At 31.9% G+C, this 57,671-nt stretch carries 49 protein-coding genes and 1 other annotated feature (2 of these 50 cut by a window edge); of the genes, 39 read left to right on the top strand and 10 right to left on the bottom strand.

Annotated elements, in window-relative coordinates; translation table 11 throughout:
* Nucleotides 1-554, top strand: the 3' portion of a protein-coding gene (locus tag H9L18_RS13130; protein ID WP_126792776.1) for a formate/nitrite transporter family protein. The gene continues 238 nt to the left of window position 1, outside the view; only the last 554 of its 792 coding nucleotides appear in the window; the start codon falls outside the window, past its left edge; the stop codon is at nucleotides 552-554.
* A 77-nt stretch (nucleotides 555-631) separates the two neighbouring features.
* Here the strand turns inward: H9L18_RS13130 and H9L18_RS15445 are convergent, their stop codons facing one another.
* Nucleotides 632-2,869 (bottom strand): C39 family peptidase, encoded by a 2,238-nt coding sequence (locus H9L18_RS15445; RefSeq protein ID WP_246433290.1) that lies wholly within the window; start codon nucleotides 2,867-2,869, stop codon nucleotides 632-634.
* Between the two features lie 220 nt (nucleotides 2,870-3,089).
* On the opposite strand from H9L18_RS15445, the gene H9L18_RS13120 reads away from it, so the two are divergent.
* A complete protein-coding gene (locus H9L18_RS13120) occupies nucleotides 3,090-3,866 on the top strand; it encodes a Cof-type HAD-IIB family hydrolase (RefSeq protein ID WP_126792774.1) in 777 nt (258 codons plus the stop codon).
* A gap of 39 nt (nucleotides 3,867-3,905) precedes the next feature.
* Here the strand turns inward: H9L18_RS13120 and def are convergent, their stop codons facing one another.
* A complete protein-coding gene (def, locus tag H9L18_RS13115; RefSeq protein ID WP_126792772.1) occupies nucleotides 3,906-4,469 on the bottom strand; it encodes a peptide deformylase in 564 nt (187 codons plus the stop codon).
* A gap of 250 nt (nucleotides 4,470-4,719) precedes the next feature.
* Between def and rpsO the strand changes: the two genes are divergently transcribed.
* Both rpsO and pnp read left to right on the top strand, forming a co-directional pair.
* Complete coding sequence (gene rpsO, locus H9L18_RS13110; RefSeq protein WP_126792770.1) at nucleotides 4,720-4,989, top strand: 30S ribosomal protein S15; 270 nt, start codon at nucleotides 4,720-4,722, stop codon at nucleotides 4,987-4,989.
* A 170-nt stretch (nucleotides 4,990-5,159) separates the two neighbouring features.
* Nucleotides 5,160-7,292 carry a polyribonucleotide nucleotidyltransferase gene (pnp, locus tag H9L18_RS13105; RefSeq protein WP_126792768.1) on the top strand — a complete coding sequence of 711 codons (2,133 nt, stop codon included), beginning with the start codon at nucleotides 5,160-5,162 and terminating at the stop codon, nucleotides 7,290-7,292.
* 77 nt (nucleotides 7,293-7,369) lie between these two features.
* Here the strand turns inward: pnp and H9L18_RS13100 are convergent, their stop codons facing one another.
* Nucleotides 7,370-8,848: an AcpB/EbpR/MafR family transcriptional regulator gene (locus tag H9L18_RS13100; protein WP_126792766.1), complete on the bottom strand. Its 1,479-nt coding sequence runs from the start codon at nucleotides 8,846-8,848 to the stop codon at nucleotides 7,370-7,372.
* A 527-nt stretch (nucleotides 8,849-9,375) separates the two neighbouring features.
* On the opposite strand from H9L18_RS13100, the gene H9L18_RS13095 reads away from it, so the two are divergent.
* Genes H9L18_RS13095 through H9L18_RS13085 form a run of 3 tightly spaced genes read left to right on the top strand, consistent with a single transcriptional unit; the run spans nucleotide 9,376 to nucleotide 15,448 of the window.
* Nucleotides 9,376-12,876, top strand: coding sequence for a hypothetical protein (locus H9L18_RS13095; protein WP_126792764.1), 3,501 nt, complete (start codon nucleotides 9,376-9,378; stop codon nucleotides 12,874-12,876).
* Complete coding sequence (locus tag H9L18_RS13090) at nucleotides 12,877-13,932, top strand: prealbumin-like fold domain-containing protein (RefSeq protein ID WP_126792762.1); 1,056 nt, start codon at nucleotides 12,877-12,879, stop codon at nucleotides 13,930-13,932. It abuts the gene before it with no gap.
* Nucleotides 13,925-15,448, top strand: a complete 1,524-nt coding sequence (locus H9L18_RS13085) for a SpaH/EbpB family LPXTG-anchored major pilin (protein WP_126792760.1) — start codon at nucleotides 13,925-13,927, stop codon at nucleotides 15,446-15,448. The genes H9L18_RS13090 and H9L18_RS13085 overlap by 8 nt, the downstream gene beginning before the upstream one ends.
* A 50-nt stretch (nucleotides 15,449-15,498) precedes the next feature.
* Here the strand turns inward: H9L18_RS13085 and H9L18_RS13080 are convergent, their stop codons facing one another.
* Nucleotides 15,499-16,062: a hypothetical protein gene (locus H9L18_RS13080; protein ID WP_126792758.1), complete on the bottom strand. Its 564-nt coding sequence runs from the start codon at nucleotides 16,060-16,062 to the stop codon at nucleotides 15,499-15,501.
* Between the two features lie 262 nt (nucleotides 16,063-16,324).
* On the opposite strand from H9L18_RS13080, the gene H9L18_RS13075 reads away from it, so the two are divergent.
* From H9L18_RS13075 to H9L18_RS13055, 5 genes are all read left to right on the top strand, one after another.
* Nucleotides 16,325-16,705 carry a GntR family transcriptional regulator gene (locus H9L18_RS13075; protein WP_126793010.1) on the top strand — a complete coding sequence of 127 codons (381 nt, stop codon included), beginning with the start codon at nucleotides 16,325-16,327 and terminating at the stop codon, nucleotides 16,703-16,705.
* A gap of 3 nt (nucleotides 16,706-16,708) precedes the next feature.
* Nucleotides 16,709-17,596, top strand: coding sequence for an ATP-binding cassette domain-containing protein (locus H9L18_RS13070; protein ID WP_126792756.1), 888 nt, complete (start codon nucleotides 16,709-16,711; stop codon nucleotides 17,594-17,596).
* Between the two features lie 11 nt (nucleotides 17,597-17,607).
* Nucleotides 17,608-18,801, top strand: coding sequence for a hypothetical protein (locus H9L18_RS13065; protein ID WP_126792754.1), 1,194 nt, complete (start codon nucleotides 17,608-17,610; stop codon nucleotides 18,799-18,801).
* Nucleotides 18,802-19,032: 231 nt separating this feature from the next.
* A complete protein-coding gene (locus H9L18_RS13060) occupies nucleotides 19,033-19,506 on the top strand; it encodes an Rrf2 family transcriptional regulator (protein ID WP_126792752.1) in 474 nt (157 codons plus the stop codon).
* A gap of 12 nt (nucleotides 19,507-19,518) precedes the next feature.
* Complete coding sequence (locus H9L18_RS13055; protein WP_126792750.1) at nucleotides 19,519-22,245, top strand: YhgE/Pip domain-containing protein; 2,727 nt, start codon at nucleotides 19,519-19,521, stop codon at nucleotides 22,243-22,245.
* Nucleotides 22,246-22,286: 41 nt separating this feature from the next.
* On the opposite strand, the gene dhaS is transcribed toward H9L18_RS13055, so the two are convergent.
* On the bottom strand, nucleotides 22,287-22,826 hold the full coding sequence (gene dhaS, locus H9L18_RS13050; RefSeq protein WP_185847446.1) for a dihydroxyacetone kinase transcriptional activator DhaS: 540 nt from the start codon (nucleotides 22,824-22,826) through the stop codon (nucleotides 22,287-22,289).
* Nucleotides 22,827-22,999: 173 nt separating this feature from the next.
* Between dhaS and dhaK the strand changes: the two genes are divergently transcribed.
* The 6 genes from dhaK (at nucleotide 23,000) to H9L18_RS13020 (ending at nucleotide 30,619) form a co-directional block, all read left to right on the top strand.
* Nucleotides 23,000-23,986, top strand: coding sequence for a dihydroxyacetone kinase subunit DhaK (gene dhaK / locus H9L18_RS13045; protein WP_126792746.1), 987 nt, complete (start codon nucleotides 23,000-23,002; stop codon nucleotides 23,984-23,986).
* Between the two features lie 14 nt (nucleotides 23,987-24,000).
* On the top strand, nucleotides 24,001-24,579 hold the full coding sequence (gene dhaL / locus H9L18_RS13040; protein ID WP_126792744.1) for a dihydroxyacetone kinase subunit DhaL: 579 nt from the start codon (nucleotides 24,001-24,003) through the stop codon (nucleotides 24,577-24,579).
* Nucleotides 24,580-24,581: 2 nt separating this feature from the next.
* Complete coding sequence (gene dhaM, locus H9L18_RS13035; RefSeq protein WP_126792742.1) at nucleotides 24,582-24,950, top strand: dihydroxyacetone kinase phosphoryl donor subunit DhaM; 369 nt, start codon at nucleotides 24,582-24,584, stop codon at nucleotides 24,948-24,950.
* A 24-nt stretch (nucleotides 24,951-24,974) separates the two neighbouring features.
* Complete coding sequence (locus tag H9L18_RS13030) at nucleotides 24,975-26,111, top strand: glycerol dehydrogenase (RefSeq protein ID WP_126792740.1); 1,137 nt, start codon at nucleotides 24,975-24,977, stop codon at nucleotides 26,109-26,111.
* Between the two features lie 152 nt (nucleotides 26,112-26,263).
* Entirely contained in the window at nucleotides 26,264-27,256 is a 993-nt protein-coding gene (gene dhaQ / locus H9L18_RS13025; RefSeq protein WP_126792738.1) for a DhaKLM operon coactivator DhaQ, read from the top strand.
* 222 nt (nucleotides 27,257-27,478) lie between these two features.
* The gene (locus H9L18_RS13020; protein WP_185847445.1) at nucleotides 27,479-30,619 is read left to right on the top strand and encodes a bifunctional metallophosphatase/5'-nucleotidase; all 3,141 of its coding nucleotides are present in this window, start codon (nucleotides 27,479-27,481) and stop codon (nucleotides 30,617-30,619) included.
* Between the two features lie 100 nt (nucleotides 30,620-30,719).
* Here the strand turns inward: H9L18_RS13020 and H9L18_RS13015 are convergent, their stop codons facing one another.
* Nucleotides 30,720-31,514, bottom strand: coding sequence for a hypothetical protein (locus tag H9L18_RS13015; protein WP_126792734.1), 795 nt, complete (start codon nucleotides 31,512-31,514; stop codon nucleotides 30,720-30,722).
* Between the two features lie 247 nt (nucleotides 31,515-31,761).
* Here H9L18_RS13015 and H9L18_RS13010 point away from each other — a divergent pair, with 247 nt between their 5' ends.
* Nucleotides 31,762-32,211, top strand: a complete 450-nt coding sequence (locus tag H9L18_RS13010; RefSeq protein WP_126792732.1) for a DUF6323 family protein — start codon at nucleotides 31,762-31,764, stop codon at nucleotides 32,209-32,211.
* The gene (locus tag H9L18_RS13005) at nucleotides 32,189-33,385 is read left to right on the top strand and encodes a DUF6179 domain-containing protein (RefSeq protein WP_126792730.1); all 1,197 of its coding nucleotides are present in this window, start codon (nucleotides 32,189-32,191) and stop codon (nucleotides 33,383-33,385) included. The genes H9L18_RS13010 and H9L18_RS13005 overlap by 23 nt, the downstream gene beginning before the upstream one ends.
* A gap of 38 nt (nucleotides 33,386-33,423) precedes the next feature.
* On the opposite strand, the gene H9L18_RS13000 is transcribed toward H9L18_RS13005, so the two are convergent.
* On the bottom strand, nucleotides 33,424-34,077 hold the full coding sequence (locus H9L18_RS13000) for a pentapeptide repeat-containing protein (protein ID WP_126792728.1): 654 nt from the start codon (nucleotides 34,075-34,077) through the stop codon (nucleotides 33,424-33,426).
* 122 nt (nucleotides 34,078-34,199) lie between these two features.
* Nucleotides 34,200-34,340, top strand: a sequence feature (ribosomal protein L20 leader region).
* A gap of 20 nt (nucleotides 34,341-34,360) precedes the next feature.
* Between H9L18_RS13000 and infC the strand changes: the two genes are divergently transcribed.
* From infC to H9L18_RS12935, 13 genes are all read left to right on the top strand, one after another.
* Entirely contained in the window at nucleotides 34,361-34,882 is a 522-nt protein-coding gene (gene infC / locus H9L18_RS12995) for a translation initiation factor IF-3 (RefSeq protein ID WP_126792726.1), read from the top strand.
* A 24-nt stretch (nucleotides 34,883-34,906) separates the two neighbouring features.
* Nucleotides 34,907-35,107: a 50S ribosomal protein L35 gene (gene rpmI, locus H9L18_RS12990; RefSeq protein WP_114288907.1), complete on the top strand. Its 201-nt coding sequence runs from the start codon at nucleotides 34,907-34,909 to the stop codon at nucleotides 35,105-35,107.
* A gap of 68 nt (nucleotides 35,108-35,175) precedes the next feature.
* Nucleotides 35,176-35,535: a 50S ribosomal protein L20 gene (gene rplT, locus H9L18_RS12985; protein ID WP_126792724.1), complete on the top strand. Its 360-nt coding sequence runs from the start codon at nucleotides 35,176-35,178 to the stop codon at nucleotides 35,533-35,535.
* Between the two features lie 134 nt (nucleotides 35,536-35,669).
* Nucleotides 35,670-36,107 (top strand): hypothetical protein, encoded by a 438-nt coding sequence (locus H9L18_RS12980; RefSeq protein WP_126792722.1) that lies wholly within the window; start codon nucleotides 35,670-35,672, stop codon nucleotides 36,105-36,107.
* A gap of 250 nt (nucleotides 36,108-36,357) precedes the next feature.
* Nucleotides 36,358-37,389 (top strand): lipoate--protein ligase, encoded by a 1,032-nt coding sequence (gene lplA / locus H9L18_RS12975; protein ID WP_126792720.1) that lies wholly within the window; start codon nucleotides 36,358-36,360, stop codon nucleotides 37,387-37,389.
* Nucleotides 37,382-38,116, top strand: coding sequence for an ATP-binding cassette domain-containing protein (locus tag H9L18_RS12970; protein WP_126792718.1), 735 nt, complete (start codon nucleotides 37,382-37,384; stop codon nucleotides 38,114-38,116). The genes lplA and H9L18_RS12970 overlap by 8 nt, the downstream gene beginning before the upstream one ends.
* Nucleotides 38,113-38,775 (top strand): methionine ABC transporter permease, encoded by a 663-nt coding sequence (locus H9L18_RS12965; RefSeq protein WP_126792716.1) that lies wholly within the window; start codon nucleotides 38,113-38,115, stop codon nucleotides 38,773-38,775. The genes H9L18_RS12970 and H9L18_RS12965 overlap by 4 nt, the downstream gene beginning before the upstream one ends.
* Before the next feature lie 6 nt (nucleotides 38,776-38,781).
* Nucleotides 38,782-39,618 (top strand): MetQ/NlpA family ABC transporter substrate-binding protein, encoded by an 837-nt coding sequence (locus H9L18_RS12960; RefSeq protein ID WP_126792714.1) that lies wholly within the window; start codon nucleotides 38,782-38,784, stop codon nucleotides 39,616-39,618.
* A gap of 81 nt (nucleotides 39,619-39,699) precedes the next feature.
* A complete protein-coding gene (locus H9L18_RS12955; protein ID WP_126792712.1) occupies nucleotides 39,700-40,494 on the top strand; it encodes a TraX family protein in 795 nt (264 codons plus the stop codon).
* Nucleotides 40,495-40,731: 237 nt separating this feature from the next.
* The gene (gene nrdD, locus H9L18_RS12950) at nucleotides 40,732-42,924 is read left to right on the top strand and encodes an anaerobic ribonucleoside-triphosphate reductase (protein WP_126792710.1); all 2,193 of its coding nucleotides are present in this window, start codon (nucleotides 40,732-40,734) and stop codon (nucleotides 42,922-42,924) included.
* 75 nt (nucleotides 42,925-42,999) lie between these two features.
* Entirely contained in the window at nucleotides 43,000-43,578 is a 579-nt protein-coding gene (gene nrdG, locus H9L18_RS12945) for an anaerobic ribonucleoside-triphosphate reductase activating protein (RefSeq protein WP_126792708.1), read from the top strand.
* A gap of 146 nt (nucleotides 43,579-43,724) precedes the next feature.
* Nucleotides 43,725-45,353 carry a CAP domain-containing protein gene (locus H9L18_RS12940; protein WP_126792706.1) on the top strand — a complete coding sequence of 543 codons (1,629 nt, stop codon included), beginning with the start codon at nucleotides 43,725-43,727 and terminating at the stop codon, nucleotides 45,351-45,353.
* A gap of 158 nt (nucleotides 45,354-45,511) precedes the next feature.
* Complete coding sequence (locus tag H9L18_RS12935; RefSeq protein WP_126792704.1) at nucleotides 45,512-47,128, top strand: CAP domain-containing protein; 1,617 nt, start codon at nucleotides 45,512-45,514, stop codon at nucleotides 47,126-47,128.
* A gap of 25 nt (nucleotides 47,129-47,153) precedes the next feature.
* On the opposite strand, the gene H9L18_RS12930 is transcribed toward H9L18_RS12935, so the two are convergent.
* Nucleotides 47,154-48,173, bottom strand: a complete 1,020-nt coding sequence (locus tag H9L18_RS12930) for a hypothetical protein (RefSeq protein ID WP_126792702.1) — start codon at nucleotides 48,171-48,173, stop codon at nucleotides 47,154-47,156.
* A gap of 129 nt (nucleotides 48,174-48,302) precedes the next feature.
* Between H9L18_RS12930 and H9L18_RS12925 the strand changes: the two genes are divergently transcribed.
* A complete protein-coding gene (locus H9L18_RS12925; RefSeq protein ID WP_126792700.1) occupies nucleotides 48,303-48,632 on the top strand; it encodes a DMT family transporter in 330 nt (109 codons plus the stop codon).
* Between the two features lie 168 nt (nucleotides 48,633-48,800).
* On the opposite strand, the gene H9L18_RS12920 is transcribed toward H9L18_RS12925, so the two are convergent.
* Both H9L18_RS12920 and H9L18_RS12915 read right to left on the bottom strand, forming a co-directional pair.
* On the bottom strand, nucleotides 48,801-49,841 hold the full coding sequence (locus H9L18_RS12920; protein WP_126792698.1) for a sensor histidine kinase: 1,041 nt from the start codon (nucleotides 49,839-49,841) through the stop codon (nucleotides 48,801-48,803).
* 6 nt (nucleotides 49,842-49,847) lie between these two features.
* Nucleotides 49,848-50,522, bottom strand: a complete 675-nt coding sequence (locus H9L18_RS12915) for a response regulator transcription factor (RefSeq protein WP_126792696.1) — start codon at nucleotides 50,520-50,522, stop codon at nucleotides 49,848-49,850.
* A 191-nt stretch (nucleotides 50,523-50,713) separates the two neighbouring features.
* Here H9L18_RS12915 and H9L18_RS12910 point away from each other — a divergent pair, with 191 nt between their 5' ends.
* The 5 genes from H9L18_RS12910 to H9L18_RS12890 form a co-directional block, all read left to right on the top strand.
* The gene (locus tag H9L18_RS12910; protein WP_126792694.1) at nucleotides 50,714-51,205 is read left to right on the top strand and encodes a hypothetical protein; all 492 of its coding nucleotides are present in this window, start codon (nucleotides 50,714-50,716) and stop codon (nucleotides 51,203-51,205) included.
* A 144-nt stretch (nucleotides 51,206-51,349) separates the two neighbouring features.
* A complete protein-coding gene (locus H9L18_RS12905) occupies nucleotides 51,350-52,117 on the top strand; it encodes an ABC transporter ATP-binding protein (protein ID WP_126792692.1) in 768 nt (255 codons plus the stop codon).
* Nucleotides 52,104-54,170 carry an ABC transporter permease gene (locus tag H9L18_RS12900; protein ID WP_185847444.1) on the top strand — a complete coding sequence of 689 codons (2,067 nt, stop codon included), beginning with the start codon at nucleotides 52,104-52,106 and terminating at the stop codon, nucleotides 54,168-54,170. Before H9L18_RS12905 ends, H9L18_RS12900 begins: the two co-directional genes overlap by 14 nt.
* Before the next feature lie 143 nt (nucleotides 54,171-54,313).
* On the top strand, nucleotides 54,314-56,887 hold the full coding sequence (locus H9L18_RS12895) for a YfhO family protein (protein ID WP_185847443.1): 2,574 nt from the start codon (nucleotides 54,314-54,316) through the stop codon (nucleotides 56,885-56,887).
* A gap of 50 nt (nucleotides 56,888-56,937) precedes the next feature.
* A protein-coding gene (locus H9L18_RS12890) for a M42 family metallopeptidase (RefSeq protein ID WP_126792686.1) crosses the window boundary here: on the top strand, nucleotides 56,938-57,671 show its 5' portion. It continues 352 nt past the right edge of the window; only the first 734 of its 1,086 coding nucleotides appear in the window; the start codon lies at nucleotides 56,938-56,940; the stop codon falls past the right edge of the window.

The following is a 57,671-nucleotide window of genomic DNA, read 5'->3' as shown; positions in this document are numbered from 1 at the left end:
AATTAGGTACATCTAATATGATGTATATGACAGTTGCGGCTTACCGAAAAAAATTAAAACCAAGTAAAGCTTTTAAAATTTTAATGGTTTGTGTACTATTCAATTTAATTGGAGCTTTTGTAGTTGCTTATCTTTTATCAATGACGGGTTTCTTTAAAGCGTTGCCTGATGGAAATTTTTTGACTCATATAGTTGAAGGAAAATTCGCTAAAGGTCCGCTTCAAACTGTTATTGAGGGAATGTTTGCTAATATTATTGTAAACTTGGCTATTTTAATGTCAATGAAAGCAAAAGATGATACAGCAAGATTTATTTCTATCTTATGTGTTATTTTCATTTTTACTTTTTTAGGATTCGAACACGTTATCGCTAACTTTATTTACTTCCCGCTTGCTTATTTTTCATCTGGTGGAGCGGTAGTTGGAATGACTGTAGGAGCAGTATCTTCTAATATATTATTTACTTTTATTGGTAACTATATTGGTGGGGGATTAGTGATAGGATTAACTTATGCTTGGTTAAATAATGACGAAAAATTAGAGTATTTAGACTAATTAATTTTAAATAAAAAACAAAAAAAGCCAAAGAGACGAAAAATCTCTTTGGCTTTTTAATCTGTTTAAAGTAAAGTTTATTTTGTTACAATGGCACTTCCACCATATTCTTTATTAAAGTCTGATACAGATAACCAGTGCATTGCACCACGGTCATATACTGGATGTTTTCCTGCTGATCCAGGTCCAGCCAACTTAGAATAGTACAATGGGTCATAGATTAAAAAGCTATTATTTTTATAACCTAAGATAACTTTAACGTGGTTACGAGCTTTGTCTACTTGATAAGATGAATAAACATAGTATAAAACAGGATTTCCATCTAAAATGTGATTAGTAATGTCTTTTGATGAGGCACCAGGTATATGGTAAACCTTAGAATACCAACGTTTCATGTAATTAGTAAGTTCTTGTGGTTGGATAACGCGCTGGAATCCAGCACCAGTATAGACATTACCAATTTGTCCTCCAGCATATTGAGGATACATTGGTAAATTATCCATAGCGTATTTTAAATCAATAGATACGCCTTTTGAGCGCAATGCCATTGTCATCGAAGCTCCTGCACAACCCCATGGGGCAAAAACAGGTGTGTACTGACTTACGTAAGGAACTGAATCTATTACTCTAGAAGTAACAGGAAGAGCAGTTGCATTAGCATTTAAATAACCTTTCCAATTACCAGAAGTATCATACATTGAATAATAAGTAGAGCCATTGAAATGTTGATATCTTCCTCGCATAACAAATGACTGATTTAGATAATTTTTACTACTTGTTTTCTTTTTCCAATTAAAATTTTGCCAAACATCATAATTACCATTTACAACTTTTAGCGTACGCCCATCTCTTATGTAAACACCTTGACGCCCTTCAGCTATTGTAGCGGCACCTGAATTAATATATCCTTGCCAATTGCCTTTATTGTCATATAAAGAATAGTAAATATCCCCATTCATATGTTGATAGTAGCCTTTTATTTGGAAAGTTTTATTGAATAAGTTTGAACTTGAATTTTTCTTTTTCCAATTAAAGTTTTGCCAAACACTGTAGTTAGATTTTGTTATTGAAGCAAAATTATTTGAACTAATAAATGCTCCTTGTCTACCACTGCCTTCTTTAACTGCATTTTTGTTAATATAACCAAACCACTTATTATTTGTGTCATATAATGAATAATAAGTAGAACCATTCATATGTTCATATCTTCCTGTTACTTTAAATGTTTTGTTAAGTAAGCTAGAGGCATTATATCGAACTTGCCAATTAAAATTTGAATAAGTCGGATAGTTTTTATTACTAATAGTGACATATTTTGATGTTTTAATCCAAGGACCTTGTCTACCGGTTGTTTCAGTTACCGCATTTTTATTAACGTAACCAAGCCAAGTGCCATTGCTATCATATAATGAGTAATAGATAGAGCCATTAAAATGACGATAGTATCCTTGAGCATGTACAGTTTTATTCATCAAGTTTGAGGTATTGTTTTTTTCTTTCCAACTAAAACTACCCCAGATAGAATAATTTTTCTTTGAAACTGTTACATACTTATCGAGTTTCAACCAAGGACCTTGTCTTCCGTCCCCGATGTTAACATCTTTATCTTCTACATAACCATGCCAATTATTTTTATTATCGTATAAAGAGTAATAAGTCTTCCCATTAAAATGGTGATAAATTACTTTAACGTGAAGTGTTTCATCAAATATAGTGTCAGGAACTTTTTTTATTTCCCAGGAAAAGTTTCTATAGATAGAAACAGATTTATCTTTTAAAGCAACAAATTGATTGTTTGATTGAGCAATCCCTTGTTCACCTTTTGCGTCTTCTACAGCTTCTTTTGCGACATATCCAATAACATTATTTTCTTTTCCATATAAAAGGAAGTAAATTTTACCTTCTTTAGTAGTGGCAATTTCTTTTACAGAAAAAGTTTGATTAACTAACTTTTCAGTTGTGCTATTAGATTCTTTCCCAATCTCTTGCCAAATTTTTTCATTAGAATTAGTAACTGTAACATATTTGTTTTCTACTTCTTTTTTTACAATATCGTCTACTTCTTCTACTTTAGTGACAGCTTTTTCTTTAACTTCACTTGTTTCTGTTGTAGTTGAAGATTCGCTAGTTTGAGTAGATTCTTCTGTCTCTGATAAAATAATGTCGCTTGAAGCAGAAGTTTGTTCTGTCTCTGATTGTTCTCTTACAATTGATTCTTGTGGTTGACTTGAGCTAACAACTGCTTCTTCAGCAAAGCCTAAGCTGGGAAACAAAACTAACAAAAGTGCTGTTAGTTTAACTGAATTCTTTTTCATATACATCCTCCTATTTGTTCAACTTGTGAAAAAATGTTCCATATATAGTTGCAATAATTATGTTAACATACCAAAATAGGAATATGAAGCTCACAAACGATAAAATGATAAATCTTTTAATATAAATAGAGCTGAAATATAAAAAAGAAAGAGATTCCTTTTTAGTATTAAAAATAATTTTTTTTGCTATAATTAAACTAGTCAATTTAGGAGGAAAAAAATGAATCGTAAATTAATCGCATTTGATATTGATGGAACTTTGATAAATGATAACCATGAATTATTACCGGAAACAAAAGAAGCAATCAAAAAAATGCAAGAAGCAGGGCATATGGTAATGTGCGCAACAGGAAGAAGCTATCCAATTGCTAAAAGTGTTTTAGATGAAGCAGGAATTAAACATTATATTTTAAGTAATGGAGCAGTAGCGTTTGTTGATGATAAGCAAGTTTATAGTAATCCTTTAAATGAAGAAGCATTAGAAAAATTAGTTCAAGTAAGTGATCAAAGAGACATAGATATTGTTTTTAATGGCTTAATGGAAACAAAATTGAGAAATGAAGAGTTCCAAGAAGAAACTAAAATAGCCATGGAAAGTTTCGGTCAAAAATTACCAGAAATTGAATTAGATTTTCATAAGAGAGCTGCTGTCTACCAAGTTGTGGCGCTGTTAAAAGAAGAAAAGATGGATGCTTATGAAGGTAATTTTCCAGAATTTCGATTTGTCCGTTGGCATGAAAATGGCGTAGATGTCTTACCAGAAAATGGCTCTAAAGCTGAAACTTTAAAAGAAGTGGCTGAACAATTCGGCTTTAAGCAAGAAGATATTATTGCATTTGGTGATGGTAATAACGATATGGAAATGCTTGCTTACGCAGGAGTTGGTATTGCAATGGAAAATGGAAGAGAAGAACTAAAGGCTGTTAGTGATTTTGTTACACTTTCTAATAATGAAGGTGGTATCTATCACGGGTTAAAAGAATTTGGTTTAGTATAAATAGAAAAAACCGCACACTTTTATAAGTGGCGGCTTTTTTTATTGAATAAGTAAAATATCGTCAGGTGCGAAGTGAGGATTTTCTTTGTTAATATGATCATAGAACATAATTCCGTTTAAATGATCAATTTCATGTTGTACAACAATTGCCGCATAATTTTTTAAACGGATTTTATGTTTTTCTCCCTCTTGATCCATGTAAGAAATGGTTACTTTAGCGTTTCTAATAACATAACCAGGTACGTGACGATCAACTGAAAGGCATCCTTCTCCTTCTTCAATAGCAGCTTGTTGAACTGAATGGCTTAAAACTTTTGGATTGTACATTACGGTACTTAAAAAAGGTTCGCCACCTTCTTCTTCCATATTGGGAATCTCAATTGCTGTTATGCGTTTAGAGATATTAAGTTGAGGTGCGGCAATTCCGACACCACCACGAAGTCCGTATTTTTCGGATAATTCAGGGTCTTGAGAGTTTTTTAAAAATTCACGCATTCTATCGCCTAATTCTTTATCTTCTGCGCTTAAAGGAAACGAAACTTCCTTAGCAACTTGGCGAAGTGTAGGATGTCCTTCACGGATAATATCATCCATTGTAATCATGTACATGACACTTCCTTTCTATATAAATATTCTATCATAGTCTCCTTGAATTATTGTAATATTAGTTTAGCTAAAAAGAAAGAGAATAATTGATAAAAAAATCAGAAAAAGCATAACAAAACCTTGCTTTTAGTGTAAAAATCAGGTAAAGTACCATTGTGTGATGATAAACATCACGGCCTATTTCTAGGTTATTCGAATCACCAACGAATTACTCAGATGTAGGTAAAAAATATAAGAGGTGAAAGAAATGGCAATTACAAAAGAACGTAAAAACGAAATCATCAAAGAGTACGCTCGTCATGAAGGAGATACTGGTTCTCCAGAAGTACAAATCGCAGTTTTAACAGCTGAGATCAATGCACTTAACGAACATGCTCAAATTCACAAAAAAGATCATCATTCTTACCGTGGATTAATGAAAAAGATTGGACACCGTCGTAATCTTTTAGCATATTTACGTAAAACAGATGTTCAAAGCTACCGTGAATTAATCAAGAGCTTAGGTTTACGTCGTTAATTTTTAAACATTTAGGAAAAGTGAGGTCTAGTTTTGGATCTCGCTTTTCTTTTAAAAAAATACGCACGATGAAGGTGAAACTACTATGCAAATGTGAGAATTATAACTTTATAATTTTGATATTTGTTTAGTAGAACTTATCATCAGTGCGACATAAGGAGATAATAAAAATGTTAAGTTCTGAAAAAAAAGTATTTGAAACTACTTGGGGCGGACGCCCGTTATCAGTTGAAATTGGTCAATTAGCTAAACAAGCTAATGGCGCTGTTTTAGTGAGATATGGTGATACAGTTGTTTTAACTGCAGCAGTAGCATCAAAACAAGCAAAAGATGTTGACTTTTTCCCATTAACAGTTAACTATGACGAAAAAATGTATGCAGTTGGTAAAGTTCCTGGTGGCTTTATTAAACGTGAAGCACGTCCGAGTGAAACAGCGACATTAACAGCTCGTTTAATCGACCGTCCAATTCGTCCAATGTTTGCAGATGGTTTTAGAAATGAAGTTCAAATTACTAACGTTGTCATGAGTGTTGAGCAAGATTGTCCACCTCAAATGGCTGCTATGTTAGGTTCTTCATTAGCACTATGTGTATCTGATATTCCTTTCAATGGTCCAATTGCAGGAGTTGATGTTGGTCGAGTTAATGGTGAATACGTTATTAACCCAACAGTAGAGCAATTAGAAGTATCAGATATCGAATTAACTGTTGCTGGAACAAAAGATGCTATTAACATGGTTGAAAGTGGAGCAAAAGAAGTATCAGAAGAAGATATGTTAGGTGCTTTACTATTTGGTCATGCAGAAATCAAACGTTTAGTGGCGTTCCAAGAAGAAATTGCTAAAGAAATTGGCAAAGAAAAAATGGAAATTTCACTTTTACAAATTGATGAAGATTTAGAAAAAGAAATCAATGAAGCTTATAAAACTCGTATGGTTGAAGCAATTCAAACAGAAGAAAAATTAGCTCGTGAAGATAATATAGATGCATTAAAAGAAGAAATTATAGCTTCTTATGAAGAAAAATTTGCAGAAGATGCAGAACTTGCTAAGTGGATGAAAGAAGTTCGTCAAATCTTAGAAAATATGGAAAAAAATGAAGTTCGTCGTTTGATTACAATCGATAAAGTTCGTCCTGATGGTCGTAAAATTGATGAAATCAGACCTCTTGATTCTGAAATCGGACTATTGCCAAGAGTTCACGGATCAGGTCTATTCACTCGTGGGCAAACTCAAGCTTTAACAACTTGTACATTAGCACCACTTGGAGAACATCAAATTATTGATGGTTTAGGTATTGAAGAAAGTAAGAGATTTATTCACCATTATAACTTCCCACAATTCTCAGTTGGTTCAACTGGACCAAGTCGTGGACCGGGTCGTCGTGAAATCGGACATGGTGCTTTAGGAGAGAGAGCTTTAGCGCAAGTTATTCCAAGTGAAGAAGATTTCCCATATATGATACGTTTAGTATCAGAAGTATTGGAATCAAATGGTTCTTCTTCTCAAGCAAGTATCTGTGGTGGAACATTAGCACTTATGCATGCTGGTGTACCTATTAAAGCGCCAGTTGCAGGTATTGCTATGGGACTTGTTATGGATGATGATAACTATACAATCTTAACAGATATCCAAGGAATGGAAGACCACCTAGGTGATATGGACTTTAAAGTAGCTGGAACTAAAGCAGGTATTACAGCTCTTCAAATGGATATTAAAATTGAAGGTATTACAGAACAAATCTTAACAGAAGCTTTAGCTCAAGCTAAAAAAGCTCGTATGGAAATTTTAGCTAACTTAACAGCTACAATTGCTGAACCAAATAAAGAATTAAGTAAATACGCTCCTAAGATTGAAATGATTCAAATCAATCCAGATAAAATTAAAACAGTTATCGGTAAAGGTGGAGAAACCATCAATAAGATTATCGAAGAAACTGAAGTTAAAATTGACATTGATCAAGAAGGTAATGTAAGTATTGCTCATTCTGATCAAGAAAGAATTGATCGTGCGATTGAAATCATTAAAGAATTAGTGAGAGAAGTTGAAGTAGGTCAAGTTTACTTAGCTAAAGTTGTTCGTATTGAAAAATTCGGTGCCTTTGTTAACTTATTCGGTAACAAAGATGCTTTAGTACATATTTCTCAATTTGCTCATGAAAGAGTGAATAAAGTAGAAGACGTTGTTAAAATGGGTGACGAGATCTTAGTTAAAGTAACTGAGATTGACAAACAAGGTCGTGTGAATGCGTCACGTAAAGCAATGATTGAAAAACCAAAAGAAGAAAAAACAGAAGAAAAATAAGCACTAAAATTATAAAAAGGAATCCATTGTGAGTTACTAACTCGCAACGGATTCCTTTTTTTTGTATATGATACATTTTAAATTTCATTTCTATAGACACAACACTCTTTTAATTTAACTTTAACATCACTTAATTCTTTATTAGAAGGATAATCACTAACAAGAATCGCGTTAGCCTCGTTTTGATAGATGTTAATCGAGTTTGTAATGATTAGTTTTGTTTGCTTAGGTAATTGAAAATCTTGCTCACTCATAGAAGTTATAAAATGAGAAAAATTAGTATTTATATCAATTCGGTTGCAAACTAATTTTTTCAAGAAATTGGCATGTTCTGCAGAGTGTGAGCTGATAATTGAAACATTCCCTTTATAAGAAATATCCATAATTTCAGGAAAACTAATAAAAAGAGTATGAATAATTTCATTGATATTTGAATGAAGTTCCGCATGTATATTTGCTTCTAAATGATTGATATATTGAAGTGTTAGTCTAAAAATATCAGGATAATTACGTTTCACCTCTGTAGCAAAGGTTTGATAAGGATCAATTATTAAGAAATTTGGAATCACGGAATTAATTTTATTAAAAAAGAGTTTATTTATTGAACTAATAAAAAAAGTAACTCTTTCTTCATTAGGTTTCATATTGTTTTTCGTAAAGATATCCGAGATAAAACCATCAATAATTTGTAAATTATTCTCTTCATCTAAAGTGCTAGTGTGAGTTAAAGAGTTGCTGAAGATAAAATTTTCAATATCAATCAGAGTCGAATTAGTGATTTCTGCATTGATTAAAGTAGTAGAGGGAAGTGTCATTGAGTTTGCGGATAATTCTTTTTCTTTAAAGTCGTGTTTATCAAGTTGATAATTAAAATTAAAAGTGATTGAAGGTAAACTAAAGTTTTGAGAATTTCGGATTAGAGAAACAAAATATAGATTTTGCAGATAAATAATATGATCATTAGTATTGATAAAATTGCTATTGGTAATCATTTTTTGAATACGTTGTTCAATATAAATGAGTAAATCTGGGTCAATAAAATTTTTATTGTTAAAATCAAAAGTTTCATTTAAAAGAATAGATAAAAAACGGCGTAAATCTGATTCATTTTCGGAGAATAAAAAAAGTCCCCCGTTATCTTGCAGAATAGATAGATTGTATCTATCAAGTTTAGTATTAAGAGTACCTAAATAACGATGAAGAGTTGAGCGACTTGTATACAATTTGTCAGCATGGAAGTTTAGATTCTCATAAGGATTGTTGAAAATAGATAAAATAAATTTAATTGAAGTAGCATTTTTTAAAATGCTCGACTTTAGTGAAGTTAATGTTTGTGCGTCTAGCTCCGGAACACTAATGCCTAATTTTAAAGAAGTCTCAATAATAAAATTTTCTTGGCCAATGTCCGCTATTTTTTTTAAATCATTATTAATAGTTTGCTCTGTTACATTTAATACTGTAGCGATATTTTTAATAGTAGTCCAATCTTTTTTACTGTATAAAATATCAAGAATATCTAATTGGCGTTGATTATATGATTCGATTATCGTCTTCATTGTAAATTCCCCCTGATTTCAAAAAAAGTACGTATAATATTCGCTAAATTAGTGTAAATCTTTTTATTAGGAATGTAAAATATTAAGCTTGGCAAAAAAGATAATAAAAGAAATATTTCTTTGTTATCAAATTAATTATTAAAAATAAAGTTACTAACTTTTTGTCAATAATAGAATAATTTGTTAATACTTAAACTTAATCTGTTTCACATACATGTGTATATAAAATATCTGATTGATATGAATAATATCTTTTTTTTTAGTTTGTATCAGATAAAATAATAGAAAAAATGAGAAAAATGAAAAGTATTTATATTGTTAATAAATTAGCTAATTAGTGTTTTTTATGATCAAAAATTGAATCTATTATATTTTATGTTTCTTACAATGATTTATGGACAAATGAGAATTATAGGCTGTGATATAGTGTTATTACAGCTTATTTAGTTTGTGAAATATACTGAGTAAGTGTGGAGTTGTTAGTCTTTTTTTGAAAAAAACTTATACCGTAGAGGGGGGAGGATAAGGTGAGAATAATAAATAAAAAAGTTTTAATTACAATGTTATTATGTTTGTTGGGCACGTTCTATTTAACTCAAGTCTCACACGCTGCAGATAAGAATCAGTTATCTGAAAAACAAGATAGCTATTTCATCATGACAACTAATGATGAATTACCAGAAAATATAGATTTATCAGAAAGTCAGACCCTTTCTTATTCCATTCATAATGAAGAGATATCAACGAGTTTGATAAAAAAACCAGAAAATTCAGATTTTCAATTTTTAACTTCAGAAGAAAGTGGCGTTGAGCTGACTAAGAAAAAAGATTTGATGATTGATTGGAATGAGGTTAATAGTAATTCTGTTGATTTAACATTGTCTCAAATTACAAAAAACGGAGCTTTAAAAGCAATTAATTTAGACAAAGATGGGCAGGAAGTATCGACAAGTACGATTGGCCTATTAGGTATAAATAGCTTTAATAGCAAAATGATTGAAGAAGTAAGATCTGCCAGCACACTAAAAACAGATGATTTTTATAATGTTAGTTTTGGTTTAGAAGCAAAAGGGGAAGAAATAGCAAACTCTTCAACTAAAAAAATATTAGCTGGAAATGATGCGAATTTCCAGTTTGAACTAAAAGTAACGGGATCAACTAAAGTCTATACAGATGCACAAATTCTTTTAGAACTACCTAAAGGTTCAGAGATTAGACAGGACTTATCAGAATTAAAAATAGCTAATGTGATACCTAAATACGATGCTTCAACAGGGCGATTGCTTTATTCAATACCTGTTTTAAATACAGGACAAACTTATCGATTGAGTTTTGGTATTTTAACGGATAACGGAATAACACCTAAAGAAAAATTAATTGAAGTTAAAGGAAAACTGACAGCTAATGAATTTAATCCGATAGACCGAAAAGTGGAAACAAAAGTTTTTTCAAGTTTAGAGCCTACTATTAGTTTAAAGATAAAAGAAATTAGAGATAAAGCCAATAATCTAAAAGGAAAAGATGATGCGCCTGTTCAGGGAGATATCATTATATGGGAACTGGGAGCTTCTGTCCCTAATAAAGAAGCAGGTCAGCGATATTTTGAAGAAGGAACGAATGTTGTTGTTAAAAGTTTCTTACCTAAAGAATTGAAGTATTTAACAAGTTCTTCTAATTCCAATGTTACTTGGCATGAGACAGAATATTCGGTTTTTTGGCGAACACCAGTCAAAAGTAACAGTGAACAAGCAAAATCAGGTGAGTATTTATACAATGAGACGATAACTTTCTCAACACAAGTCAAAGAAGATGCTCCAAACTTTAAATTGTTAGAAAATACAGCGCGAATTACAGTAAAAGATGGGGATAAACAATCGTATCAAGAAGAGGATAAAACTCATGTAATGGTAGCTTCAAAGGAAACTAATGAACAAAAACCAGTAGGATCGATTTTTGTCGGATTAACCTATGGATCTGCTCAGTATGGAGATTGGATTGATTTTACAGGGACTTACGTTCCTACTTTGAATGATACAGCTAAATTTAGAATGGGTGTTAGTGCTTTGTACTCTACTGGGGGAAAAAGTGATTTCTACATTGATGGACAAATGGTACCTAGGGCTGAAAGAGACGCAGTTTCTCAGAGATTAGTTAGGAATGATTTAAAAGAAATTAATGTGGAGTACACGATTGATCCTAATGTTTATATTGATGAGCTGATAGTTCCTATTCCTGGTATGGCGGCCTACTCTGGAGAGCAAAATTATCGGAAATATGAAAAATTACCAGAGGTTTTTGTTAGATATGTGGTAAACGGTCAGGTTAAGGAAAAACTAGTGAATTTTAGTGAATTAGAACTTATGCAAAAAGAAGATCCACCACCTAAAGAACAAAATTATAGAGATAGATACAACAATCCAGAATATCCAAGTTATATGGGATATTATGTTATTCCTTATGAATATTTAGGATTAAAGAAAAATGATGTTGTCTCCAGTCTAACGTACGGGTATAGAGGAGCAATAAAAAAAGAAACAGTTATCAGAGTTTCTAGTATTAGATTTAGAATAAAATCAGGATTTACAGGAGAAATAATTAACCGAGCTGCAGCAAATTTTGTAGAGAGAAATGGTAAGAAGGTAACGATGAAAAGTGAAGATAAATCTTCACATATGAAGCCACGTTCAGTTTTAGTTGTACCACCACCAGCAAATAGCACTCCGATTGTTCAAACCAATGTTTCTTTAAATAAGTCAGAAGGTAATGTAGTGAAAGAAGGAGATAATGTTGTTAATTTCTCAATGAAAAATGATGATGCTTCCTTAGAATATTTAAAGGGACCATTTAAATCCTACATCTTGCTGACAAAAGGAATAGAGATTAAACAAGCTAGTGGCACGTTTCCACAGGGATCTTATAAAAAAATAACTGATAATTATAATGGGTCAGGTAGACAGCAAATTGAAATTACTTGGAATCCTTCGATTAAAGAGCTAAATAGAAATGAATCTCTAAAGGGTTCTTTTGCTGTTAAGGTAACAGAAAAAACGCCGAATAATATAAATTTAAATATTTATAGTTACGCAAATAATAGTCCGATTGTCCGTACTAATAATAATGGAAACGGATCTACAGAGGTCAGTTATCAGCAAGATAATAAAGATAAGATGAATCCTGATTTACCAGCTAATCATACACGCGTTAATACAATTAGTCGTTACTTAATATTACGTAACAGCCAAGTGGCCATTAATAAACAAGTTAAGGGTAATCTTGATGATAAATTTTCAGACATGGCACATGCTACACCTGATGGAAAAATTAAGTATCAGCTACATATGAAAAATAATGATAGTTTGAAAATTCATCGTTTTACATTAATTGACGTTCTTCCGTCAGTTGGAGATTTAGGAATAACAGATAATGTACAACGTGAAAGTAAATTTAGGCCTAAATTATCTGGTCCTATTACACTTTCTTCAGATATGGGAGATAGGTTTACGGTTCACTATAGTAAATCTAAAAATCCCAAACGAGACGATTTGATGAAAAGTATTACTTATCCTGATGGAGCCACACCGATGGTTAACCCAGCATCAGCTGAAGACCCAAACTGGATGACAGCCTCTCAGGTAACTAATTGGAGTGAGATTGGCAGTTTTAAGATTGCTTTAACAGGAAGTGCTTTATGGGAGCCAAATCAAGAGTTGCTTGTTTCATTCGATATGAAAGCACCAACAAGAGATGAGCTCTCGGGTACTAAAGTTTTAGATAAGGAAACATCAGAAGCTGGAAGGACTGCGTGGAACTCGTTTGCGGTGACGATTAATGATTTACAATCAGTGGAACCAAAACGCGTTGGAGTTATTTTAGAAAACAAAGTTGAAGAAATAATACCAGGTATTTTGCCAAATACTGGGGGCACTCACCTACGAAATATACAACTAACTGCAATTACTCTAATGAGTATTTCAATGATAAGTGCGGGAATTTTCTATTTCTATCAACACCGAAAGAGGTGGAAATAGATGAGAAAAATAATTATTTGGGTAACTTTATTACTAGTTACTGTTGTTAGTTCTCAACAAGTTTATGCTGAAATGCCAAGATTAGACAATCAAATGACTATTCAACTCTCACACGATAATCAGGGGCAAGAAGCTACACCTTTTTCAGTGTATGAAATTTCTAGAGAAGACTATGAAGAAGCGTTAAATAATAAATACGAAATGTCTTCAGAAAAAACAAATGAATGGTTATCAGAAATTAGAGCAAATAAAGTTCGAGAAGTCGTGGCAAGTTCAGATCAAAAAGCAGTGTTCGATTTACCTAAATACAGTGACTCACAAGGTTTAAATTACTATGTTATCCTTCAAAGTCAACCAGATAAGGATGAATTAAGTACTCAAGTTATCTATGAAGCACTCCCCATTTTTTTGTCTTTTGAAAATGTTGAATCAGATTTTTTTGAAATCAACACAAAACGAGTGTCACACTCTTCATCTATTTATTTTTTTAAGTATAGTTCGGGTGAGAGACAATTACCTTTAGAAAAGGCTCAATTTGTTTTATATAGAGAATTACTAGACGGAAAACGTGAGTATTTAATGAATCCTAAAAATGATAGCTGGAAATCGATTAATCAGTTAACTGATGCCTACCAGTTTGAATCAAATAAAGATGGATTAGTTCTCATTCCATACTTAGAGCTATTACCTGGCACCTACTATTTTGAAGAAACAAAAGCACCAAAAGGATTTAAGATAACAAAAGAATCACAAAAAATTCCTTTAGTGGTTAAATCAGATTCTATATCGGGATTAGTGATGACTATTAACGCAGAGGTATTAGAAACATTAAAAGCAGGACAATTACCACAAGAAGTAATCGCTAAAGGAACACCACGCGTGTTGAATGATTCTATTAAGCGACCACCTAAAAAAGATATTCCTAATGAGGAACAACCGAAAAAGAATGTTTTTTTACCTAAAACAGGTGAGCATATGTGGCAATTTTCAAGTGTTGGATTGGCTTTAATATTTATTGGAATAATTATAAGGAAAAGGGGAAAAGAAAATGAATAAAAAATTAGGGAAAATTATGACGTTGTTTGTACTGGTATTTCCACTACTAGCTGGAATGATGACAACAACGGCTCAAGCAGCAGATGGAGAAACAGTATCAATCAACTTACACAAGCGTGTATTTGAAAAGGGCGCATCAGGAGAGAATCCATATCCTAAACAAAATACAGGAGAGATTATGGAAGATTTTGGTGGAGAACCATTAAATAATGTTACTTTTGAAGCATATGACGTAACAAATAAGTATATTGAACTATTGAGTACATTAACTGATGTTCAAGCAACTGCTGAAATTGTTAAAAATGCCAATGCTTCTAACTATGCACCAGATTATGCTACTAAAGTTGGAACACAAAAAACTGCTGGTGAAGGAATTGCAACTTTTGCTGATTTACCACTTAAAGATGAAAAAGGTAAGTTTAAAACATATTTATTTGTTGAAACAAACTCACCAGCAAATATTAAAGAAAAAGCAGCACCAATTGTGTTAACAATGCCATTATATAAAGGTGATACTGAAGTAATTAACGAAAACGTTCATATCTATCCAAAGAATGAAAAAGAACAAGTTTTAACAAAAGATTTATCAGAAGAATCTAAGAAAAAATTAACAGTTACAATTGATGGTAAAGAATATTTTAACGTGGAGCAAGGCGTTCCTTTTGGTTATGAATTATCTGCGTTAATCCCTTGGAATGTTAAAGATAGAGAATACTATAAAGTAACAGATACACCTAACAAAGGAATGCAAGTTTTAATTGATACAGTTAAAGTCGAAGGATTAGATAAAGACAATGGTGATTTCACTGTTGCAGTAGATGCTTCAGGTCGTGGATTTGTAGTAACTTTAAATACTTCTAAACAAGCTGTTATGAACTTAGCTGGTAAGAGAGCTAAGATTACTTACGACGCTTATCTTACAGAAGATGCAGCGATTGATACAGGAATTAACAATACGGCTGTTGTTGAAGTTGGACCTGGTCCTGATGGTGAAGGCCCTGAAAAACCAGAAGAGCCAGTAGTTGGACCTGATATCTATACAGGTGGAAAAAAATTCGAAAAAGTTGATGACAAGTCAGGTAAAACATTAGCAGGTGCTAAATTTAATTTAGTGAAAGTAGACAAAGATGGTAAGGTTATTTCTTACGCTACTTTAGCAAATGGTAAATATACTTGGTCAGCAACTGCAGATAATGCAACATCATTTGAATCAGATACTAATGGAAAATTAGAAGTTAAAGGATTAGAATACTCAGAAAAATTAACTAATGACGAGTCTTATGCATTAGTAGAGTACGAAGCACCAACAGGTTACGCTAAATTAGATAAACCGGTTAAATTTAATGTGGTTAAAGATGAATTTACGACACAAACATTAGAAGTTAAAAACATTAAAAAAGGTTTATTACCATCAACTGGTGGTAATGGTATTTACTTATTCTTAGCTGTAGGTAGTTTATTAATGGTAGGTGCAGCTGTTTGGTACCGTCGTACACAAGTTGAAGTAGAGGTTTAAAATTTAATAAATAATAATGACTCATCAAAAAGAGGATAGCCGTTTTGCGGTTATTCTCTTTTTTTTGAAGGTAAAATAATAAAAAAGTAAATTTCTGAAAAAGATGAATAGATACCAATTATCAAAGAAACAAATAGGATAAAAAGATTCAAACCAGAAAAAATTAAATAATTGAAAATATTAATGGAAATAAAAATCAGTAAGAAGTTTAGAAGAAAAAGAACTAGATTTGAAATATCAGGTTTTTTGTTTCTTAACCAGCCAATAAAAGTGCCTTTTAGAGAAGTTCTTGGTTGCTTTTTTAGTGTATGTTTACCTAAGTAGGTACAGACTAAAGCAAAAGAGAAACTGAATATAAAGGTAAGTAAATAACTTGTCCAGTCTATAATCGACTCAGAATCATAAAAAAGGAAGAAAAAAATTAGAAGAAAAAGAGTAAATAATAATTTAGTCGAACGAATTGGATATACCGTTAATGCACTGATTGTTATAAAAGGAAGTAACCCCAAAAAAGAGTTTTTAAGATTAAAATCTTGACTAGTCAACATTAAATAAACAATTGTCGCAGCAACCAAGATCACGAGAGCTAAAAAATCTAGTTTTTCTTTTTTCATTTGAATCAACCTTTCTTCTTAGATAGTAATAAAGGCACCAAGTAAAAAATGATATCTGAAATAACACAAAAAACTAATAGTGAGAATAAGAAAGTCAAACTCATTGCTTTCTTATTTTGTCCTAAAGAATTCAACTATTTCACTCTTTTGTTAACTTAATTATACTGGAATTTTGATAGATAGGCTATTTTGATAAAAAATATTGACAGTGCTACGTGTTCTAGTTACAATAGTACACATAACACACCTTGGAGGTGAAGGAATCGTGCAGATAGATAAGATGAGTGGTAAACCTCTATTTGAGCAAGTGATATTAGGAGTGAAGCAGGACATACTTCGAGGAATATTAAACCCAGGAGATAAAATTTTATCCGTTAGAGAAATGGCTGCGCAGTTGATGATTAATCCAAACACGATTAGTAAAGCTTATAAAGTACTAGAAGAGGAAGATGTCATTGTGACAGTTCGTGGAAAAGGGACGTTTGTTAAGCAGTTAGATACTGAAACAAGGAATGATAAACAAATTAATAAGTTGAAACAACAATTCATCGAACTAGTCATAGAAGCTAGCTATTTAAATATAAAAGAAGAAGAGCTGATTCAATGGATTGAAGAATCTTCTCATTACTTTAGGAGGAGCTAAGAGATGTTAGTAAAAAATATATCAAAAACAATCGATAATCAACTAATTTTAGATGACATTAGTTTTGAACTCAATCAAGGAGAAATACTTGGGGTTATTGGACGAAATGGTGTTGGAAAAACCACTCTTTTTCGAAGTATAGCTAACCACTATTTATTAGATCAAGGCTCAGTCTTGATAGACGGAAAAAACATTGAAGTAAATCGTGAGCTATATGAAAAATTATTTTATTTAGATAATCAAAATAATCCTATTATGACGATGAACGTGATAACAATTGGAAAATTTTATCAAAAAATTTATTCTGCATTTGATCAAGAAAAATATATAAAGTTAATTGAGAATCATCAGTTGCCTAAAAATAAGAGTTATCGCCAATTTTCAAAAGGGATGCAAGGTTTGTTTAACATTATTTTAGGTGTGTCATCAAATGCGCAAGTTCTAATTTTAGATGAGCCGTTCGATGGTTTAGATGTGATTGTAAAAAAACAAGTGATGAAGTTATTGCTTAATGAAATCAGTCTAGCCCAAAAATCTTTATTAATTTCATCTCACAACTTGATAGAGCTTGAAACGTTATTAGATAGAGCGTTGATTTTAAAAAATGGGAAAATTGTAAATGAGTATCATTTGGAAGAAGTTAAAGGCTCGATGAAAAAAGTTCAGATGGTCTTTAAAGATAAGAAAATTCCAGAAATCATTAAGAAAAATGCTGAGATTTTAAGTGTTCAAGGCCGTGTAGTTGTTGGTTTATTTAAAGAAATAACACCAGTCCTAAAAGAAGAGATTAACCGAATTGAACCAGTTTTATTTGAAGAAATACCAATTACGCTGGAAGATTTGTTTTCTGCTAATTTAACAGACGAACAAGACTTTCAATTGTTTAATTAAGGAGTGAAACAATGAAGAAAGAATTAAATCAATTAATGATGCAACGATATAAATATTTTTTATTAGGAATTTCTCTTTTAATAGTAGGAATTACTTTTTTAGAAACAAAATCCAATCTTTCACTTTGGCAAGAAACAAGAACTGAACTAAGTAGTAAAAAGGCGGAAAGTTCATTTTATAAAGAGTTAAAATCAAAAGATGCTTATCCAAACGGGAAAATGGTAGTTCTTTATGATGAGCGAGAAGGTAAACCAGAATTAGAAACAAATGATTTTTCAGAATATAAAAAAGCACGCTTAGAAGTGTTTCACGACAATCCTCATTTTGTTTCAGGTTTCTCTGATTATGTTAGTGAATCAATCTTTATTATTACCTTAATGGCTGTTGTTTCAGGATTTGTTCTCTTCTTTTATGATAATAAAACAAACTTCAATACGATGCTATTTTCATCTAAATATAGAAGAAGAGATATTTATCTGACCAAATATAAAATAGTTGGAGGAACATTACTCTTAACATTGTTAGTTGCTAAAGTAGCTAGGATTCTTAGTTTTGTTTTATTTATTCCATCAGAACATCTAAATGCCAACTTTTTTGAGCTGTTGCCAAGTCAGTTACTCCAGATATCACTCTTAGGAGTTGTTTTTATGATAAGTAGTTTTGCGGGTATCTTATTAGGTGAATGGGTGACAGGTGTTATTACTATATTTGGATTCTGGTATATGTTCCATTCCTTTGCAGTAGGTATTTTTTCTATCTATTCTACTTTAACAGACCGAGTATTTAGTTATCCATTTTTAGAATTAACCTTCTTTTTCAATTTATCCAAACGAAATACATTACCAGTCTTTATCTATTTGGGTCTCTTTATAGTAGTATCAGCTATTTTATTTATTTGGGGTATGAAACTTTATGATCAACTGTCTTTAGAAAATAATGGGAAATACTTAATGTTTGATTTCTTAAGAAAACCGATTCAACTTGTCTTCTTAGTTTATTTATTTGTTGTTGCTACAGGTCCAGGTTTGATTGATGCTATAAAAATTAATGTAACAGGTGTGAGTCCGTACGGAGATTACCATCCAAGTGTGCTCCAAAATCTCATTACAACAACTATTGCGTTATCAATCGGCTATCTTATTTCAGTAATAGCTATTTATAGAAAAAATCCTTTTACTTTCATTAAGAAAAAAGAAGCATTATAGAATTGAATAATTGAATTGGATGAACAGAGGTTGACGATTGTCAGCCTCTTTTTTGATAAATATGATGAAAAATAAGAACTTTTATATCAGGGAAACACTGATACTATAAGGTTTGTTGAGAAGTAGGTTAAGATAGTTTAAAATTTTTTATTATTTGTGATAAAATAATTGCATTGTGGATAAAAAGAGTCTATAATGGCTATTTGAAGTAGAGAAAGGGATGAATTTTTCATGAAATTAACCAATGCGACGGAACAAGCAATAGCAATAATTGCAATATTAGCAACTCAAGATGAAGAAATGCCTGCATCGTCTAAGGCAATTTATCAAAAATTATCTGTCTCTCAATCTTATGTTAAAAAATTACTTAGAAAGCTAGTGGTTTCGAAAATAATAGAAGGTGTTTCAGGAAATAATGGTGGGTTTTATATCGAAAAAAGCTTGAGAGATATTTCATTATTAGATATAGTTGAAGCAATCGAAGGACCATTTTATTCTTTTCCTCATATTGGGGTTTTAGAAAGAGCTTTTTCTGATTTTAATGAAATTGCTCAAAATGGGAACGAAACAATCACTGAAGTATTTACGCAAGCAGACATTGCTTGGAATGAAGAGTTGAGAAACGTAACCGTTCAAGATGTCTTATCAGATGTGTTTAAAAATTATGGGGAAATTCCAAGAAGAGATTGGAATCAATACGTGTGAGGTGGAGATTAGATGAAAAGACGAATACGAAATGTATTAGAATTATATCATTTAGATTGGAAGAGAATTTATCAGAATAAATTAACATTTGTTTTAATCATTGCATTAATGATTATTCCATCTCTATACGCTTGGTTTAATATTGCGGCTTTATGGGATCCGTATTCTAATACGGGCGATATTAAAATAGCGATTTATTCAGATGATGTGACAGCAGAAGTGTTAGATCAGAAAGTTAATATTGGAGATCAAATTCTGGATAATTTAAAGGACAACGATACGCTTGGTTGGCAATTTGTTAAGTCAAAAGATGAGTTAGACAAGGGTGTTAAAAGCGGTAAATATTACGCAGGTATTTATTTACCTAAAAATTTCTCTGAGAATTTAGTCAGTTTCGTTAATGGAGACATTAAGCATCCAGAAATTGATTACAGCGTGAACCAAAAAATTAATGCGATTGCACCTAAAATTTCAGATAAAGGTGCTGGAACAATCAAAGACACTATCTCAAAAGAATTTGTGGAAACTGTTAGTAAAACATTAATGGAAGTTTTAAATGAAATTGGTTTTAACTTAGATAGTAATCTTCCTTCTATTAAGAAGATGACAAGTAAGGTTTTAGAAATTGATGATAATTTAGATGAAATTGATGGCTATACAAAAGAAGTTGTTGAGTTAAACAAAAAAATGCCTGAACTTAAAGGCAAATTGAATCAAGCAAATGATTTTGTTGGAATGATTCCTGAAGTTAATCAAATGACAGGAAAAGTTTTAACACTTAATCAAAAAATGCCAGAAATTGAAAAATATGGCGATATCGTTTACCAAGTACAAGGGAAAATTCCTGAGATTGAAAATGCAGGACGTCAAATTAATCAAATTGATCAAGATTTTGACCAAGTTGTTAAAATGATGGATGAAGCAATAAATGAAGCTAATAAAGGCTTGGGAATTATTAGTGATGCACAAAAATTATTACCAGAAGTAAGTGAATTAGTAAAAACAGCAAATGGTGTTATTCCAGATATAAAAAATAATTTGAGTCAAGTACAAGAAGCTTTACCAAATATAGCCGGTGGTGTTAATTCAGGTATTCATATTGTTCAAGTAGTTTCTAATGAAACGATAGTGATTACAGATGGGATTATCAAAATAATCGATACAAATGAATTAACTCCTGATGAAAAAGCTCAAATAAAAGCTGATTTACAAAAATTATCAGGTCGTTTAGATGCTCAAAGTGCTATGATTCAATCAATTATTGATACGGTTCAAAATTTACAAGAGCTTACTGGTTCTCATAATTTAGATGGTTTGATTAGCCAATTACAATCAGCTAAAAATGTTGTAGATGGGGCTAAACAACGAGTGGATAATGTTCTTGCTAACTTTGATGCACTAGCAGAGTCACCTCAACAATTAGCACAAGCTTTAGCAGCTATAAAAGCAGAAGCTGTTAACATTAATTCAGTTGTTTCTAAAATTAATGTAGGAGCTATCGAATCAGAAGTAAATGCGTTAATTAATAAAGCACAAAGCATGTTAACAAATGCTGGAAATATTACTAATTCAATTATCAATGAAGATTTAATTAATCGAATTGATCAATTGATGACAAGTACTTCAGCAACCATTACAAATGCTGTTGGTTTCTTAGAATCATATAAAAAAGAACTACCAGCTATTCAACAAGAAATTCATTCAGCTAACGTATTATTAAATGGCAATATGAATTTAATTATTGGTGGAATTAATGACGGAGCATCATTCTTTAGAAATGATTTCCCTACGTTGAAAAACAAATTGAATAAAGCTTCAGGCTTCATTCAAAATGATTTACCAGGTATTGAAACAGATGTTCAAAAGACAATGAAAATGGTCAATGAAAAAGCACCAAAATTTGAAAAAGCTTTATCAGAAGCAACTGATTTAATTAATAATGATTGGCCTAAAATTAAGGATAGCATTGGAAAAGCAAGCGACTTAATTAGAAAAGGTGAAGAGGATGTTAACTTAGAAGAAATCATTAAGTATTTGAAAAATGATGCTAATTCTGAAAGTAACTTCATCTCTAGTCCAGTTAAAGTTAAACAGACTGATGTTTACCCTGTTCCAAACTATGGTTCAGCAAGTACGCCATTCTATACGGCTCTTTGTTTATGGGTAGGAGCTGTCCTATTTTCAAGTATTGCTTCAACTAAATTTAATTTAGATGAAGAGCAAAAGAAAAAATATTCTAAACGTCAACAATTCTTAGGAAGAATGATGACATATCTAACAGTTGGTTTCTTCCAAGCTTTAATTGTTACTCTTGGAAATCAATGGCTGTTAGGTTCATATACTAAAAATCCTATTTGGAATTTAATATTTGCTCTGTTTATTGATTTTGCTTTCATGATGATGGTTTATGTCTTGGTTGGCTTATTCGATAACCTAGGTAAAGGGATTGCTATTATTATCTTGGTATTGTCCATTTCAGCTGGTGGGGGTAACTTCCCAATTGAGATGTCAGGTCCATTCTTTAGAGCAATCCATCCATATATTCCATTTACTCATGCGGTAAACCTTTTACGTGAGTCGGTGGGTGGGGTTTATTGGCCATCAGCTCTAAAAGCTATATCTATTCTGTTAGGTGTAACCATCGCCTTCTTTGTAGCTGGATATATCTTGTATCCAAAAGCTGACCGCTTATTTAGAAAAATTAATGATAACCTTAAAAAAGGTCATATCTTACACTAAAAAAAAGATAAATTCAGAAGACATTTCTGGATTTATCTTTTTTATTTTATCGTTGTTTCGATGACTGAAATCAAAAAAACTTCCATCTCATCAGTAGATGTTTCACAATCGTTAAAAAGCCATTCTTTAATAATACCAGTAAAACCATAAGCATAGAATTTTGTGTTTTGTTTCAATTCTTGATCTGATAATTTTCCGGGTGAGGCTTCCATTAAAATTGTTCGAATGAAATGTTCTAAATGTTTTGAAAAAAGTAAATCAAAATTATTTTGTTCAGTGATTACTAATGTCTTTTGATAAAACAATTTATTCTTTTCAAAGTAAGCAAGTATTCTCGGAATAATTTTAGTCCAATGCTCATAGTTAATAAAATGTTCGATAATTTCTGTAATCTCTTGATTGTATATCCATTCTAGTAGTTCAAACTTATCAGCAAAGTGATCATAAAAAGTTTGCCTTCTATAATCAGCATGAGTCATGATGTCTTTGATTGATATCTTTTGAAATTCTTTTACTTTCAATAAGTCTTTAAAGGAATAAGCAATCACTTTTTTAGTAATTAAGGAACTATTTTGTACCATCACAACACGTCCTCTATTTGAATTCACTCTAAGAATAACAATTAATGAACCAAATAACAATTTAAAAAAAGTAAGCGGACACATTATAAAATCTGTCCCTTACATTGGAAACCTTTTCAACTTATACTGTAAGTGTCGATAAGGAAATGCCAAAAAGAAAGGAAGAAGAGAATATGAAAAAAATAATTAACCAACCAGAAGAGATTTTAAACCAAATGCTTGAAGGCTTGTCTTTTGCTTACAGTGACTTAGTTGAGAGAATAAATGAAACCGATGTCATTGTAAGAAAAGATAAGAATGAAGGAAAAGTTGGATTAGTCAGTGGTGGCGGAAGTGGTCATGAACCATCACATGCTGGATTTGTTGGAAAAGGCATGTTAAGTGCAGCTGTCTGTGGCGAAATTTTTACATCACCAACACCTGATCAAGTGTTAGAAGGAATTAAAGCAGCCGATACAGGTGCTGGAGTTATGTTGATTATTAAAAACTATTCAGGGGACGTTATGAACTTTGAAATGGCAAAAGACATGGCTGAGATGGAAGGTATTGAAGTTGAAACGATTATTGTAGATGATGATATCGCTGTTGAAGACAGTACATATACAGCAGGTAGACGTGGTGTAGCAGGAACTGTTTTAGTTCATAAAATTTTAGGAGCTTATGCTGATCAAGGTAAGAGTTTGAAAGAAGTAAAAGAAGTTGCTGACAAATTAGTACCCAACATTAAAACAATTGGAGTTGCCTTAAGTGGCGCTACTGTTCCAGCTGTAGGTAAGCCTGGATTTGTTTTAGAAGCAGATGAAATGGAATACGGTGTAGGAATTCACGGTGAACCTGGTTATAGAAAAGAAAAATTACAACCTTCTAAAGGATTAGCCTTAGAGTTAGTCGAAAAATTAAAAGGTGAGTTTGCTTGGAAACAAGGCGATAAATATGCGGTTCTTGTTAATGGATTAGGTAGTACACCATTAATGGAACAATTTGTTTTCATGAATGATGTGAAAGAATTATTTGATAAAGAAGGCTTAGACATTGAATTTAAAAAGGTAGGCGACTTAATGACGTCTATTGATATGGCAGGGCTATCTTTAACAATGGTTAAACTAGAAGATAATTGGAAAGATCAATTGAATCATCCAGTTACAACGATTGCATGGTAATAGGAGGAACGAATATGGATGTAAAAACATTAAAAAAATGGTTACAACTTTTCACAGAAAAAGTAGTTGATAATAAACAATACCTAAGTGATTTAGATACACCAATTGGAGACGGGGACCACGGAGCTAATATGGCTCGTGGAACAACTGAAATGATGAAAGCAATTGTTGAGAAAAATCCTGAAACAGTAACGGATACATTTAAACTAGCTGCTATGACATTAATCGGTAAAGTTGGAGGAGCGTCAGGACCTTTATATGGTTCAGCTTTTATGGGAATGACTAAAGCTTCTATGTCATCAGAAAATTTAGTAGATATTTTAGAAGCAGGTTTAGCAGACATTCAAAAACGTGGAAAAGCTGAAATAGGCGAAAAAACAATGGTTGATACGTGGGCTCCAGTTATTGAGGCATTGAAAAATGATGAGTTAACTGTAGAAAAAATTCAAGGTTTTGCAGAAGCTACAAAAGACATCAAAGCAACTAAAGGAAGAGCATCTTATTTAGGTGATCGCTCAATCGGTCATATTGATCCAGGTTCTCAATCAAGTGCTTATCTTTTTGAAGCGATGCTAGAAGCAGGGGTGAAATAAAGATGAGTTTAGGAATTGTTATGGTTTCTCACGTGTCTGACGTGGTAAATGGAATCGAGCGACTGATTAATGAGGTTGCTAAAGACGTGTCTGTTACAACAGCAGGTGGAACAGAAGATAATGGTGTAGGAACTAGTTTTGAAAAGATTTTAACTGCTTTTGAAAAGAATGAAGCAGATAAGATATTAGCCTTCTACGATTTAGGAAGTGCCAAAATGAATCTTGAGATGGCTATTGAAATGACAGATAAGGAAGTGACTTTATACGACACAGCTTTATTAGAAAGTAGCTATACAGCAGCAGCATTGATCCAAGCAGGAGCAGATATTTCTGCTATTGAAGAACAGTTATTACCACTAAAAGTAAAATAAAACAATGAATGGAGATTTTTGTAAATGAGAAAAGCATTTATTTGTCCAACAAAATATGTTCAAGGTGAAGATGAAATCCTAAACCTAGGTTATTATGTGAAAACTTTTGGGAAATCAGCTTTGTTAATCGCTCATCAAGATGATATCAATCGTGTTCAAAAACAATTAGATGAAACAGCTGAAAAATTTGGTATTAAAATTGTCGCTAGTCACTTTAATGGTGAGTGTTCACGCCAAGAAGTTGCTAGACTTCAAGAAGTAGCAAAAGAAAATAAAACGGATTGTGTTATCGGTCTTGGTGGTGGTAAAGCCATTGATACATCAAAATGTGTGGCAGAAGGTGATGCTTTAATCATTGTTCCAACAATTGCAGCAACTGATGCACCAACATCTCACTCAGCAGTTCTTTATACAGAAGATGGTGAGTTTGATGACTATGCTTACTTCAAACAAAGCCCAAGTGTTGTTATGGTAGACACAAAAATTATTGCTAATGCACCAACTCGTTTTTTAGTTGCTGGTATGGGAGATGCGTTATCTACTTTATTTGAAGCTCGTGCAACAGCTCGCTCATATTCTAATGTGAATGCAGGTTTGCCTAATGGTTATTTAACAAAAGAAACAGCACCAGCTAAAAATACAATAGCTGCTTATACATTAGCCAAAGCTTGTTACGAAACATTACTTGAAAATGGTTATAACGCTAAAATTGCTTGTGATAACAATGTTGTAACACCAGCATTAGAAAATATTGTTGAAACTAACATTTTATTATCAGGTCTTGGGTTTGAAAGTAGTGGTTTAGCAGGTGTTCATGCTATTCATGATGGCTTGACAGCTTTAGAAGGAACTCATCATTATTTCCATGGTGAAAAAGTTGCCTTTAGCGTTATCTGTCAATTAGTATTAGAAAATGCACCAATGGAAGAATTGTACGAAGTGTTAGATTTTAGTTTGTCGATTGGTTTACCAGTTTGTTTAGCAGATATCGGTGTTGATTCTATTACTTATGACGAAGCAATGGAAGTTGCAGCCAAAGCTTGTATTCCAGAAGAATCTATCCATTCTATGCCTTTCCCTATTGTAGAAGCTGAAGTAGCTCAAGCTATTCTTGCAGCGGATAAAATTGGTAAAGATTATAAAGAAAAAGTAATGAACTAACATTAATTATTTTATTGAAAAAGGAGGGGGCTTTTATTTAGCTTCCTCTTTTTTAGTTGTTTTTGTATGAGATTAAAAGAGAGGTTAATAGGTTTTTTGTGATTCTTTTTGTGTTACACTAGGATGAGTTAAAAAGTGGAGGCAAGTTTGCTATGACTCAAATTATTAATAAACCAAAAGACGCAGTTTCTCAAGTGTTAAATGGTGTGGCTTTTATTCACCAAGAAAAATTAGAACGTCTTTCAAATACAGGAATTATAAAAAAACAACAAATAGATGACAGCCAAGTTGCATTAATAAGTGGTGGAGGTAGCGGGCACGAGCCAGCCCATTTTGGATATGTAGGCGAAGGCATGTTAAGCGCAAGTGTTAGTGGTCCAATTTTTGTGCCACCCAAAACAGCAGAAATTGTAAAAGCAATAGAAGCAGTTGCTTCTGAAAAAGGTGTTCTTTTAATTATTAAGAACTTCGAAGCTGATGTGACCAATTTCTTAGAAGCTAAAAAAATGGCACAACAATCAGGAATTAAAGTCGCTCATGTGATTGTTAATGATGATTGTTCTATAGAAGAAGGTAGTTATAAAAAAAGACGCCGTGGTGTAGCAGGAACTATTTTAGTTCATAAAATCTTAGGAGCAGCAGCTAAGGAAGGTAAAAATTTAGATGAGTTGAAGCAATTAGGAGAAGATGTAGTTGCTTCAATGAATACTTTAGGAGTTGCTCTAGCTAGTGGAAAGACAATTGGTCAAGAAGAAGCCGTTTTTTCTCTTGAAAAAGGAGAAATTTCATTTGGCATTGGAATTCATGGGGAGTCTGGTTACCGAAAAGAACCATTTTTCTCTTCAGAATATTTAGCAAATGAACTAATTAATAAATTGTTAACCCAATATCCTGTAAGTATATCAGAGTTGCCTTTTGCTATTATGATTAATGGTTTAGGAGCAACTACTGTCATGGAACAGTATATTTTTGCAAACGATGTTAAACGATTACTTCAGCTAGAAGAAATTGATGTAGTCTTTCAAAAAAGTGGTAATTTTATGACATCCACTAACATGGCTGGTATTTCATTAACTTTTTTAGCTTTAAAAGAAAAAAAATGGTTAGATTATTTAAATGAACCGACAGATGCTTTTGCTTGGTAATAAAGGTCCTTTTTACTATTAATTATAGTAGAAGGGACTTTTATTGTTTAAATAACTAAAATGTGTCTAGAAACTTATTGTGAATAAATTTCAATACTGAATAATAGATAGGAAAAGATTTGAGTTGTTTACCATGAATGCTGAAAAATGAACTTGAACATTTGTTATGAAAGGGGTAAAATGAAAACGAATACAATAACTTATGTCATTAGGAGGAGAAACATGAAGAAAACAAAAAAAGGTAGTTCTTTATTGTTAACAGCTATTTTACTGTGCCCGTTAACTTTAACAGCAACAAGTGCATTAGCTGCTGAAGATACTACAGCAAGCTCGAAAGAGGAAGTATCAATGAATCAATCAGCAGAAGTAACTGCTGAAGAAAAAGCACCAGCAGAAACAGATTCTAAGGAAGACAAAGCATCAAAAACAATCCCTATCCAAATGCTTGGAGTGAATGATTTCCATGGTGCCTTAGACACTAAAGCAAGTGTTTATTTAGAAAATCCATTAGGTGGAAAAGATATTAAATATGAAAATGTAGGTCGTGCGTCAGTTTTAGCAGCTCACTTAGATAAAGCTCAAGCAGAATTTGCTACTAACAATGCTACTGGTAAAACAGAACGTATTCAAGCTGGAGACTTAGTTGGAGCAAGTCCTGCTAACTCAGCTCTTTTAAGAGATGAGCCGACTATGCGTGTCTTCAATGAAATGAAATTTACTATTGGAACATTAGGTAACCATGAGTTTGATAAAGGTTTAGGCGAATTTGTCCGTATGCTTAAAGGTCAAGCTCCAGATCGTGTTGCTATGGGCGGTATGAGTGATGATTTATGGAATATCTTTAAAGATTATCCACGCTCACCAAGTACTCAAAAAATTGCGATTGCCAACTTAGTTAATAAATCAGATGGAAAAATACCTTATGATTTACCACCATACATTGTTGAATCATACGGTGAAGGAGAAGACCGTGTTCAAGTTGGTTATATAGGTGTCGTAACAAAAGAATTCCCAAGTTTAGTTTTAGCTGAACATACAAAAGATTTTGAAGTTATTGATGAAGGTGAAGCAGTAGCTAAATATACAAAAGAATTAAGAGAAGATAAAAAAGTTGACGCTATTGTTGTGGTATCTCACGTAGCGGCAACAAGTAAACAAGGTGATGTTCAAGGTGAAGTGGTTGACATGATGAATACTGTTGACCAAAAAGACCCTGAAAACAGTGTTGACGTTGTTTTTGCAGGACATAACCACAAAGAAACAAATGGTTTGATTAACCGCAATGGTAAAAAAGATGTTCGTGTGGTTCAAAGTACATCTCAAGGAAAAGCGTTTATTGATTTAACAGGTGAATTAGATACTGTAACAAAAGACTTTAAAGAAACACCATCTGCAAAAATTGTTCCAACAGAAGCAAGTGAAGTAACACCTGATGCAAAAGTTCAAGCAATTGTTGATGAAGCTTCTGAAGCGATTAAACCAATTACAAATGCGGCAGTCGCAAAAGCAGATCCAGAAAAATTAACTGTAACTGACGGTAAAAAAATGGTTAGCCGTAAAGCTAACGAAGACGATGAGTCAGCAGCAGGTAACTTGATTACAGACGGTCAATTATACATGGCTAACAATACAAAATTAACAGATGCTTCTGGCAATGAAGTAAAAGCTGATTTTGCGTTGACTAACAGTGGTGGAATTCGTGCGGATCTTATAGTAAATGATAAAGATGAAATTACTTGGGGAGCAGCTCAAACTGTTCAACCATTTGGTAACATTTTACAAGTTGTTTCTATGACAGGTAAAGATGTAAAAGAAGCATTAAATCAACAATATAATAATGGTAAAACAGGCTACACATTACAAATTTCTGGACTAACTTATGCTTATACAGGTATGACACAACCAGCTCCAAATACACCACATGATGGTTCATTTAAAGTAGTGGATGTTAAAAAAGCTGATGGAACTCCTGTTAAAGATGATGAAACGTACAATGTTATTATCAATGATTTCTTATTCGGTGGAGGAGACGGATTCACAGCTTTCACTAAAGGAAAACTTGTAACAGCAATGGACACAGATACAGACACATTTGTTGATTACTTTAAAGCGATGGACAAAAAAGGTGAAAAAATTGGCTCTCCAGAATTAGGACGTAAACAAAAACAAACTGTAACTGAAGCTGAATTAAGTGATGCTTCTAAAGTGAATGAAGTTAAGAAAAAAGCAACAGTTATTAAAGGTGAAACATTACCAGGTGCTGAAGTTAGATTTACAACAGAAGATGGTAAAGAATTAGGTAAAGGAACTGCAGATAAAGATGGAAAATTTGAAGTTAAGGTAACAGCCATAACTGATAAACAAATTAATTTCCATGTAGCTGTTGGACCAACTCGTATTGTTGGACCTGTTTCAGTTGTCTTCCCTGAAGGACCATACATAAAAGATGGCCGTCACGTTCAAGTTGTTAAGAAAAACTATAGCCTATGGTCAAACTTTGATTGGAAAGAAAGAAACAAATCTAATAATGTTTTAAATGAAATTTTCACAGCTCGTGGTAAATATGAGCATGAAAATGGAGCTACTTACTTATCTCTTTATGATAATCAAGGTAAATGGCAAGGATACATCAATGAAAATGCAACAAAAGAAGCTGAAAATTTACAAGGCGATTACATCAAGTATGGAAAATATGTAACAATTAACCGTACTGGTTACAATACTTGGTCAGACTTCAATTGGAAGAAACGTAATGACACAGGTAAATTATTAGGTGAAACTTATCAAGCAAGAGGCAAATACAAACATGCTAATGGTTCAACTTACTTATCACTTTATGATAATAAAGGAAAATGGCATGGTTATATCAACAAATCTGCTGTAAAAGTGGCAGATGGTCAACAAGGTGCTTATATCAATGATGGTCGTTATGTAACTGTATCAAAAGATAACTACAATATTTGGTCTAACTTTAACTGGAAGAAACGTACAACAAGTAAAAAAGTATTTAACGAAACTTACCAAGCTAAAGGTCGTTACCAACACTTTAATGGAGCAACTTACTTCTCACTTTATAATGATAAAGGCGAATGGAAAGGCTACATCAATGCTAATGCTGTAAAAGTTGGAGATGGCAGACAAGGTGCTTATATTCACCATGGTAAAAAAGTAACTATTAATAAAAAAGGTTATGACACTTGGTCAAGCTTCAGTTGGAAAAAACGTAGTACAACTGATGAATTAATGGGCAAAACTTTTACTGCTAAAGGTAAATATAACCATATGAACGGAGCTACTTATTACTCATTATATGATAATGCAGGAAAATGGCACGGCTATGTTAACAAAAATGCTGTAAAATAAATTAAATGAACAACGTAAACTTGATTAGGGTTTACGTTGTTTTTTTGCACAAAAAAATGTTTTACCTCAATCATAAAATGACGAGATAAAACATATTTATTTACTCAACGACAGTCCATTCATTTAATGTTTTTCCATCTGAATCAAGCATCTCAAGCCAGCTATTAGTTCCAGCAAAATAAAGAAACAGTCCAACTTCATTAACACTTTTAAGAATAATATCTTCTGTTGTGACAAAGTTTTTAAATTGACTTTGATGGTCCAGACGGATCTTATCTCCCATTTTAGCGGCAAAACCAACCGAACCATCTTTATTTAAAGGAGCTTCCTTCATCATGGTTGCTCCTTTTTTGATAAGCATTTGATTTCTTTTAATCCACATAACAGTTGCGATACTATCCCTTGTATTTATAAAGAACTCTTTTTCGCTAACTTCTTTTGTCCATTTATGTCTTGCTTTAGCAGGTTTCGCCTTTTTCTTTTGTGCTTTCTTAAAAGGAATCCCCATCTTCTCTAAAATAAAAAGAAGTGGATCAATAATGTCTTTTAATTGATGTTGAATGTTTTCAGGAACTGCTTGTGTATCATGGACTTCAAGTGATAGTCCTTCTTCAATTGCTTGATTAATTAATTGACGTTCAAGATAACGCCATTCAATATCCTCTTGACTATTAATTTCGATTATTTCATCAAATGTTACTTTTTTAAGGGAATGTAATTCTTTTTTGTCTCCAATAAAAAGAATTTGTTTTTCATTTACTAAAAGATAAAGTCCATTTTGTTTTAACGATTTAGGAACAGTGTTTGTCTTAATAATCTCAATGGTCAAAGGAAATTCATCAACTGTGATAGAAGTCGTTTTTTCTAAGAAGAGAATATGCGTTTGTAAATTCATGGAGTAAGCTCCTTTCTTTTTTTATTATAAAACTTTTTTTTAAAAGTTCATAATAATAGTAACTAATAAAGTTGTTATTTTAATTTTTTGTCCTTTTAGCTGAAAAAGTGAAAAAAAGAATGAGATGTAAAAAAAAAGAACTTTTTTACACCTCATTACAAGTTTATAATACCATAAAATGGGTTGGAAATCAATATTGTATTTTTGAGGGAGATGTGATATTTATTATGAGAAGGAGCTGATAGTAGTGAAAAAAGAATCTGAAGATGTGTTATTTAATTTGTCCATCGTAGATAATAACTTGCTTGGAACAATTCAAAATGAATTGAATGAAGAATCATTTTTTTTAGTAACTAAGGAAGATGTGGAAGTCATGGTTGAGAATCGAAACAAAATTTTAGTGGAAAAAAATATAATCGATTTTTCAGTTGAGTATTTGATTAAAGGAGCAGCTTTATTTTCAGATGATTCCCATCTAAAAAAAGAATCATGGCAATCCCAAATAACCGATTTTTTTAATATTTTTTATGAAGTTAGAAAAGAGACGCCTTTGTTTATTGAAGATGAAATCATTTATCAGCGAATCAAAAAATTAGCTAATGTGTTTGAGAAAGATATGGTACATGTTGCTGGTTATTTTGAGACAAATCTTACTTGGTATGAGGAGGAGTTAGATGAATCTTTTAACTCAAAATAATAATGAAGAGTTTCAAACATTTTTACTATGTCATATTCGTAGTAAATTATCTGGGACAAGTATTATGTCAATGGATGAAGTCCTTTTAATTTCAGATTCAATTCAATATGTACTAAATCATAGTGTGGTTAATGGTACGATTGAGGAACAATTTTTATCGGGAAAACAGCAAATAGAGATGCAAATATCTTTTTTAAAGAAAGAGGTAAGCATTATTCAAGAATTGAATGTATTTGAGCAATCTTTATCTTATCAAGATACGTTTAAAGAACTAACTACTTTTTTTAAATTTTATGATGTCGATTATCAAGCTAAGGAAACAGGAGAAGCGTGGATAGACTACCAACTAGCTCATCCGATTAATGATCAACTTTTTGAAGGAATAGATTACATGAGTCATTATATTAAATGTTTAAAAAAAGAAGCTCTTTTTGTTTATCAGCTACCACCAACGATTGTTAATGACATATTGAGAGAGTATGAGGAAAAATTATCATTTGATTATCGAATCGATATTAATAATTTATATGAAGTAATCTTTAATCAAGTAGTTACTAAATTCCTAGTAACTTCAAAATTGAGTGAAATGGTTTCTTTATCCCAGATTGAACTAGACTATTTAATGTCTCAAAAGGAATTTGTTTTGCCTGAAGAAATGAGTTTATTTATTAACTCTGATGCTTACTATGAAAAATCATATAAAAAATTAATTGCTATGCTTCATCAAAAAAAGACACATACATTATTGATAAAAGAGAAGCAAAAAACTATAAGCGAGATAAAACTAGTAGAACCTATGCTAGAAAATGACTACAAGTCTTTGATAGTTTGCTTAGAAAAATTGTCGAATCGAGAGATAGTAGAGGAAATATCTTGTCACGTCAAATCTCCTTATGATTTTGAAGAAATTTTAGAGACATTGTATTTTAATGAAGAAGATTGGTCATATCTTTTTAGTAAGATGCCATTAGAACTTATTTTTTCATATCTTTGTCTTATTAAGCAACAATCAGGAGAAGAGTTAACTAGCCTAGAAGATTTTTTGTTGATGGAACAAGAAAAAGATTATCTAGTAGCTTTAAAACGCCATTTGTCTGAACTTGATAAAAAAACTAAAATGCTGATTGAGGAAGGTTTGAAACAAGTTGTGATAGAAAAATTAGACTTTTACTAATAAATAAGAAAAAAAGAAAAATAAAGGGCAAAAGCCTTTTATTTTTCAATGAGAGGTTCATCTAATACTAAACCTAAAGTCAATCCAACGATAATAGCTTGATCATAATTAACGATAAAACCTTTGATTAGATCAGGAGATAAAGAAAGACTTTCAAATTGACAAGAAGAAAGGTTTAATTTGTTCAAATTAGTGCCTATCCAATTCGTTTTATTAAGTTCACAGTGATTAAGTTCAATGTGATTCCATTTAACTTCACTAAATTCAGAAAAATTAAGTTGGCATTCAGAAAAGAAAACTCGTTTTAATTGGCTAAAATTAAATGATGCATAGTTGATAGTGCAATCTATAAACTGACAATTTTGAAGAAGAGCTTCAGCAAAATTAGTACCTGTTAGTTTACAGTTTTTAAAAATAGTTCGATGAAAAGCAGCTCCAATCCATTCAACATTTGAAAAATCACAAGATTCAAAATGACAATCAGCACATTCAAATCGATTGAAGTTACTATTTGTAAAGTCTACTTTTGTTAATCGGCTTTTTTCAATAATTAGGTTGTTACAATCAGTATTGGTAAAAGCTGTTTCACGAATAAATTGATTTTTGATTAATAGCTCATCTTCAAGGTATTCAGGAAGAATTTCCTCTAAAGTTAAACTAACCATGGGTTGCTCTATTTTAAATTCAGGCATATAAAAGACCTCCAGTGATATTTTTCTATATTAAGTAGTTTGAGCGTACCATACTATTTTATGAAAATAAATAATGAAAAGTATTGACATTTACTTGTGAGTTGATATAATAAGGGAGTTGAGAAATTAAGAAGAAGCACCCGCTTCTCGCCTTAGTGATATTTATGACTGGGCTAGATAGTAAGATTAACCTTATTTTGGTAAGGCTAATTGTTTAGGTGCGGGTCTTTTAATTTTAAAAGGACTCGTTTTTTCGTATTTTCTCTAAAAATTTTGGAGGTGAATGACCATAGCAAAAGATATTATGGTAAACGACGGCATTCGTGCAAGAGAGTTACGTTTAATTTCAGCAGACGGCGAACAGTTAGGTGTTAAAAGTAAAGCAGAAGCATTGAAAATTGCTGAGAGTGCAAACTTAGACTTAGTTGTAGTAGCACCCAATGCAAAACCACCTGTTGCGAAAGTAATGGATCACGGTAAATTCCGTTTCGAACAACAAAAGAAGGAACGCGAAGCCCGTAAAAAACAAAAAGTAATCAATGTTAAAGAAGTACGTTTAAGTCCAACAATCGATGTTAATGATTTTAATACAAAACTTCGTAACGCACGTAAGTTCCTTGAAAAAGGAGATAAAGTGAAAGCTTCTATCCGATTCAAAGGTCGTGCGATTACTCATAAAGAAATTGGTCAGAACGTCTTGAACCGTTTAGCTGATGAAACTGCTGATATTGCAACAGTAGAACAAAAAGCTAAAATGGATGGTAGAAGTATGTTTATCGTACTTGCACCAAAAGCAGATAAGTAACAAGAATTTGAGGAGGAAAACAAAATGCCAAAAATGAAAACTCACCGCGGACTAGCTAAACGTGTTAAGCGTACTGGTGGTGGCGGATTAAAAAGATATCGTGCGTTTACAAGTCACCGTTTCCACGGTAAAACTAAAAAACAACGTCGTCAATTACGTCGTCCAAGAATGGTATCAAAAGGCGATTACAAACGTATCCGTCAACAATTGACAGGTATGAGATAAATTTTTTAGTTTTTTGATAATGACTAAAAACAACAACAAACTTTAAGAGAACCCAAGGAGGAATTATCATGGCACGTGTAAAAGGTGGAACTGTAACTCGCCAACGTCGTAAAAAAGTGCTTAAGTTAGCTAAAGGCTACTATGGCTCAAAACATACATTATTTAAAACAGCAAAAGAACAAGTGATGAGATCTCATACTTATGCATTCAGAGATCGTAAACAAACAAAACGTAACTTCCGTAAATTATGGATCGCTCGTATTAACGCTGGCGCTCGCATGAACGGTTTAAGCTACAGCAAAATGATGCACGGCTTGAAATTAGCTGAAATTGACATCAACCGCAAAATGTTATCTGAATTAGCTATCCATGATGCAGAAGCTTTCACAGCTATCGCAGAACAAGCTAAAGCAGCATTAGCTAAATAATTAAATTCTTGTTAAATTATTAGGCGTTTAGACTCTTCCTATTTGGAAGGGTCTTTTTTTATGTTAATTAAAAGTTAATAAATGAACAAATGATGGGTTTTAATGTTAAAATAAGAGGAAAAGGAGGGAGATTCATGAGCGAATGTCCAGAGTGTTATAGTGAAAATAGCCGTATGACACCAATGTTTAAAGCTTATAATTGTCTTAGTGAGCATGTACAGTATATTTGTGGGACTTGTCATCGTTGTATTTGTATGGAAAAAGATAAAAATAGAGGGCTATATCGTTGGAATTTTCCCTTTAAATCTTTAGAAGACGCTAAAGGTTATATTCGGACGGCAGAATATACACTGAAAAAAGAGTGTTTTATTTATGAAATAAAATTAGACAAAGAGAGACATATATTTAAAGTTTTTAGTGACAAGAGTGAATTGATTTCTTATTTAAAAAAAGATAAAGAAAAAAAATGTAACAAAGTCCCTGTTTTCAGGACAGGAGAGTATAAAGAATTTCCTAATACAGAGGTTCGAAAGTTAACAGCTGAGGAAGTAATGACGTATTTAAATAAATAAAAAATAAACCCATTGAGGTTTATTTTTTTTGTTACTTTTTATTAGCATAAAACAAAATTGTTTTTAAACGATGATTTATTTAAAGGGAGTTTTTCAAAAAAATATGTAAGAAAGCTAGTTAAATCAATAATTCTGTGAAAAAAAATTTCTAATAATTTTATTTAATAAGTTAAGTAAATCTTGAAATATTGCGTGAAAAGGCTTTAACAGATAAACTCAAATCGTTGGTCTGGAAAGGAGTGTTGTCTAAGTGTTATTTCACAGAATGGTTAGTCGTGATATACGTACGAATTTAGCGACAGAAAATTACTTGATGACTCATTATCAAATCGATGAGCCTATTCTTTTAATGTATATTCAAGCACCTAGTCTTATTGTAGGGAGACATCAAAATATTTATGATGAAATCAATTTAAGTGCCGCAGAAGCTGATGATGTGACAATAACAAGACGTTTGTCTGGTGGCGGAGCGGTTTATGATGATTTGGGTAATATCAGTTTTGGTTTTGTTGTGGATAAATCTAAAGTTGTTTTTGGTGATTATGTATCTATTGTAGAACCTATTGTAAAAGCTTTGAAGGAAATGGGAGTCAAAGATGCAAAGGTGAATGGACGAAATGATATTTTGATTGGTGATAAAAAAATATCAGGTAATGCGATGTATACAAAGAAAAATAGAATGTTTTCTCATGGAACTTTATTACATGATGTCGATTTAGAAAAATTACCAAGATATTTAAATGTTTCAAAAGAAAAATTAGCATCTAAGCATATACAATCAGTCTCTTCAAGAGTAACTAATATAAAACCTTATTTAGATAGAGAGTACCAAGAGTTATCAACAGAAGCATTTCGAGATGAATTAATAAAAAAGATTTATGGTGTTCCGGATTTATCCAATATTTCTGAAAAAGAGTTATTTTTAACTCCTAATGAGGAACTAGAGATAGCAAAATCTGTTGAAACAATCTATGGCAATCAAGAGTGGGTATTTGGTCATCATCAGCCTTATACAACTAAGCAAAAAGCTTATATTCCATCTGTTGGTTTACTGGAAGCAAGATTTCAATTGAAAGAAGGACGAATTCATTTAATTGATTTTTTAGGTGATTTCTTTAATCAAACAGAATTAATTGGTTTGAGACAGATTTTAGAAGGTGTTTATTTAACTAAAAGAGATGTGGAAAAAGCATTAGAAACTGTGGATATTCAACAGTATTTCGCTAACTTAACAAATGAAGATTTTATTTCATTTTTGGTAGGTGAGAAGAATAATGATTGAGATAAAAGAAGTTTCTAAAACATACCACCAAGGGAAAATATCTACTAAAGCATTAAGTGAAGTTAGTTTTGTAGTAAATAAAAAAGAGAGTTTGGGAATTGTCGGAGAGAGTGGTTCAGGTAAATCAACTTTGTTAAGGTTGATTCAGTTAATGGAAACACCATCAACGGGTGATATTTTAATTGACGGAGAGCCTACTTCAAAATGGACAGAAAAGCAAAAACAAATTCAGAAAAGAAAAATGAGTATGTTATTCCAAAGTTTCAATTTACTTAGTAACTTAACTGTTTTAGATAATGTGATACTACCACTTAAATTACAACAAAGAAAAGATCTTGATAAAGCATTAGAATTGTTAGAGTTTGTAGGTTTGAGTGAGCAAAAAAAATCTTATACTAGTCAGTTAAGTGGCGGTCAGAAGCAACGTGTCGCACTAGCAAGATCGTTAATAACAAATCCAGAAATTTTATTATTGGATGAAGCAACAAGTGCTTTGGATGATAGAACCACTGAAGAAATACTTGTACTCCTTGAAAAAGTTAAAAAAAGTTATGAGCCAACAATTGTATTTGTAAGTCATGATTTAGATGTCATTAAATCAAGTTGTGAACGTGTTTTGATAATAGAAAAAGGAAAGATAGTCAATGAAACAAGAGTTAATCAAAAGAAAGTTAACTCGATGTCTGAGTCTTATAGTGAAAAGGCAATGCGAGTGTTGAGTTTATGAGTGGGATTACTTATTATTTACCAGAAATGTTTAAAGCTTTAAAAGAAACAGGGATTATGCTCGGAATTTCAGTTAGCCTAGGATTAGTAGGAGGACTTTTAATAGGCATAGCTCTTTATTTATATCGATCAGAAGGAATCAAACCAAATAAAAGTTTGATGCTATTTTTAAATGGATACGTCAATATTACTCGTTCTTTTCCTTTTCTACTATTAGTAGTTGCGGTGATTCCTCTAACACGCTTTATTTTTAATACCGCATTTGGTCCAGTAGCAGCTTCCTTTCCACTTAGTCTTGTTGCAATCGCCATTTTTGGTAGATTGGTTGAGCAGGTGTTGTTAGATGTTCCAAAAGAGGTTGTTGAGTTGGCTAATGCGTTAGGAGCGACTAAACGCCAATTTGTGTGTCATTTCTTATTAAAAGAAAGTCGAAGTGGCTTGATTCTAAGCTTTACCTCTATGATCATTAGTTTAATGTCTTACTCAACCGTTATGGGAGTTGTTGGAGGTGGAGGGATTGGTGATTTTGCTATTCGTTTTGGCTATCAACGTTACGAATATGAAATTATGTACGCTACGATTGTTATTATGATTATTATTGTTGGAAGTATTCAACTATTAGGAACTTATGTTAGTAAAAAATTAGATAAAAGGAAGTAAGCAAAAATGAAAAAATTAGGATTATCAATTGGATTATTAGGATTATTATTAGGATTTGCAGCATGTGGTAATAAAGCTGAAGAGAAAAAAGAAGCAACAGATTCAAAAACTAAAGAAGAAAAAGTGATAAAAGTTGCCTCTCAAACAACACCAATGACAGATGTTGTAGAAGTTGCAGCCAAAGAAGCTAAAAAAGATGGCTGGAAAGTTGAACTTGTTCAAGTAACTGACAACATTCAATACAATGAATTGTTAAAAAATAAAGAAGTAGATGCTAACTTTGCACAACATGAGCCTTATATGCAAAAATTTAATCAAGAGAAAAAAGCGAATTTAGTAGCTATACAAAAAATTTATAACGCCAAAGTAGGTTTTTATTCAAAAGACTATAAAGATATTAAAGACATACCAGAAGGTGCTAAGGTAGCTATCCCTAATGATGTATCAAATGAAGGTCGAGCATTGGCTATGTTAAACGACCAAGGTCTTATTACGTTAAAAGAGGGTGTTGGTTTTGAGGGAACTCTTAAAGATATTGAGAAAAATGATAAAAATTTAGAGTTTATGTCAGTTGATTTACTAAATTTAGCAGAAGCATATAACGAAAAAGAAGTAGCACTTGTGTATAACTATCCTACTTACATTGCAAAAATTGGCTTGAAACCAGCAGATGCTCTATTTTTAGAAAAAACAGTGGATGAACGTTTTGCGATTAGTTTGGTAGCAAGAGAAGACAATCAAGATTCAGAGGAAATTAAAGCACTTAAAAAAGCAATGACTAGTCAAGCTGTGAAAGAATTTTTAGAAAAAGAACACAGTGATACGTTAGTTCCGGCATTTTAGTGACATTTACCTTACAATTTTGTTCGTATATTTTTTGGATAAAAAAGATTAAAATGAACAAAGTTAAGGAGTGTGAGGTAAATGGAGTTAAGTGGTAAAAAAGGATTAACGACATTTGATTTAAAAATACTAGGTATCGTTTTTATGTTTATTGATCATATACATCAAATGTTTTCACTTATGGGAGCACCAGGTTGGCTTGATTGGTTTGGACGTCCCGTAGCTACATTATTCTTCTTTATTAGTGTAGAAGGATTTAGTCATACAAGAAATAAAGAAAAATATTTATTTAGATTATTAATGGGATTTTGGCTAATGAATATTGGCTCTAGTTTGGTGCAAAAGGTCTTTACTTTAGGAAATATGGCATTAGCTAATAATATCTTTACTGACTTATTTGTCGGCGTTTTAGCTATGTATGGAATTGACAGTTTGGTTAGATTTAAAGAAACAAAACAAGGTAAATCATTGTTGATTGGTTTGGCTTGTCTATTGTGTCCAATTATTTTTTCAGTTATTCCATTAGTGGGAATGACAAGTGGAAATATGTTTCTATTATCTATAGCAAGAGTTTTCCCTGCTACCTTATTTGCTGAAAATAGTGTAATGGTCTATTTGATACCTGTGATGTATTTGTTAAGAAAAAATAAAAAATGGCAGTGTTTAGCAATTGGTGTTGTGGCTCTTATCTTCCTTTTAGGAAATCCAAGTGCAGCATTTACGTCAAATACGCAGTGGATGATGGTATTTTCAGTTATACCAATTCTTCTTTATAACGGAGAAAAAGGTCGAGGCATGAGATCTTTCTTTTATATTTTTTATCCAGCTCATATTTGGCTTCTTTATATCATTGCTTCTATTATTTATAATCATTAAGAAAGAGTTCCTGAGAAATCGGGACTCTTTTTTTACTTTAAATGTGAATATGAGAACTTTTTAAGAAATGTGAAATAATAAAAAAATTCCTTATGAAAATAATTAAGAAAGCGTAATCTATCTACTATATATAGTTGTCAATAGTTTTTTATAAAATATTTAACACTATATGTAGTTGAAAAACTGAAATAATTAAGCTATCATATACTAGAATGAAACAAAAGGAGACTGAGTAAGATGATTGAAATCAACGAAAAAAGGGCAGATTTAACAGAGAATAGTTCTGATTTGAACAATATCCAAGTGATCAAGCGTGATGGCCGAGTAGTAAGATTTAATGAAGTTAAAATTACTAATGCCTTATTAAAAGCTGAAAAGAAAATAAATGGAGCAGTTCAACCTCATTCTGAAGCTAGAATCGAAGAATTAGTTGATTTAGTCATTGAAGAAATTATCCAACGATTTAATCATAATGTGAAAATTTACGAAATTCAAAATATTGTTGAGCATATCTTACTTGACAACCAAGAGTATAAACTAGCAGAAGAGTATATTAATTATCGTACAAGTCGTGACTTTGAAAGAAGTCGTGCAACAGATATTAATTTCACTATCGGAAAACTGCTAAATAAAGACAGCCAACTAGTTAATGAAAATGCGAATAAAGATAGTGATGTTTTTAATACGCAACGAGATTTAACAGCAGGGATTGTAGGAAAATCAATTGGTTTGAAACTGTTACCTCCTCATGTGGCTAATGCCCATCAAAAAGGAGATATTCATTACCATGACTTAGATTACCATCCATATTCACCGATGACTAATTGTTGTTTAATCGACTTTAAAGGTATGTTGAATAATGGGTTTAAAATTGGAAATGCAGAAGTAGAAGCACCGAAATCGATTCAAACAGCAACTGCACAAATTTCTCAAATAATTGCAAACGTTGCTTCAAGTCAATATGGTGGTTGTTCTGCAGATCGAATTGATGAATTTTTAGCACCATTTGCTGAAAAAAATTATTTTAAACATTTAGAAGATGCAAAAGAGTGGATTGAAGATGAAAGCCGTCATGATGCTTATGCAAAATCTAAAACACAAAAAGATATTTTTGATGCTATGCAAAGCTTAGAATATGAAATCAATACTTTGTTTACCTCAAATGGGCAAACACCATTTACTTCATTAGGATTTGGACTTGGGACAAATTGGTTTGAAAGAGAAATTCAAAGAGCTATCTTCTTAAACCGTATTAAAGGGTTAGGGGAAGAACATCGAACAGCTATTTTCCCTAAACTAATTTTTTCAATTAAAGACGGTGTTAACCATAAAGTGACTGACCCAAATTACGATATTAAAGAACTTGCTTTAGAGTGTGCTACTAAGAGAATGTATCCAGATATTTTAAATTACGACAAAATTGTTGATTTAACAGGTAGTTTTAAAGTACCAATGGGATGTCGTTCTTTCTTACAGGGCTGGAAAAATGAAAATGGTGAAGAAGTAAATGCAGGACGTATGAATTTAGGTGTTGTGACTTTAAACTTACCTCGTGTCGCTTTAGAAGCTAATGGTGACAAAGAAAAATTCTGGTCACTTCTTGAAGAGAGATTACGTACAATGAAAGATGCTTTAGTCTTTAGAATTGATCGTTGTAAAGAAGCAACACCAGCAAATGCACCTATTCTTTATATGTATGGCGCTTTTGGTGATAGATTGAAGAAGACAGACTCAGTTGATGAGTTATTTAAAAATAAACGTGCCACTGTTTCGTTAGGCTATATTGGTCTTTATGAAGTAGCAGCTAGTTTCTATGGTGGCGAATGGGAAAATAATCCTGAAGCCAAAGAATTTACATTAGATATTTTACGTTCCCTTAAAGGTCATGCAGATGACTGGGGAAATGAATATGGCTATCATTTTAGTGTGTACTCAACACCAAGTGAGAGTTTGACAGACCGTTTCTGCCGAATTGACCGCGAAAAGTTTGGCGAAATTGAAAATATTACAGATAAAGAATATTATACAAATAGTTATCATTATGATGTTAGAAAAAATCCAACACCTTTTGAAAAACTGGATTTTGAAAAAGATTATCCACAATATTGTTCGGGTGGTTTCATCCATTATTGTGAATATCCAGTACTACAACAAAATAGAAAAGCATTAGAAGCTGTTTGGGATTATTCATATGATAAAGTAGGATATCTTGGAACAAATACACCAATTGATCATTGTTACGAATGTGATTTTGAAGGTGATTTTAACCCAACAGAGCGAGGATTTGAATGTCCACAATGTGGTAATAATGATCCTAAAACATGTGACGTAGTGAAGAGAACGTGTGGTTATTTAGGTAATCCACAAGCTCGTCCAATGGTTCATGGTCGCCACAAAGAAATTTCTTCTCGTGTTAAACATATGAAATAAAATTTAATGAAGAGTGGGGTGTGGTAAAAGAGTTAAAACTTTTACCATATCCTCTTTCATTTAGGAGACGATAAGATGAAAAATCCTAAACCAAAAGAATGGACTGCTGAAAAATGGAGTAAAGGCTATATTGCTGATTACAAACCTTTCATGTTTGTTGATGGTGAAGGAGTAAGATGTAGCATTTACGTGAGTGGCTGTTTATTTGCTTGCGAAGGGTGCTTTAATAAAGCAATTCAAAATTTTAATTATGGTACACCTTTCACGCAAGAGTTGGAAGATCAAATCTTCCAAGATTTAAACCATGAATCAGTTCAAGGGTTGACTCTTTTAGGAGGAGAACCTTTTTTAAATACACAAGTCTGTTTGAAAATTGTTAATCGCTTTAGAGATGAGTTTGGTCAGTCTAAAGATATTTGGTCATGGTCTGGTTATACTTTTGAAGAATTACTATTAGAAACAGAAGATAAATTAGATTTATTATCTAAAATAGATGTTTTGGTAGATGGTCGCTTTGAATTAAGTAGACGTGATTTGACGTTACAGTTTAGAGGTAGTAGCAATCAACGTATTATTGATGTTCAAAAATCTTTAGAAAAACAAGAAGTGGTTATTTGGGAAAAATGCCTGGATAAAGAAAGATATTATGATTAGAATAAGGATCGTCTATTTAAGACGGTTCTTATTTTTTTTGATTCCATTATGTTATTTTTAAATGTTTTATAAACAAATAAAACTAATTAGTGTATAATTGTAATTGTGAAAAGGTTTACAACTATAAGAAAGGAAGTTGGTTAAGGATGAAAAAGAGAAATATAGCAACGTTGGTATCTGTTATTGGGTTGTTTGGTTTGGCTAGTGCGACGCTTTCTAATGCTGAGGAGGTAACATCTAGCGAAAAAAATACTGTTGAAAGTACGATTGAAGTTAGTTCGTCAGTAGAAAAAGAAACGGTAGAAAGTACTCAAGAATCGACAGAAACAGCAGATTCTGTGGAAGATGTAGCAAAAATGAAAGCAGCTGTGCCAGAACCTGCTAAAAAATTACCTCAAGGTGATTATATTAGTGATGGTAGTTATGTAAAAATCATGAAAAAGAATTATGATATGTGGGGAAGTTTTGAGTGGCAACCCAAAAATAATTCAACAGATTTTTATCAACAGATATTAAAAGCTAAAGGTCGTTATGAGCATTCAAATGGCTCAACTTATTACACTGTTTATGATAAAGATAATGTGTGGAGAGGCTATATTAACGCAAAAGCAACAAAAAAAGTAGCAGCTCAAGGTGAATACATTAAAGATGGTAGTTATATAAAAATAAAAAATGGAAATTACAGTACATGGCAAGATTTTAATTGGAAAAAAAGAGGCAGTGCTAATTCATTAAAAGGAAAAGTATTAAAAGCAAGAGGACGTTATGAACATTTTAATGGTTCAACCTATTATTCAATTTTTGATAACAAAGGTAAATGGCAAGGTTACTTAAGTGCTGCTGCTGTGTCAAAAACAAAAGTCCAAGGTGACTATATAAATGATGGAAGTTATGTCAAAGTTTCCAAAAAGAACTATGATATGTGGCAAAACTTCGGCTGGAAGAAAAAAGCAAATACTAATAGTTATTATGGTAAAATTTTAAAAGCAAAAGGTCGCTATGAACACTTCAATGGCTCAGTTTACTATTCTATGTTTGATAATAAAGACAGATGGTGTGGTTATTTAAATGCGAATGCAGTTTCTAAAACAACTGCTGAAGGACCTTATATTAAAGATGGTCGCTATGTTAAAATAGCTAAAAATAATTATCAGTTATGGAGAGACTTTAAGTTTAATCAAAGAGGAACTTCAACTAACTTAAAAGGTCAGACATTACAAGTAAGAGGTCGTTATGAACACTTTAATGGCTCAACATATTATTCATTATATGATGACTTAGGTTTATGGAGAGGTTATGTAAATGCAGGAGCAACGACTAAATCATATAAACAAAATGTTGAGTTATCAGCATCTGAAGTGAAAAAAGCTCAAGCTGAAATGTTACGTTTGGTTAATAATGAACGACGTAAAAATGGTGTAGCTGAATTAAAAAGAGACGACGCTTTTGATAAAGCTGCAAACTATCGCGCAAGAGAATTAAAACAAAAATTTGATAATAAACGACCAGATGGAACAGATTCATTAACAGCTATTAAAGAAGCTGGTGTGGATGTAACAAGTTTTGGATTTGGTGAAAACAGCGCTTATAATAATGACATCAGAGATAAGAAAAATGATGGTAAGAAGATGGCCAATTTATTATTTAAACAATGGTCTAATTCTAAGAAACATAAAGAAATGATGCTAAATGAATACTGTAATTATGCAGGATTTGGTTTCTATGTATCTCAGGGAATGCTTTATGGTATCCAAACTTTTGTTGTTGTTTGGTAAAATAAAAAAGTTTGAAACTAAGTATGAATTAATTTTTCATACTTAGTTTTTTGTTTTAATTTATTAGTTTTTTGAAAGTTGTAAATAGTTAATTCATAATAGTGTATAATAAAAATGTATAAAAAGTTTGTTGGAAAAAAGAAAGGACGTTATTCAAAATGAAAAAGACCAAATTAGTCACATTTTTATCGGTTCTAGGTTTGTTTGGGTTAGCTAGCACAACTATTTCTAGTGCAGAAGAAGTAAGTTCGTCTGAAACACTAACGACTGCAGAAATAAGCAAAACAGAAGTTTCTCAAGAAGTTGTAGAAAGTACAAAAGAATCATCAGAATTAACAGAAGAGTCGACAGAAAATTTCTCTAAACTAAAAGCTTCAGCACCGATTCAGGAGAAAAAACTACCACAGGGCGACTACATTAGCGATGGTAGCTATGTTCAGATTGTTAAGAAAAACTATGATATGTGGGGTAGTTTTAATTGGCAAACTAAGAATAATTCAACAAATTTTTATCAACAAATTTTAAAAGCAAAAGGTCGTTATGAACATTCCAATGGAGCAACTTATTATTCTTTATATGATCATAAAGATGTTTGGCAAGGTTACCTTAATGCAGGAGCGACTAAAAAAGTATCTGCTCAAGGAAATTATATTAGTGATGGCAGTTATGTTACGATAAAAAGTAAAAACTATGATTTATGGCAAAATTTTGAGTGGAAGAAAAAAGGAAAATCTAGCTCATTGTTTGGAAAAGTGTTAAGAGCAAAAGGCCGCTACGAACATTTTAATGGCTCAACTTATTATTCATTATATGATAATAAAGGAAAATGGCATGGCTATTTAAATGCGAGTGCAACCTCTAAAACAAACGCTCAAGGAAATTACATCAACGATGGTAGTTATATTAAAATAACTAAGAAAAACTATGATACTTGGCAAAATTTTGGCTGGAAGAAAAAAAATAATACTACTAAATTGTATGGTAAAGTGCTTAAAGCAAGAGGACGTTACGAACATTTTAATGGTTCAACTTATTATTCAATCTTTGATAATAAAGGAAACTGGTATGGTTATCTAAATTCAAATGCTGTAACCAAAACAAAAGCTGAAGGCCCTTATATTTCAGATGGTCGTTATGTAAGAGTAACTAAAGATAATTATGATCTATGGGATAATTTTAAATTTGATTTTAGAGGAACTTCAGAGAACTTGAAAAACCAAGTACTCCAAGCAAGAGGTCGCTATGAACATTTTAATGGTTCGACTTATTATTCATTATATGACGATTTAGGATTATGGAGAGGTTATATTAACGCAGGTGCGACCAAAAATGCTTCTAAACCAACTGTTGAATTATCAGCGGCGGAAGTGAAAAAGGCTCAAACAGAAATGTTGCGCTTAGTTAATAATGAACGACGTAAACAAGGTATTCATGATTTAAGACGTATGAGTCCGTTTGATACTGCTGCAAATTACCGAGCAAGAGAGTTAAAAATACTATTTGAACATGAAAGACCAGATGGTAGTGATATAGGCACTTCGTTAGAAGAAGCTGGAATTGATGTTAGTAATATTGGTTTAGGTGAGAATATTGCTTATAACATGAATGTAAAAAACAATGGTAAAGAAGTAGCTCGTAAGTTATTTAAGCAATGGATGAATTCTAAAGGACATAGAGAAAATATGTTGAGCGATCAATATGATTATATTGGATTAGGTTTCTTTGCATCTGAAGGACGTGTATACGGAGCACAGTTATTGATTGTGGTAGACTAATAAAAAAAGGAAACAACATGACTTTTTAATTTTGTCTACGTGCTGATAAGAAATGTCGGATAATTAAAAGAATTGCTCCGAGTGATATAATAAAAGTTAAACTCATAGCGGTTTTCTTAGGTCGTTTATCCCTAAGTGGAGCTAAATGGTTGTCTGCTTTATTTAGTTCGTTTAGCGTCTTAGCATTTCGTTTAAATGGCTTGAATTCGTAATCAGTTGAGCCTTTTTTATCTTTCAAGGTTAATTGAATAATTTCAGGCGTTGCTTTGTAAGAGAAAGTAAAAATACCTTTGTTATCTGGTTTAACTGTTTTATTTTCAAATTCAGAGAAATGAATAATAATATCAGTATTTTTTGGCACAGTTCCAGTTATTTTATTCTCATTGGCTTGGTAATTAAGTGAAGTAATAATAGCATGTGAATTATTTTTTTCAAGTAATAAAATGTGTTCATCACTATAATTTCCAACTGAATTAAGAGCAATTAATTGCATTGTTTTAGGAGAAACTTTAGGGTTGTACTTGCCTTCAAAAAAACCATTATTATCAGGATGACAGTTAAAAATATCATCATTTGCTTTTAAGTAAACATTTGAATCTTGTTCTGAGACTTTAAAAGAAAATCTTGTTTTAGTTGTATCATAGCTAACGTTATCAAAGAAAATAGTTGCCTGTTCATTTTCTACAAGATATGGAAATTTTCCAACATAGTTTTTTCCATCAGTTGTGGAAAAGGCTAATTCTGTTTTAAAGTTACCCATACTCATGGTGTTTGCCCTTTGATTGCCAGAAAAATCAATCTTCTTAATTTTAAGTTGGTGAACTTCTTCAATTGTTTCTTTGAAGTCATTAGGTTGTATGCTTTCTCCTTGTTGGACGGTAGCATAGACCGGATTCTTTTCAGTGTCAACTTCAAGCTTTTCTGATTTAGCCACATTTTTTGTTATCTCAATGGTATTTTCAGTAGACTCTTCCCCGTGGGAAATAGTAGCCCCACTCACTAAAAATGGTAGGCAGCAAATCAGTAGAAAACTAATTTTTTTCATTTAAAAAACCTCCCGTTATTGCCTCAATTGTACTGCCGAAACATAGGAAATACAAGGCTTTATAAAATATCTTTTGATTCTTTCATAATGTGGTAAAATAAGTTGAATTTAGAAGAAGGAGATTGGGGCATGATTAAAGGATATTTATTTCTATTAGTGGCTATTATTGGTGAGGTAATTGGCACTAATCTATTAAAAGCGACAGAAGGTTTTTCGAAACCTTTACCAACTTTATATACAGTAATCGCTTATGTTATTTCGTTTTATTTTTTATCACTTTCTTTTAAAACGATTCCAATAAGTGTGGCATATGCTATTTGGGGTGCTATTGGTATTATTTTAATTACTATTTTTTCAGTAGTCGTTTGGAAAGAGCCTTTAAATGGAATGACGATTGTCGGCTTAGGGTTTATTATTATTGGAACAATCATGGTGAATTTATTTGGAACAGGGCATTAATTCATTAATTAGGAAAAGTTAGGACATTGTTTTTTCACATTTACAGGATATTATATAAATATACCAACAAAACAACCCTAACAAACTTTTTCATTTTACTTACTTAGGTGTAAGTAAAACAACTCCTTTTTTTAGGCCATCACGTAATTGTGATGGCCTATTTTTTATTTAAATCATAAATGACTCTTCTGTTTCAGAGTAATAATTCAAATGAGGAAATAAAATTTGAAATGAAGTTCCCTTTCCAAGTTGAGATTCAACATAGAGATGATGTCCTAATTTTTCTGCTAGAGATTTTGCCAGATAAAGGCCTAATCCCGTAGAGTTAGTTTCTTCATTTCGGCCATTTTTACCTGTAAAACCTTTATCAAAAATACGTTGTAAATCTTCTTGGGGAATACCTATTCCTGTGTCTGTTAATGTTAACCAGACCCCACGGTCATTTTTACTAAGAGAAACACTGAGGCTTCCTCCTGAGTCAGTGTATTTAATGCCATTATTGATTAGCTGATTTAAAATGAATTCCAACCATTTTTCATCTGTTAAAACAGCAAAATCTTCACCTTCTAAAGAAAATTTAATATTATTTTGAATAAAATAATCGGCAGATTTTCGGACAGTCTGTTGTACCATTTTCTTTAGTGAATAGGATTTTATTAAATAATCTTTTGAAAAGCTATCTAAACGTGAGTAATAAAGGACTTGTTCAACATAGTCATCCATTCGTTTAAGATTATTTCTTAATTGATTAAATCGTTTCTCGGAAATGTCATCTTCAATGGTTTCTGAAATTAAATTTAAAGAAGCAAGTGGGACCTTGATTTCATGTACCCAACTATCAATATAATCCTTTTGCTCTTGTGATTGTTGTTTTACATCATTAAGTAGTAAAAAGTGTTCTCGATGCATCTCATTAAAGTAATCTTGGTACAATGTTTCTTCATGACTTCTTGCATCCATTAAATTGGGTGTTTCAACATATTGGTTTGAGTTAACTTCCATTTGTTGCCAAAATTTCTTCTTTCTAGTGTAATCCAAGCTAAGAAAAATAAAGACTAGAATAAATCCAAGAAGAGCAATATAGACAAGAGAAGGCAAATTAAATTTAACTTCAGGAGTTAACCAAAGAATGAAACCTGTTAAACTGATTAGACTAATCCATAACAGAATAAGTCTAAATTGATCTCTTAGGTAATTTGTAAATGTCATAGTTTTTTAAGGAATTATGTAACCTTGTCCTACTTTGGTTTCAATATAGTTACTAATTCCAGCTCCTTCTATTTTTTTTCTTAAGCGATTAATGTTAACTGTTAAAGTGTTGTCGTCAACAAAGCGTTCATCGTCCCAAAGAGCTCTTAACAATTTTTCACGACTAACAATTTTTCCAGCATTTTTCATTAAAATTAATAACAGTTGAAATTCATTTTTACTTAGTTCAACAGGATTATCTTGAATAAGCATTGTGCTGTTTTCCATGTTAAGCTTCAAACCACGATGTTCCATACTAGAACCTTCAGATTTAGAATAATCATAAGTTCTTCTAAGTAAGGCGTTGACTTTTGCAATTAAGATATCCATTGAGAACGGCTTGTTAACATAGTCATCTCCACCAATATTCATAGACATAATAGAATCAGCATTTGTATCTCGACTAGAAATAAAGATAATCGGATTTTTAGAAATTTCTCTAATTTTTTGACACCAATAGTAACCATCAAATACAGGTAGATTAATATCTAGTAAGACAAGGTGTGGTTCTTCTTCTTTAAAAATATCAAGGACACGTTTAAAATCTTTTACTTCAACCGTTTCAAATCCCCATTTTTCTAGAGACTCTGTAACCAGTTCGCGAACAGTTTCATCATCTTCTACAATCATTATTTTCATTATCGTAACGACTCCTTTTGTAGTTTCAAATTAATTATACCTAAAAAAGAATAAGATAGCATGAGACTTATGTCTGATAAAAAGAATTTAGTAATAAATGATATTTCATATACAAAAATAGATGGATATTGTGTATAATTAAGTAAGTATATTCAAATGATATAGTACATATTATCGGAAGAGGTGTCGATAAAATGAAGGGTCTAATTGTTGTTTTTGTATTGGGTGGTATTCTTTTTATTGGAAGTAGCTGTGCTAAACAAGAAACGTTTAGAGAATACGATAGTGAAAAACGTGCATTGAATTTACAGGATTCTTTTGATTATGATCATAAGGAAAGCAAAGTATTTACACAAAATGAACTATTAGCAGATGTGAAATTATCAGGAATTGACACAGTTTGGGAACTAGATTGTTCAACATCAGATTTTTTAGATATTAATTATCATTCGGAAAATAAGGCTGGAGAATTCAAAGTAATTTTGGTTAAACCAAATCATAAAGTAGAGACGCTTTTTGAGAATACTGATAAAGGAACAAAGAAGAAGAAAATGCCTGCTGGAAAAAACTATATTAGAATTATTGGTAATCAGAGTGATGCGGCTTTTGGGATAAAATATCAAGTTGGTAAACAAACTAAAATTATAATGAATCAAGTTAAAGATAATTATCAAGCTCCAAATTAGAAAGATGTGGAATGGAAGAAAAATACTTTCATCTCACATCTTTTTCTATATGACAATACTGTAAGTTTCTTTTTATATTTTTAGATGTTAGAAAAACCAAAAAATTGATAAGATAAGGATAGAAAAAAACAGGAGGTAAAAAATGTGCAACGAATTGTCGAAGTAGATCATTTATCTAAAATTTATGGTAGGAAAAGTAACCCTACAAAAGTACTTGAAAATATTTCTTTAAATGTAGACAAAGGAGAATTTGTAGGAATTATGGGACCAAGTGGTGCCGGCAAAACAACTCTTTTAAATATGCTATCAACGATTGATCAACCAACTGTTGGAACGATAAAAATAGGTAAACAAGATATAACTCGTATGAAAGAGCGTCAATTAAGTGATTTTAGAAGAAAAGAATTGGGTTTTATCTTTCAGGATTTTAACTTAATGAATTCACTAACAGTAAAAGATAATATTATGTTGCCTTTGGCTTTAGATAGAGTTCCTGTTAAAGAGATGGAGGAAAGATTAGCTCATGTCACATCTATTTTAGGAATCAATCAAATTGTAAACTCTTATCCGTCTGATATTTCGATTGGACAAAAACAACGAGTGGCAGCTGCTAGAGCCATTATTACTCATCCTCAACTTATTTTAGCAGATGAACCAACAGGCTCTTTGGATTCTAAGTCAGCAACAGAATTACTCCATTATTTGTCACGATTAAATGAAGAGGAAAAAGCAACGATTATTATGGTAACTCATGATGCTTTTACAGCAAGTTACTGCCACCGAATTCTTTTCATTAAAGATGGAGCTATTTTTTCTGAAATTGTCAGACAGGGAAGTAGAAAAGAATTCTTCCAAAAAGTCATTGATATGCAAGCGGCCATTGGAGGCGGTGTTAGTCATGATGTTGTCTAAGTTAGCCTTTAAAAATGTCAAAACACAATTTTCTTATTATTTGATGTATTTTGTCAGTATGGCTTTTTCGGTAATGGTTTATTATAGTTTTGTTTCGATGAGTTTTGATGAGGCTCTTTTAACGAGAGCATCTAATGATATGCGAATAGATGCTGGATTAAGATCTGGTAGTGTGATGATTATTCTTTTCATTATTCTTTTTATGTTTTCTGCGAATAGCTTTTTTGTAAAAAGACGTAAGCGAGAAATAGGGTTATATAATCTGCTTGGGATGAGAAAGAGTCAGATTGGTACTTTATTTTTTGTAGAGAACATGATTTTAGGAATATTTGCTCTTATTACAGGAATTCTGTTAGGGGTTGTTTTTTCTAAGCTTTTTGCCATGCTTTTATTAAAGGCAATACAAGTTCCGATATCTAGTAGTTTTATCTTTTCTCTAGAAGCTATGTTAAATACTATTATTGTTTTCATGATTATTTTGGGAATTGTTTCCATTAGGACAGGCGCAACAGTTTACCGTTATAAATTAATTACGTTATTCAAAGCAGACCAACAGAGTGATGGCAATTACCAAATTAAATGGTATAACTGGGTTTTTGGTTTGATTGGAATTAGTTTATTAATAACAGGCTATACACTTGCCAAACGCTTTTTAGATTTCATGATATGGATGGAGTTAACTTACAACACACAAGGAATGTCTATGCTGATAGGTCCTTTATTAATTTTACTGATTTGTGTTATAGGGACTTATCTAACATTTGGTCATTTTCTTGCAATCGTCCTTTTTCTCGTCCGTAAAATGAAAGCTCATTACTATAAAGATATTAATATGGTCACAACAGGAAATTTAAGTTTTCATTTGAAAAAAAATGCCATGACATTTGCAACAATTGCTGTCTTATCTGGAACAGCTCTAGCCGCTATTGCAGGGGCTGCCAGTGTTCAATCTTTTACACTTGAATTAAGTGATTCAACAAACCCTGCTTCGTATAGTGTTACCACTCCATATTACAAAGAAGTTAAACAAGTTTTAAAAGAAGAAAAAGCTGAAATTTTAAATGAAGCAACGTTAAACTTTAAATATGTTGGAGCAAAAATTGGTTATACGATAAACGGTGAACATGAAGAAGAGGATAGTTTTTATAATGTTATGTCATTGAGTAATTATAAAGAAGTACAAAAGTTAATTCCTAAGGCTAAACCGATTGAGTTGAAGGAAGAAAAAGATGTTGTGATTTTAGGAGGTTCTAATCAAGTTTATCTTGATCAGGTCGTTACCTTTGATAAAGCAGGAACGCTTGGAACAATTGGAAAAGTAAATATTATTGAAGCTCAAGCTGATTATTTAGGAAATGTTCGAGATATGCGTCTTTCGTATAACGCGATTGTTGTAACGGATGCTCTATATCAAAAGTTGAATGCTAAATATAGCTACGATTATCACTTAATTAATGTTAAGGGTGCTGATGAAAATGAAACTTTAGCCAAAACCTCTTTAAAAAAATTGAATCATCTTTCTGATAAAAAGAGCTATATTATTGGAAATACAGTCTATAAAAATGGGAATATGGTAGATGAGGTAAAAGAATTAGAACAAGTAACAGAAGATACTCTACCAAAGGGATATAGTAAACGAGATGCTTTTAGTATTCGCTATCCTTATCATAATAGTTTAGTGAAAAGTACAGGACTTCTCATTTATGTGGCTGTCTTTTTAGGAATGGTCTTTATGATAGCAACAGGAAGTATTATTACGCTAAAACAGCTGTCAGAAGCAGAAGATGAAACAAGTAGGTACAGTATGTTAAGGAAACTTGGAACACCAAGACAAATGATTAAACGAAGCATCTATAAACAAAATTTTATTGTTTTCTTTGCGCCTCTTTTGGTCAGTTTACTCCATGCTTATTTTGCTCTACAAGTGTTATTTGTTTTAATTGGCAAACCAACATTATTACTGACTTATATTTCAGTCGCCTTTTTAATTATCATTTATGTCGCCTTTTATTTTGCTACATCTTCCTCATATAATAAAATTGTTAACTCTTAAATAAAAGAAATTGATTAGACAATAAAACATTTTTGTTTAATCAGCTTCTTTTTTTCTTTTTTCACTAAAATATAAATTGCATTTTTGATAGAATATAGGTATGGTTAAGAGTGGTTTTTAATGAAGGATAAATGGTGATTATAATGAAAAAGAAAAATAAACTAATGGCTTACTTAATTAGTTTTATTCTCCCACTAGCTGTGTTAACGATGGTGTGGACAATTTTAGGCCTTGCGCCTTTTGGTGATAAAAATTTAATGGTTAGTGATTTGGGATCTCAATACTTACCTTTTTTAACTGGCTTTAAGCGCTTCTTTACGGACGGGGGAGAAAGTCTTTACTCTTTTGCAAACGGAATAGGCGGACCAATGGAGGCAACGATAGCGTATTATTTAATGAGTCCATATAATTTTATCGCGTTACTATTTCCGTATAATTTAATGCCAGTAGCGGTTCTTTTGATTATATCTTTAAAGATAGCAACGATGAGTCTATCAATGTATACCTATTTAGATTTACACTATAAGCAGTCAAACCCATTAACACAAGCTTTTGCTTTAGCTTACAGTTTATGTGGATTTGTAGTGGTGTATTTATTAAATTTTATGTGGTTAGACGTGTTAATTTTATTTCCTATTTTAGTGTTAGGTTTAGAGCGTTTGTGGCATGAGAAAAAATATGGTTTGTATGCTGTAACGTTATTTTTTACAATTTTAACGAATTATTACTTAGGTTATATGGTTTGTATCTTTGCCGTGATGTATAGTGTTTTTATTTATTATTTAAAATTTGAACGTAAACCGGCAAAAAAAATAAGTGTCTTTTTAAAACGTTGGCGTCTTTTTTTTACAACCTCTTTATTAGCAGGTGTTGCAACTGCTTTTATGCTTGTTCCGGCAATTTTAGGTATGCTTCAAACAGGAAAATCAAGTTTCCATATGCAAGATTTCCTATTGAAACCAAGATTTGGTGTTGAAGTATTCTCTCAAATGGGATTAGGAACGGTTAATTATGATATTAGGCTGGACCATTTACCAATGATTTATTCTGGTGTTTTTGTATGGCTTTTGGCTTTTTTATATTTTACTTTACCTATTGTCCCCAAAAGAAAGAAAAGAGCTATGGGGGCATTATTAGTTGCTATCTACTTTAGTTTCTTTTTTGAGATGTTTAATACAGTTTGGCATATGTTCCAAAGTCCAGCTGGCTTTCCGTATCGTAATGCCTTTATTTTTAGTTTTATTTTAGTGAAGCTAGCCTATGAAACTTATTTGTATTCACGTTTAACAGAAGACAAAGAAATCGTGAAGAAACGATTATTGCTAGCAGGTGTGTCATTTTCAGTTCTATTAAGTATTGGCCAAGTTTTTTTAGTCTTACAATCTAAATCAGAGTATTTATTATCTAATAAATATTTCCTATTAAATTTAGCCATTGTGTGGATATTAGTCTTGGTATTATCACAAAAAATATCAACTAAGAATTATATGTGGAGATGGATTTTAATTCTTTGTATCTCCCTTGAATTGGGAGGAAACCTCTGGATATCGATGAAAGATATTCCTTTTGGTAATCAAGATATATATGCCCAGATGTACACAGAGCAAGAAATGTTAATCAAGTATCTTAAAAGTGGACGAGATGACTTGTTTAGAATTAATCAAAAAGTAGAAACAGAAATGATGGGATATAAAGAAACCAATAATGGCTATAATAACCCAATGCTATTTGGTTATGCAGGAGTTTCAAGCTATACGTCAACTTTAGATTCAAAAGTTCAAAATACCTTAACGGATTTAGGTTTATACTCCAAAAATGAACGACGTTTTTCTTATGTGGATGAGTCGCAAGTCGCTAATCTTTTATTAAATGTTAACTATACAATTAATCCAAAAGAATTGACGAATAAGGAATTATTAGAAGAAAAAGATTTAGCAAATATATACAAGAATAAAGAAGCGGTAGGAACTAGCTTTTTAGCGCCTGTTGATTTAGCCAAAGTTAAAATAAACAAAGGTGAAGTAATTCAAAATCAAGAAGCTATTTTACAAAGTATTAAACCTTTAAAAAATGAAAAATATTTCAAAACAATGGAAAAAATACATACGACTAAAGAAGTTGATTTGTATGAAATTAAAGGGCAAGTTGCTGCTGATGGAAGTAATTACCTTTATTTGCCCAATGCTATTTGGGATAATGTGGAATATTTTGCTGTAAATGGAAAAGAAATTAAGACAGATGTTTTGATTATTACCAACCAGCTTTTCAATTTAGGTGATTTTAAAGAAGACGAACAGATAAAAATCCAACTGAAATTGAAGAAAAAAATAGAAACAAGAGATATGACTTGGGTGAGTTTGGATCAAGAGAAGTTTGATGAATTAATTAGATATCTAAAAGATTATTCTAGTCCTCTAAAAGTTGATAAACGAGGCGATTTAGAGGGAAAAGTTGATGTAGTAGATGAAAATGAATTAATGTATCTTTCAATCCCTTATGATGACAATTGGCTTGTTACCGTTGATGGAAAAAAAGTTCGACCAGAACAAATTGTAGGCGACTTTATAGGCATCCGCTTAGACAAAGGAAATCATACAGTTAGATTATCTTATCGTTCAAAATCATTTACATTAGGTTTAATAATCAGTTTAGTTACACTAGCTATATCTTTTGTTTTAGTTATTTATTTAAGAAAACGAAATATGAGAGAAATTTAATAAAAAGAGTGCTATACTTAAGATTATAAAAATAAAATGAGGTGACTTACGTGTTAGAAAAAGAAGAAGAATTGTTTTTAAAAGAACTAACAGATGCTAAAGGTGTTCCAGGAAATGAAGACCAAGTTCGTAATATCTTTAAAAAATATGCAGAACCACATGCTGATAAGATTCTTTATGATGGTTTAGGCGGAATTAACGCGCGTCATATTGGTGATAAAGAAGGTCCTAAGGTCTTGATTTCAGGTCATATGGATGAAGTTGGTTTCATGGTAACTAAGGTAACAGAAAAAGGATTCTTAGAGTTTCAAACATTAGGCGGTTGGTGGGGACAAGTTATGCTTGCCCAACAAGTAACTATTACAACAGGTGAAGGTAAAGAAATTCACGGTGTGATAGGTTCTAAACCTCCTCATGTATTAAGTGCAGAAGCGCGTAAGAAACCATATGAAATTACTGATATGTTTGTTGATATTGGTGCTTCAAGTGATGAAGAAGCTCGTGAATGGGGTATTAAACCAGGTGACATGATTACTCCTTACATCGAATACCAACGATTAAATGGTTCTAAATATTTATTAGCAAAAGCTTGGGACAACCGTATTGGAACAGCAGTTTCATTAAAAGTATTAGAAAACTTAGCTAAAGAAGGACATCCTAATATTCTGTTTGCCGGAAGCAACGTGCAAGAAGAAGTTGGACTTCGTGGGGCAAGAACTAGTACGCATTTAGTTAACCCAGATATTGCATTTGCGCTAGATACAGGAACTGCAGGAGATACACC

This window comes from Vagococcus carniphilus (assembly GCF_014397115.1).
Lineage (GTDB): Bacteria > Bacillota > Bacilli > Lactobacillales > Vagococcaceae > Vagococcus > Vagococcus carniphilus.
This window is presented reverse-complemented; position numbering and strand designations above follow the sequence as displayed.

What these genes read in the sequence shown, in the direction of transcription:
- H9L18_RS12940 (WP_126792706.1), top strand. Translation starts at nt 43,725, where the DNA reads ATGAAAAAGAGAAATATAGCAACGTTGGTATCTGTTATTGGGTTGTTT.
- H9L18_RS13120 (WP_126792774.1), top strand. Translation starts at nt 3,090, where the DNA reads ATGAATCGTAAATTAATCGCATTTGATATTGATGGAACTTTGATAAAT.
- H9L18_RS13070 (WP_126792756.1), top strand. Translation starts at nt 16,709, where the DNA reads ATGTTAGTAAAAAATATATCAAAAACAATCGATAATCAACTAATTTTA.
- H9L18_RS12910 (WP_126792694.1), top strand. Translation starts at nt 50,714, where the DNA reads ATGAAGGGTCTAATTGTTGTTTTTGTATTGGGTGGTATTCTTTTTATT.
- dhaS (WP_185847446.1), bottom strand. Translation starts at nt 22,826, where the DNA reads ATGGTACAAAATAGTTCCTTAATTACTAAAAAAGTGATTGCTTATTCC.
- H9L18_RS13055 (WP_126792750.1), top strand. Translation starts at nt 19,519, where the DNA reads ATGAAAAGACGAATACGAAATGTATTAGAATTATATCATTTAGATTGG.
- H9L18_RS12930 (WP_126792702.1), bottom strand. Translation starts at nt 48,173, where the DNA reads ATGAAAAAAATTAGTTTTCTACTGATTTGCTGCCTACCATTTTTAGTG.
- H9L18_RS15445 (WP_246433290.1), bottom strand. Translation starts at nt 2,869, where the DNA reads ATGAAAAAGAATTCAGTTAAACTAACAGCACTTTTGTTAGTTTTGTTT.
- H9L18_RS13030 (WP_126792740.1), top strand. Translation starts at nt 24,975, where the DNA reads ATGAGAAAAGCATTTATTTGTCCAACAAAATATGTTCAAGGTGAAGAT.
- dhaQ (WP_126792738.1), top strand. Translation starts at nt 26,264, where the DNA reads ATGACTCAAATTATTAATAAACCAAAAGACGCAGTTTCTCAAGTGTTA.
- H9L18_RS12900 (WP_185847444.1), top strand. Translation starts at nt 52,104, where the DNA reads ATGATGTTGTCTAAGTTAGCCTTTAAAAATGTCAAAACACAATTTTCT.
- H9L18_RS12925 (WP_126792700.1), top strand. Translation starts at nt 48,303, where the DNA reads ATGATTAAAGGATATTTATTTCTATTAGTGGCTATTATTGGTGAGGTA.
- H9L18_RS12960 (WP_126792714.1), top strand. Translation starts at nt 38,782, where the DNA reads ATGAAAAAATTAGGATTATCAATTGGATTATTAGGATTATTATTAGGA.
- H9L18_RS13020 (WP_185847445.1), top strand. Translation starts at nt 27,479, where the DNA reads ATGAAGAAAACAAAAAAAGGTAGTTCTTTATTGTTAACAGCTATTTTA.
- H9L18_RS12955 (WP_126792712.1), top strand. Translation starts at nt 39,700, where the DNA reads ATGGAGTTAAGTGGTAAAAAAGGATTAACGACATTTGATTTAAAAATA.
- H9L18_RS13100 (WP_126792766.1), bottom strand. Translation starts at nt 8,848, where the DNA reads ATGAAGACGATAATCGAATCATATAATCAACGCCAATTAGATATTCTT.
- rpsO (WP_126792770.1), top strand. Translation starts at nt 4,720, where the DNA reads ATGGCAATTACAAAAGAACGTAAAAACGAAATCATCAAAGAGTACGCT.
- H9L18_RS13000 (WP_126792728.1), bottom strand. Translation starts at nt 34,077, where the DNA reads ATGCCTGAATTTAAAATAGAGCAACCCATGGTTAGTTTAACTTTAGAG.
- H9L18_RS12970 (WP_126792718.1), top strand. Translation starts at nt 37,382, where the DNA reads ATGATTGAGATAAAAGAAGTTTCTAAAACATACCACCAAGGGAAAATA.
- H9L18_RS12980 (WP_126792722.1), top strand. Translation starts at nt 35,670, where the DNA reads ATGAGCGAATGTCCAGAGTGTTATAGTGAAAATAGCCGTATGACACCA.
- nrdG (WP_126792708.1), top strand. Translation starts at nt 43,000, where the DNA reads ATGAAAAATCCTAAACCAAAAGAATGGACTGCTGAAAAATGGAGTAAA.
- H9L18_RS13015 (WP_126792734.1), bottom strand. Translation starts at nt 31,514, where the DNA reads ATGAATTTACAAACGCATATTCTCTTCTTAGAAAAAACGACTTCTATC.
- H9L18_RS13005 (WP_126792730.1), top strand. Translation starts at nt 32,189, where the DNA reads ATGAATCTTTTAACTCAAAATAATAATGAAGAGTTTCAAACATTTTTA.
- H9L18_RS13060 (WP_126792752.1), top strand. Translation starts at nt 19,033, where the DNA reads ATGAAATTAACCAATGCGACGGAACAAGCAATAGCAATAATTGCAATA.
- dhaM (WP_126792742.1), top strand. Translation starts at nt 24,582, where the DNA reads ATGAGTTTAGGAATTGTTATGGTTTCTCACGTGTCTGACGTGGTAAAT.
- H9L18_RS12935 (WP_126792704.1), top strand. Translation starts at nt 45,512, where the DNA reads ATGAAAAAGACCAAATTAGTCACATTTTTATCGGTTCTAGGTTTGTTT.
- rplT (WP_126792724.1), top strand. Translation starts at nt 35,176, where the DNA reads ATGGCACGTGTAAAAGGTGGAACTGTAACTCGCCAACGTCGTAAAAAA.
- H9L18_RS12965 (WP_126792716.1), top strand. Translation starts at nt 38,113, where the DNA reads ATGAGTGGGATTACTTATTATTTACCAGAAATGTTTAAAGCTTTAAAA.
- H9L18_RS13065 (WP_126792754.1), top strand. Translation starts at nt 17,608, where the DNA reads ATGAAGAAAGAATTAAATCAATTAATGATGCAACGATATAAATATTTT.
- rpmI (WP_114288907.1), top strand. Translation starts at nt 34,907, where the DNA reads ATGCCAAAAATGAAAACTCACCGCGGACTAGCTAAACGTGTTAAGCGT.
- pnp (WP_126792768.1), top strand. Translation starts at nt 5,160, where the DNA reads ATGTTAAGTTCTGAAAAAAAAGTATTTGAAACTACTTGGGGCGGACGC.
- H9L18_RS12920 (WP_126792698.1), bottom strand. Translation starts at nt 49,841, where the DNA reads ATGACATTTACAAATTACCTAAGAGATCAATTTAGACTTATTCTGTTA.
- def (WP_126792772.1), bottom strand. Translation starts at nt 4,469, where the DNA reads ATGATTACAATGGATGATATTATCCGTGAAGGACATCCTACACTTCGC.
- H9L18_RS13085 (WP_126792760.1), top strand. Translation starts at nt 13,925, where the DNA reads ATGAATAAAAAATTAGGGAAAATTATGACGTTGTTTGTACTGGTATTT.
- H9L18_RS13080 (WP_126792758.1), bottom strand. Translation starts at nt 16,062, where the DNA reads ATGAAAAAAGAAAAACTAGATTTTTTAGCTCTCGTGATCTTGGTTGCT.
- nrdD (WP_126792710.1), top strand. Translation starts at nt 40,732, where the DNA reads ATGATTGAAATCAACGAAAAAAGGGCAGATTTAACAGAGAATAGTTCT.
- dhaL (WP_126792744.1), top strand. Translation starts at nt 24,001, where the DNA reads ATGGATGTAAAAACATTAAAAAAATGGTTACAACTTTTCACAGAAAAA.
- H9L18_RS12895 (WP_185847443.1), top strand. Translation starts at nt 54,314, where the DNA reads ATGAAAAAGAAAAATAAACTAATGGCTTACTTAATTAGTTTTATTCTC.
- dhaK (WP_126792746.1), top strand. Translation starts at nt 23,000, where the DNA reads ATGAAAAAAATAATTAACCAACCAGAAGAGATTTTAAACCAAATGCTT.
- infC (WP_126792726.1), top strand. Translation starts at nt 34,361, where the DNA reads ATGACCATAGCAAAAGATATTATGGTAAACGACGGCATTCGTGCAAGA.
- H9L18_RS13090 (WP_126792762.1), top strand. Translation starts at nt 12,877, where the DNA reads ATGAGAAAAATAATTATTTGGGTAACTTTATTACTAGTTACTGTTGTT.